At 68.6% G+C, this 51204-nt stretch carries 51 protein-coding genes and 3 pseudogenes (1 of these 54 running past the window's edge); 34 read left to right on the top strand and 20 right to left on the bottom strand.

The window, feature by feature from the left end; all coding sequences use genetic code 11:
- The 8 genes and pseudogenes from DTA15_RS13065 to DTA15_RS13030 all read left to right on the top strand — a co-directional run.
- A pseudogene (locus DTA15_RS13065) lies at positions 1 to 162 on the top strand (2-dehydropantoate 2-reductase); the annotation flags it as partial.
- Positions 163 to 400: 238 nt separating this feature from the next.
- Complete coding sequence (locus DTA15_RS13060; RefSeq protein ID WP_006485849.1) at positions 401 to 1360, top strand: AraC family transcriptional regulator; 960 nt, start codon at positions 401 to 403, stop codon at positions 1358 to 1360.
- Positions 1361 to 1480: 120 nt separating this feature from the next.
- On the top strand, positions 1481 to 2422 hold the full coding sequence (locus DTA15_RS13055; protein ID WP_006485848.1) for a substrate-binding domain-containing protein: 942 nt from the start codon (positions 1481 to 1483) through the stop codon (positions 2420 to 2422).
- A 5-nt stretch (positions 2423 to 2427) separates the two neighbouring features.
- Positions 2428 to 4005: a sugar ABC transporter ATP-binding protein gene (locus DTA15_RS13050; RefSeq protein WP_012493462.1), complete on the top strand. Its 1578-nt coding sequence runs from the start codon at positions 2428 to 2430 to the stop codon at positions 4003 to 4005.
- On the top strand, positions 3992 to 4999 hold the full coding sequence (locus tag DTA15_RS13045; RefSeq protein WP_006485854.1) for an ABC transporter permease: 1008 nt from the start codon (positions 3992 to 3994) through the stop codon (positions 4997 to 4999). Before DTA15_RS13050 ends, DTA15_RS13045 begins: the two co-directional genes overlap by 14 nt.
- Before the next feature lie 46 nt (positions 5000 to 5045).
- Positions 5046 to 6134, top strand: coding sequence for an erythritol/L-threitol dehydrogenase (locus DTA15_RS13040; RefSeq protein ID WP_006485836.1), 1089 nt, complete (start codon positions 5046 to 5048; stop codon positions 6132 to 6134).
- Between the two features lie 29 nt (positions 6135 to 6163).
- A complete protein-coding gene (locus tag DTA15_RS13035) occupies positions 6164 to 7711 on the top strand; it encodes an FGGY-family carbohydrate kinase (protein WP_006485839.1) in 1548 nt (515 codons plus the stop codon).
- The gene (locus DTA15_RS13030; RefSeq protein ID WP_006485831.1) at positions 7708 to 8466 is read left to right on the top strand and encodes an SDR family oxidoreductase; all 759 of its coding nucleotides are present in this window, start codon (positions 7708 to 7710) and stop codon (positions 8464 to 8466) included. Before DTA15_RS13035 ends, DTA15_RS13030 begins: the two co-directional genes overlap by 4 nt.
- Before the next feature lie 50 nt (positions 8467 to 8516).
- Here the strand turns inward: DTA15_RS13030 and DTA15_RS38540 are convergent, their stop codons facing one another.
- From DTA15_RS38540 to DTA15_RS13000, 7 genes are all read right to left on the bottom strand, one after another.
- Positions 8517 to 8657: a hypothetical protein gene (locus DTA15_RS38540; protein WP_162838543.1), complete on the bottom strand. Its 141-nt coding sequence runs from the start codon at positions 8655 to 8657 to the stop codon at positions 8517 to 8519.
- Positions 8658 to 8829: 172 nt separating this feature from the next.
- Complete coding sequence (locus tag DTA15_RS13025) at positions 8830 to 9414, bottom strand: nucleotidyltransferase family protein (RefSeq protein WP_006485855.1); 585 nt, start codon at positions 9412 to 9414, stop codon at positions 8830 to 8832.
- Between the two features lie 103 nt (positions 9415 to 9517).
- Positions 9518 to 9805 carry a M15 family metallopeptidase gene (locus tag DTA15_RS13020; RefSeq protein WP_240465898.1) on the bottom strand — a complete coding sequence of 96 codons (288 nt, stop codon included), beginning with the start codon at positions 9803 to 9805 and terminating at the stop codon, positions 9518 to 9520.
- Between the two features lie 179 nt (positions 9806 to 9984).
- On the bottom strand, positions 9985 to 10224 hold the full coding sequence (locus DTA15_RS13015; RefSeq protein ID WP_006485840.1) for a type II toxin-antitoxin system Phd/YefM family antitoxin: 240 nt from the start codon (positions 10222 to 10224) through the stop codon (positions 9985 to 9987).
- A 68-nt stretch (positions 10225 to 10292) separates the two neighbouring features.
- A complete protein-coding gene (locus tag DTA15_RS13010; protein WP_006485850.1) occupies positions 10293 to 10976 on the bottom strand; it encodes a Fe2+-dependent dioxygenase in 684 nt (227 codons plus the stop codon).
- The gene (locus DTA15_RS13005; protein WP_006485843.1) at positions 10973 to 11728 is read right to left on the bottom strand and encodes a tetratricopeptide repeat protein; all 756 of its coding nucleotides are present in this window, start codon (positions 11726 to 11728) and stop codon (positions 10973 to 10975) included. Before DTA15_RS13005 ends, DTA15_RS13010 begins: the two co-directional genes overlap by 4 nt.
- A 3-nt stretch (positions 11729 to 11731) precedes the next feature.
- Positions 11732 to 13975 carry a TonB-dependent receptor gene (locus DTA15_RS13000; RefSeq protein WP_006485853.1) on the bottom strand — a complete coding sequence of 748 codons (2244 nt, stop codon included), beginning with the start codon at positions 13973 to 13975 and terminating at the stop codon, positions 11732 to 11734.
- A 199-nt stretch (positions 13976 to 14174) separates the two neighbouring features.
- Between DTA15_RS13000 and DTA15_RS39030 the strand changes: the two genes are divergently transcribed.
- The 3 genes and pseudogenes from DTA15_RS39030 to DTA15_RS12990 all read left to right on the top strand — a co-directional run.
- Positions 14175 to 14306, top strand: a complete 132-nt coding sequence (locus DTA15_RS39030) for a hypothetical protein (RefSeq protein WP_256597818.1) — start codon at positions 14175 to 14177, stop codon at positions 14304 to 14306.
- Positions 14272 to 14512: pseudogene (locus DTA15_RS12995) on the top strand (FitA-like ribbon-helix-helix domain-containing protein). Before DTA15_RS39030 ends, DTA15_RS12995 begins: the two are co-directional and overlap by 35 nt.
- Positions 14509 to 14921, top strand: a pseudogene (locus tag DTA15_RS12990) (type II toxin-antitoxin system VapC family toxin); the annotation flags it as partial. The pseudogenes DTA15_RS12995 and DTA15_RS12990, both read left to right, overlap by 4 nt.
- 136 nt (positions 14922 to 15057) lie before the next feature.
- Here the strand turns inward: DTA15_RS12990 and DTA15_RS12985 are convergent.
- The gene (locus DTA15_RS12985; RefSeq protein ID WP_006485851.1) at positions 15058 to 16353 is read right to left on the bottom strand and encodes an aspartate carbamoyltransferase; all 1296 of its coding nucleotides are present in this window, start codon (positions 16351 to 16353) and stop codon (positions 15058 to 15060) included.
- Between the two features lie 234 nt (positions 16354 to 16587).
- On the opposite strand from DTA15_RS12985, the gene DTA15_RS12980 reads away from it, so the two are divergent.
- Positions 16588 to 16722 carry an entericidin A/B family lipoprotein gene (locus DTA15_RS12980; RefSeq protein ID WP_006485835.1) on the top strand — a complete coding sequence of 45 codons (135 nt, stop codon included), beginning with the start codon at positions 16588 to 16590 and terminating at the stop codon, positions 16720 to 16722.
- A gap of 94 nt (positions 16723 to 16816) precedes the next feature.
- Here the strand turns inward: DTA15_RS12980 and DTA15_RS12975 are convergent, their stop codons facing one another.
- The 3 genes from DTA15_RS12975 to DTA15_RS12965 all read right to left on the bottom strand — a co-directional run bounded on the left by DTA15_RS12975 (position 16817) and on the right by DTA15_RS12965 (position 19477).
- Positions 16817 to 17365: a hypothetical protein gene (locus DTA15_RS12975; RefSeq protein ID WP_006485834.1), complete on the bottom strand. Its 549-nt coding sequence runs from the start codon at positions 17363 to 17365 to the stop codon at positions 16817 to 16819.
- Between the two features lie 203 nt (positions 17366 to 17568).
- Positions 17569 to 18501, bottom strand: coding sequence for a DMT family transporter (locus DTA15_RS12970; protein WP_006485838.1), 933 nt, complete (start codon positions 18499 to 18501; stop codon positions 17569 to 17571).
- Between the two features lie 178 nt (positions 18502 to 18679).
- Positions 18680 to 19477 (bottom strand): AraC family transcriptional regulator, encoded by a 798-nt coding sequence (locus DTA15_RS12965; protein ID WP_006485852.1) that lies wholly within the window; start codon positions 19475 to 19477, stop codon positions 18680 to 18682.
- 170 nt (positions 19478 to 19647) lie between these two features.
- On the opposite strand from DTA15_RS12965, the gene DTA15_RS12960 reads away from it, so the two are divergent.
- On the top strand, positions 19648 to 20481 hold the full coding sequence (locus tag DTA15_RS12960) for a molybdenum cofactor biosynthesis F family protein (protein ID WP_006493836.1): 834 nt from the start codon (positions 19648 to 19650) through the stop codon (positions 20479 to 20481).
- Positions 20478 to 21287: an SDR family oxidoreductase gene (locus DTA15_RS12955; RefSeq protein ID WP_006485842.1), complete on the top strand. Its 810-nt coding sequence runs from the start codon at positions 20478 to 20480 to the stop codon at positions 21285 to 21287. The genes DTA15_RS12960 and DTA15_RS12955 overlap by 4 nt, the downstream gene beginning before the upstream one ends.
- Before the next feature lie 93 nt (positions 21288 to 21380).
- On the opposite strand, the gene DTA15_RS12950 is transcribed toward DTA15_RS12955, so the two are convergent.
- The gene (locus tag DTA15_RS12950; RefSeq protein WP_006485846.1) at positions 21381 to 22058 is read right to left on the bottom strand and encodes a dihydrodipicolinate reductase C-terminal domain-containing protein; all 678 of its coding nucleotides are present in this window, start codon (positions 22056 to 22058) and stop codon (positions 21381 to 21383) included.
- A gap of 350 nt (positions 22059 to 22408) precedes the next feature.
- On the opposite strand from DTA15_RS12950, the gene DTA15_RS12945 reads away from it, so the two are divergent.
- From DTA15_RS12945 to creD, 4 genes are all read left to right on the top strand, one after another.
- Positions 22409 to 23122: an SDR family NAD(P)-dependent oxidoreductase gene (locus DTA15_RS12945; RefSeq protein ID WP_012493456.1), complete on the top strand. Its 714-nt coding sequence runs from the start codon at positions 22409 to 22411 to the stop codon at positions 23120 to 23122.
- Between the two features lie 70 nt (positions 23123 to 23192).
- Positions 23193 to 23906, top strand: a complete 714-nt coding sequence (gene creB, locus DTA15_RS12940; protein WP_006492652.1) for a two-component system response regulator CreB — start codon at positions 23193 to 23195, stop codon at positions 23904 to 23906.
- 15 nt (positions 23907 to 23921) lie between these two features.
- Complete coding sequence (gene creC, locus DTA15_RS12935) at positions 23922 to 25373, top strand: two-component system sensor histidine kinase CreC (protein WP_006485670.1); 1452 nt, start codon at positions 23922 to 23924, stop codon at positions 25371 to 25373.
- Positions 25374 to 25476: 103 nt separating this feature from the next.
- Positions 25477 to 26871, top strand: coding sequence for a cell envelope integrity protein CreD (gene creD / locus DTA15_RS12930; RefSeq protein ID WP_006485665.1), 1395 nt, complete (start codon positions 25477 to 25479; stop codon positions 26869 to 26871).
- A gap of 80 nt (positions 26872 to 26951) precedes the next feature.
- Here creD and DTA15_RS12925 read toward each other — a convergent pair whose 3' ends face one another.
- Positions 26952 to 27374, bottom strand: a complete 423-nt coding sequence (locus tag DTA15_RS12925) for a RidA family protein (RefSeq protein WP_006485669.1) — start codon at positions 27372 to 27374, stop codon at positions 26952 to 26954.
- Positions 27375 to 27536: 162 nt separating this feature from the next.
- On the opposite strand from DTA15_RS12925, the gene DTA15_RS12920 reads away from it, so the two are divergent.
- Positions 27537 to 27734, top strand: a complete 198-nt coding sequence (locus DTA15_RS12920; protein WP_006492647.1) for an oxidoreductase-like domain-containing protein — start codon at positions 27537 to 27539, stop codon at positions 27732 to 27734.
- 96 nt (positions 27735 to 27830) lie between these two features.
- Here the strand turns inward: DTA15_RS12920 and DTA15_RS12915 are convergent, their stop codons facing one another.
- Positions 27831 to 29291 carry an MFS transporter gene (locus tag DTA15_RS12915; RefSeq protein ID WP_006485671.1) on the bottom strand — a complete coding sequence of 487 codons (1461 nt, stop codon included), beginning with the start codon at positions 29289 to 29291 and terminating at the stop codon, positions 27831 to 27833.
- Positions 29292 to 29436: 145 nt separating this feature from the next.
- On the opposite strand from DTA15_RS12915, the gene DTA15_RS12910 reads away from it, so the two are divergent.
- Both DTA15_RS12910 and DTA15_RS12905 read left to right on the top strand, forming a co-directional pair.
- A complete protein-coding gene (locus tag DTA15_RS12910; RefSeq protein WP_006485668.1) occupies positions 29437 to 30309 on the top strand; it encodes a LysR family transcriptional regulator in 873 nt (290 codons plus the stop codon).
- A 60-nt stretch (positions 30310 to 30369) separates the two neighbouring features.
- Positions 30370 to 30693, top strand: coding sequence for a DUF7660 family protein (locus DTA15_RS12905; protein WP_006485664.1), 324 nt, complete (start codon positions 30370 to 30372; stop codon positions 30691 to 30693).
- A gap of 30 nt (positions 30694 to 30723) precedes the next feature.
- Here DTA15_RS12905 and DTA15_RS12900 read toward each other — a convergent pair whose 3' ends face one another.
- Positions 30724 to 31626, bottom strand: a complete 903-nt coding sequence (locus tag DTA15_RS12900) for a LysR family transcriptional regulator (protein WP_006492639.1) — start codon at positions 31624 to 31626, stop codon at positions 30724 to 30726.
- Between the two features lie 99 nt (positions 31627 to 31725).
- Here DTA15_RS12900 and DTA15_RS12895 point away from each other — a divergent pair, with 99 nt between their 5' ends.
- Positions 31726 to 32703, top strand: coding sequence for an NAD-dependent epimerase/dehydratase family protein (locus DTA15_RS12895; RefSeq protein WP_006484281.1), 978 nt, complete (start codon positions 31726 to 31728; stop codon positions 32701 to 32703).
- Positions 32704 to 33053: 350 nt separating this feature from the next.
- Here the strand turns inward: DTA15_RS12895 and DTA15_RS12890 are convergent, their stop codons facing one another.
- From DTA15_RS12890 to DTA15_RS12870, 5 genes are all read right to left on the bottom strand, one after another.
- A complete protein-coding gene (locus DTA15_RS12890; protein ID WP_006484275.1) occupies positions 33054 to 33755 on the bottom strand; it encodes a DUF2848 domain-containing protein in 702 nt (233 codons plus the stop codon).
- Positions 33756 to 33803: 48 nt separating this feature from the next.
- Positions 33804 to 35123: an MFS transporter gene (locus tag DTA15_RS12885; protein WP_034178639.1), complete on the bottom strand. Its 1320-nt coding sequence runs from the start codon at positions 35121 to 35123 to the stop codon at positions 33804 to 33806.
- Between the two features lie 56 nt (positions 35124 to 35179).
- Positions 35180 to 35824 carry a DUF4286 family protein gene (locus DTA15_RS12880; RefSeq protein ID WP_006484274.1) on the bottom strand — a complete coding sequence of 215 codons (645 nt, stop codon included), beginning with the start codon at positions 35822 to 35824 and terminating at the stop codon, positions 35180 to 35182.
- A 100-nt stretch (positions 35825 to 35924) separates the two neighbouring features.
- The gene (locus tag DTA15_RS12875) at positions 35925 to 36977 is read right to left on the bottom strand and encodes a LysR family transcriptional regulator (RefSeq protein WP_006492643.1); all 1053 of its coding nucleotides are present in this window, start codon (positions 36975 to 36977) and stop codon (positions 35925 to 35927) included.
- Positions 36978 to 37077: 100 nt separating this feature from the next.
- Positions 37078 to 37869 (bottom strand): SDR family NAD(P)-dependent oxidoreductase, encoded by a 792-nt coding sequence (locus tag DTA15_RS12870; protein ID WP_006496856.1) that lies wholly within the window; start codon positions 37867 to 37869, stop codon positions 37078 to 37080.
- Between the two features lie 439 nt (positions 37870 to 38308).
- On the opposite strand from DTA15_RS12870, the gene ypfJ reads away from it, so the two are divergent.
- The 12 genes from ypfJ to DTA15_RS12810 all read left to right on the top strand — a co-directional run.
- Positions 38309 to 39187, top strand: coding sequence for a KPN_02809 family neutral zinc metallopeptidase (gene ypfJ, locus DTA15_RS12865; RefSeq protein ID WP_006483975.1), 879 nt, complete (start codon positions 38309 to 38311; stop codon positions 39185 to 39187).
- A 207-nt stretch (positions 39188 to 39394) separates the two neighbouring features.
- The gene (locus DTA15_RS12860; protein ID WP_006483974.1) at positions 39395 to 40129 is read left to right on the top strand and encodes a helix-turn-helix transcriptional regulator; all 735 of its coding nucleotides are present in this window, start codon (positions 39395 to 39397) and stop codon (positions 40127 to 40129) included.
- 84 nt (positions 40130 to 40213) lie between these two features.
- The gene (locus DTA15_RS12855) at positions 40214 to 40411 is read left to right on the top strand and encodes a hypothetical protein (protein WP_006483979.1); all 198 of its coding nucleotides are present in this window, start codon (positions 40214 to 40216) and stop codon (positions 40409 to 40411) included.
- Between the two features lie 218 nt (positions 40412 to 40629).
- Positions 40630 to 42132: an aldehyde dehydrogenase family protein gene (locus DTA15_RS12850; RefSeq protein ID WP_006483978.1), complete on the top strand. Its 1503-nt coding sequence runs from the start codon at positions 40630 to 40632 to the stop codon at positions 42130 to 42132.
- A gap of 57 nt (positions 42133 to 42189) precedes the next feature.
- Positions 42190 to 43530 (top strand): aspartate aminotransferase family protein, encoded by a 1341-nt coding sequence (locus tag DTA15_RS12845; RefSeq protein WP_006483976.1) that lies wholly within the window; start codon positions 42190 to 42192, stop codon positions 43528 to 43530.
- 238 nt (positions 43531 to 43768) lie between these two features.
- Positions 43769 to 45271 (top strand): APC family permease, encoded by a 1503-nt coding sequence (locus DTA15_RS12840; protein ID WP_006493968.1) that lies wholly within the window; start codon positions 43769 to 43771, stop codon positions 45269 to 45271.
- Complete coding sequence (locus tag DTA15_RS12835; RefSeq protein WP_012493452.1) at positions 45268 to 45867, top strand: DUF3156 family protein; 600 nt, start codon at positions 45268 to 45270, stop codon at positions 45865 to 45867. The genes DTA15_RS12840 and DTA15_RS12835 overlap by 4 nt, the downstream gene beginning before the upstream one ends.
- 69 nt (positions 45868 to 45936) lie before the next feature.
- Positions 45937 to 46875 carry a helix-turn-helix domain-containing protein gene (locus DTA15_RS12830; protein WP_006485599.1) on the top strand — a complete coding sequence of 313 codons (939 nt, stop codon included), beginning with the start codon at positions 45937 to 45939 and terminating at the stop codon, positions 46873 to 46875.
- Positions 46876 to 47042: 167 nt separating this feature from the next.
- A complete protein-coding gene (locus DTA15_RS12825; RefSeq protein WP_012493450.1) occupies positions 47043 to 48251 on the top strand; it encodes a porin in 1209 nt (402 codons plus the stop codon).
- A 299-nt stretch (positions 48252 to 48550) separates the two neighbouring features.
- Positions 48551 to 49789: an ABC transporter substrate-binding protein gene (locus DTA15_RS12820; protein WP_006485597.1), complete on the top strand. Its 1239-nt coding sequence runs from the start codon at positions 48551 to 48553 to the stop codon at positions 49787 to 49789.
- A 34-nt stretch (positions 49790 to 49823) separates the two neighbouring features.
- The gene (locus DTA15_RS12815; protein WP_006485592.1) at positions 49824 to 50693 is read left to right on the top strand and encodes a carbohydrate ABC transporter permease; all 870 of its coding nucleotides are present in this window, start codon (positions 49824 to 49826) and stop codon (positions 50691 to 50693) included.
- On the top strand, positions 50690 to 51204 hold the 5' portion of the coding sequence (locus tag DTA15_RS12810; protein WP_020979708.1) for a carbohydrate ABC transporter permease. Its footprint extends 346 nt past the window's final position; only the first 515 of its 861 coding nucleotides appear in the window; the start codon lies at positions 50690 to 50692; its stop codon lies off the right edge, out of view. Before DTA15_RS12815 ends, DTA15_RS12810 begins: the two co-directional genes overlap by 4 nt.

Below are 51204 nucleotides of genomic sequence, written 5' to 3'. Positions count from 1 at the left end.
GACGTCGAGAACCATGCGCGCGTCGAAGCCGATCACGTGATCGGCGACCTGCTCGCGCGGCGCGACCCGCAGGCGGCCGATACGCTGTCGCTGATGCGGATCGCGTACAACCACCTGAAGACGTACGAGGTGCGCACGGCGCGCGAGCACGCGGCGGCGTAAGCCGGCGCGGGCGGCCGTCCGCGCCGTTCCGCGCTGCAACAAATTTGCCGTCCGGCACCGTTTATGGCCGGATTGCGCAAAAAAGTATCGGAAATCAGGCGTAAAGTTGGTGGAGCCGCGCGCTCGATCGACCTACATTGCTTCCCATGCGACCGGTCGCATCGCCGCGCGAGACACGCGGCGATGCGCGCACCGCCGAACAGGCCGGCCAGCGAACCATGGGAATGGAGACGCCAACATGATGCACCCCGATCTCGAAGTGGTCGAAGTGCGACGCGACGAGTCGTTCAAGGTCTGGTCGCATGGCTATCCGTATCGCACGATCCGCTGGCATTTCCATCCCGAATTCGAGCTGCACCTGATCGTCGCGACGCACGGCAAGTATTTCGTCGGCGATCACATCGGCTCGTTCGGCCCCGGCCATCTCGTGCTGCTCGGTCCGAACCTGCCGCACAACTGGGTCAGCGACATGGCCGAAGGCGAAACCGTCGAGCGCCGCAATCTCGTGATCCAGTTCGATCCGTCGTTCGTGCGCCGCTGCATGGACGCGTTCCCCGAATGCCGCGACGCGCAGGCGCTGCTCGACGATGCGCGGCGCGGGGTCGGCTTCGACGCGGCGACGAGCGCCGCGATCGCCCCGCTGTTCGATGCGTTGCTGACCGCGCGCGGGATGCGCCGCATCGCGCTGTTCATGACGATCCTCGAACGGCTGTGCGGCGCGGCCGAACGCACGCTGCTCGCGAGCCCCGCGTACGACCAGGCCGACGTCACGCCGACGCGGCTCAGTCATGCGCTGTCGTATATCGGCAAGAACCTCGCGTCCGAGCTGCGCGAATCCGATCTCGCGCAACTGACCGGGCAAAGCGTCAGCGCGTTCTCGCGCGCGTTCCATCGCCACACCGGCATGCCGTTCGTCCAGTACGTGAATCGTCTGCGGATCGAATCCGCGTGCCAGATGCTGCTTGCCGACGACGCGAGCATCACCGATATCTGCTTCCAGGCCGGCTTCAACAACGTGTCGAACTTCAACCGCCAGTTCCGCGCGGTGAAGGGGATGGCGCCGTCCGAATTCCGCGCGCTGCAGCGCCTGAACGCGCGCAGCCGCGAGCTGGCGCTGCATGCGGCGCCGACCGGCAATCCGCTGCCGCCGCGCGTGCTGACGCCCGGCGCCCCGGAGCTCGTGCCGCAGCCCGGATGATCGCCGGGCCGTTGCCCGCCTGAGTTTTCCTAACCGTTTCACCCCGCCGATCGCGCCGTTCACGTCGCGAGGGGCGCATTCACCCACGAAAAAGCTGCACACAATTCAGGAGACACCGTCATGACGCACGCATCGCCCGCTTCATCCCCCCGTCGCGCCGCCCGCCTGGCGGCCGTTGCCGCGCTCGCCGTCGCGGCCCTGTTGCCCGCCGCCGCGCATGCCGCGCCGCTGCGGATCGGCATGACGTTCCAGGAACTGAACAACCCGTATTTCGTGACGATGCAGAAGGCGCTGAACGACGCGGCCGCATCGATCGGCGCGCAGGTCGTCGTCACCGACGCGCATCACGACGTCAGCAAGCAGGTGAGCGACGTCGAGGACATGCTGCAGAAGAAGATCGACATCCTGCTCGTGAACCCGACCGATTCGACCGGCATCCAGTCGGCGATCACGCAGGCGAAGAAGGCCGGCGCGGTCGTCGTGGCGGTCGATGCGAACGCGAACGGCCCGGTCGATTCGTTCGTCGGCTCGAAGAATTACGACGCGGGCGTGATGTCGTGCGAATACCTCGCGAAGGCGATCGGCGGCAGCGGCGAGGTCGCGATCCTCGACGGCATTCCGGTCGTGCCGATTCTCGAGCGCGTGCGCGGCTGCAAGGCCGGGCTCGCGAAATTCCCGAACGTGAAGCTCGTCGACACGCAGAACGGCAAGCAAGAGCGCGCGACCGCGCTGTCGGTCACCGAGAACATGATCTCCGCGCATCCGAACCTGAAGGGCCTCTTCAGCGTGAACGACGGCGGCTCGATGGGCGCGCTCGCCGCGATCGAGGGTTCCGGCAAGGACATCAAGCTGACGAGCGTCGACGGCGCGCCCGAGGCGATCGCCGCGATCCAGAAGCCGAACTCGAAGTTCATCGAGACGACCGCGCAGTTTCCGGCCGACCAGGTGCGCATCGCGCTCGGCATCGCGATCGCGCGCAAGTGGGGCGCGACGGTGCCGAAGGCGATTCCCGTCGACGTGAAGGTCGTCGATCGCGGCAACGCGAAGGGTTTCAGCTGGTGAACGACGTGCGACGCGACGCGAAGGGCGGCGGCGCGGCCGACGCCCTTCGCACGGAGAAGCCGATGGACACGATACTCAGGCTCAGCCATATCACGAAAAGCTTTCCCGGCGTGAAGGCGCTGTCCGACATCGATCTGCAGATCGCGCGCGGCGAGATCCATGCGCTGCTCGGCGAGAACGGCGCGGGCAAGTCGACGCTGATGAAGATCCTGTGCGGCATCCACCAGCCGGATGCCGGCACGATCGAGATCGACGGCGCCGCGCGCCATTTCGCGGACTATCACGACGCGGTCGCGGCCGGCGTCGGCATCGTATTCCAGGAATTCAGCCTGATTCCGCATCTCGATGCCGTCGACAACCTGTTCCTCGGCCGCGAGCTGCGCAACCGCTGGGGCGCGCGCGACCGCAAGCGGATGCGCGCGGCGGCCGCGGCCATCTTCGCGCGCCTGGGCGTGGCGATCGATCTCGACGCGCCGATCCGCACGCTGTCGGTCGCGCAGCAGCAGTTCGTCGAGATCGGCAAGGCGCTGTCGCTCGATGCGCGCATCCTGATCCTCGACGAACCGACCGCCACGCTGACGCCGGCCGAGGCCGAACACCTGTTCGCGATCATGCGCGAGCTGAAGCGGCAGGGCGTCGCGATGATCTTCATCTCGCATCACCTCGACGAGATCTTCGCGGTATGCGACCGCATCACGGTGCTGCGTGACGGCCAGTACGTCGCGACGACCGAGGTCGCGCGCACCGACGTCGAGCAACTGGTGCGGATGATGGTCGGCCGCCGGATCGAAAGCAGCTTTCCGCCGAAACCTGCGCTTGCGGCCGACGCGCCGGCCGTGCTCGAGGTCGACGCGCTGCAGATCGAGCGCGACGGCCCGGTGAACCGCTTCGCGCTGCGGGCCGGCGAGATCCTCGGCTTTGCCGGCCTGGTCGGCTCGGGCCGCACGGAAACCGCGCTCGCGGTGATCGGCGCGACGCGTGCGCATCGCAAGGAGTTGCGCGTACGCGGCGCGGCGGCGAAGCTCGCCGATCCGGCCGACGCGCTGCGCGCGGGCATCGGCATCCTGCCGGAAAGCCGCAAGACGGAAGGGCTCGTCACGTCGTTCTCGATTCGCGACAACATCTCGCTGAACAACCTCGGCAAGTACCGGTCGATGCGCTGGCTGATCGACCGGCGCGGCGAGGCGCGCACCACGCACGACGTGATGCGGCGCGTCGGCGTGAAGGCGCCGTCGATCCACACCGAGGTCGCGACGCTGTCCGGCGGCAACCAGCAGAAGGTCGTGATCGCGCGCTGGCTGAACCATCACACGTCGGTGCTGATCTTCGACGAGCCGACGCGCGGCATCGACGTCGGCGCGAAAGCCGAAATCTACGGGCTGATGCGCGAACTCACCGCGCGCGGCTACGCCATCATCATGATCTCGTCCGAGTTGCCGGAAATCGTCGGCATGTGCGATCGCGTCGCCGTGTTCCGGCAGGGCCGCATCGAGGCGACGCTCGCCGGCGACGAGATCGATCCCGACACGGTCATGACCTATGCCACGGCCGGCACGCGAGGAGCGACCCATGAACCTGCCTGATTCTTCTTCCACGCCTTCCACGACGCTCGCGGCCACGGCCGGCGACGCGCCGCCGCCGCGCGCGATGTGGGCGCAGCTGCGCCGCTCGACGCTGTTCTATCCGCTCGTCGGCCTGATCGTCGTGTGCATCGCGATGATGATCGCGAGCCCGAGCTTCCTGTCCGCCGCGAACCTCGAGAACGTGCTGCGCCAGGTGTCGATCAACGCGATCATCGCGGTCGGCATGACCTGCGTGATCCTGACGGGCGGGATCGACCTGTCGGTCGGCTCGGTGATGGCGTTGTCGGGCACGCTCGCGGCCGGGTTGATGGTCGCGGGCGTCAACGCGGTCGCCGCGCTGGCGATCGGCATCGCGGTCGGCCTCGGCTTCGGCTTCCTGAACGGCGTGTTCGTCGCGTTCGCGGGAATGCCGCCGATCATCGTCACGCTCGCGACGATGGGCATCGCGCGCGGCCTCGCGCTGATCTACACGGGCGGCTATCCGATCGACGGGCTGCCCGACTGGGTCGCGTTCTTCGGCAGCGGCAAGGTGCTCGGCATCCAGGCGCCGGTGCTGATCATGCTGGTGGTCTATGCGATCGCGTGGCTGCTGCTCGACCGGATGCCGTTCGGCCGCTACGTGTACGCGATCGGCGGTAACGAGCAGGCGACGCGGCTCACCGGCGTGCGGGTCGCGCGCGTGAAACTGATCGTCTACACGCTGGCCGGCGTCACGTCGGCGCTCGCCGCGATCGTGCTGACCGGGCGCCTGATGAGCGGGCAGCCGAACGCGGGTGTGGGTTTCGAGCTCGACGCGATCGCGGCGGTCGTGATGGGCGGCACGTCGATCTCCGGCGGGCGCGGCGCGATCCTCGGCACGCTGGTCGGCGCACTGCTGCTCGGCGTGCTCAACAACGGGCTCAACATGATCGGCGTGAACCCGTATGTGCAGAACGTGATCAAGGGCGGAATCATCCTGCTCGCGATCTACATCAGCCGCGAACGATCGCGATAATGAAAAAATCATCGGTTATCCGAATCACTCAGGAAAGAGACAACTCATGACGACACCCGAAGCCCAGCCGCGCATGACCGCGGTCGTCTGCCACGGCCCCGAGGACTATCGCGTCGAACAGGTCGCGAAGCCGAATCCCGGCGTGAACGAGCTCGTGATCCGCATCGCCGCGTGCGGGATCTGCGCGAGCGACTGCAAGTGCTACACCGGCGCCAAGATGTTCTGGGGCGGCCCCAGCCCGTGGGTGAAGGCGCCGGTGATTCCCGGCCATGAATTTTTCGGCTACGTCGAAGCGCTCGGCGACGGCGCGGCCGAGCATTTCGGCGTCGCGCTGGGCGACCGCGTGATCGCCGAGCAGATCGTGCCGTGCGGCAAGTGCCGCTATTGCAAGTCGGGCCAGTACTGGATGTGCGAAGTGCACAACATCTTCGGCTTTCAGCGCGAGGTGGCCGACGGCGGGATGGCCGAGTACATGCGCATTCCGCCGACCGCGATCGTCCACAGGATTCCGCTCGGCGTATCGCTCGAGGATGCCGCGATCATCGAGCCGCTGTCGTGCGCGATCCATACGGTGAACCGCGGCGACGTGCAGCTCGACGACGTCGTCGTGATCGCGGGCGCGGGCCCGCTCGGGCTGATGATGACGCAGGTCGCGCACCTGAAGACGCCGAAGAAGCTCGTCGTGATCGACCTGATCGACGAACGGCTCGAGCTCGCGCGGCAGTATGGCGCCGACGTGACGATCAACCCGAAGCGCGACGACGCGCGCGAGATCGTCCGCGCGCTCACCGACGGCTATGGCTGCGACGTATACATCGAGACGACCGGCGCGCCGGTCGGTGTGAACCAGGGGCTCGACCTGATCCGCAAGCTCGGCCGCTTCGTCGAGTTCAGCGTGTTCGGCGAGGATGCGACCGTCGACTGGTCGATCATCGGCGACCGCAAGGAGCTCGACGTACGCGGCGCGCACCTCGGGCCATACTGCTATCCGGTCGCGATCGACCTGCTCGCGCGCGGGCTCGTCACGTCGAAAGGCATCGTCACGCACGGTTTCGCGCTCGAGGACTGGGACGACGCGATCCGCGTCGCGAAATCGCCCGAATCGATCAAGGTGCTGCTGAAGCCGGCCCGCTGACGGCCGGCGTGCGCCTCACCGGAGACATCATGGAATACGTCATAGGCGTCGACATCGGCACGCAGAGCACCAAGGCGCTGCTGGTCGACCGGCACGGCACGATCGTCGCGCGGCGCTCGGCCGGCTACCAGCCCGATACGCCGCGCCCGCTGTGGGCCGAGCAGTGGCCGCACGTGTGGTTCGACGCGGTGCTCGACTGCATCGGCGGCTGCGTGAGCGACGCGCGCGCGCAGGGCGTGCCGGCCGACGCGATCCGGGCGGTGTGCGTGAGCAGCCTGTACGGCGGCTCGGGCATCCCGGTCGACAGCGACATGCGGCCGCTGCATCCGTGCCTGATCTGGATGGACCGGCGCGCGACCGCGCAAGTCGACTGGGTCGACGAACACGTGAACGTCGAGCGGCTGCGCGTGATCACCGGCAACGGCGTCGACAGCTACTACGGCTTCACCAAGATGCTGTGGCTGCGCGACCAGCGGCCGGACGTGTGGGCGAACGTGCGCTATTTCCTGCCGCCGAACGCGTATGTGATCTACCTGCTGACCGGTGAAGTCGCGGTCGATCACAGTTCGGCCGGCAATATCGGCGGCGTGTACGACGTCGCGCGCCGCGAGTGGTCCGACGACGCGCTCGACATGCTCGGCATTCCGGCGACGATGATGCCCGAGCGGCTGGTCGATTCGACGGACGTCGTCGGCGGCCTGCTGTCGCAATGGACCGCGCAACTCGGGCTGCCGGCCGGCACGCCGGTCGTCGCGGGCGGCGTCGATGCGGCCGTGGCGACCTTCGCCGCCGGCGCGACGCGCACCGGGCAGCACGTCGCGATGATCGGCACCAGCATGTGCTGGGGCTACGTGAACCGGCACGTCGATGCGCGGCACGGCCTCGTCAGCATGCCGCACGTGTTCAACGGGCAGCGCGACCTGTACGTGTTCGGCGGTGCGATCGCGGCCGGCGCATCCGTCGCGTGGTTTCGCGACCAGTTCTGCCACGCGGAAACCGACGCGGCGCGCCTGCTGCCGCACGGCGATCCGCACGTGCTGCTCGAGGAGGCGGCCGAGCGTGTGCCGGCCGGCGCCGACGGCGTGCTGTTCCTGCCGTATCTGATGGGCGAGCGCAGCCCGGTGTGGGATGCGAAGGCGAGCGGCGCGTTCGTCGGGCTGAGTCTCGCGCACACGCGTGCGCATCTTTATCGAGCGGTGCTCGAAGGCGTCGCGTTCGCGTTGCGTCACAACATCGAGGCCGGCCGCCGGGGCGCGGCGGCGCTGGACGATCGGTTGATCGTCGTCGGCGGCGCCGCGCATTCGGCGCTGTGGATGCAGATCATCGCGGACATGACGGGTTTTCCGGTGTGGACGATCGAGCAGGACGTCGAAGCCGCGATGGGCGCCGCGCTGCTTGCGGGCGTCGGCGCAGGGCTCGTGTCGGACGATGACGCGCAGGGCGGCTGGGTCACGCTCGTCGAGCGCGCACGGCCCGATGCCGAGCGTGCGAACACGTACGACGCGCGTTTTTCGCTCTATACGGCGTTGTATCCGGCACTCAAGCCGATCATGCACAGGCTGGGCACCTCATCATGAACACACGATTCGATTTCAGCGGGGCAACGGTGCTCGTCACGGGCGCGTCGAGCGGAATCGGCCGCGCCTGCGCGGTCGCGCTGGCGCAAGCGGGCGCGCGCGTTGTCGCGGCAGGGCGCGACATGGCCGCGCTCGACACGCTCGCCGGCGAGATTGCATGCGATACGTTGCGCCTGGACGTCGGCGGTGACGAGCAATCGATCGATGCCGCACTCGCCGCGTACGAGGCGTTCGACGGCCTCGTCAATTGCGCGGGGATCGCGTCGCTCGAACCGGCGCTCGAGGTCGGCGCCGCGCAGTTCGATCGTGTGATGGCCGTCAATGCGCGCGGCGCGGCGCTCGTCGCGCGGGCCGTGGCGCGCAGGATGATCGAGCGCGACGGACGCGGCGCGGCGCACGCACGGGGCAGCATCGTCAACGTGTCGAGCCAGGCCGCGCTCGTCGGGCTGCCCGCGCATTTGAGCTATTGCGCGTCGAAGGCGGCGATGGACGCGATCACGCGCGTGCTGTGCATCGAACTCGGGCCGCACGGCATTCGTGTGAACAGCGTGAACCCCACCGTCACGCTCACGCCGATGGCGCAGTTCGCGTGGAGCGAACCGGAGAAGCGTGCGCCGATGCTCGCTGCGATTCCGCTCGGCCGGTTCGCGGAGCCGCACGAAGTCGTCGAACCGATCCTGTTTTTGCTGAGCGATGCGGCGTCGATGATCAGCGGCGTGTCGCTGCCGATCGACGGCGGGTATACGGCGCGCTAGATCGCGTCACGGAAGTCGCGGGCTGAAGTCGCGGCGCGGCCGGCGCGCGGCTAGACCGGATCCTTGCTCGGCGGCCCGTCCGGTTGCTGCGGATTGTCGTGATGACCGGGCGGCGACGCGAACGGATCGTCTTCCGGATCGCGGTTCGGGTCGGCCGGTGGCTCGGGCGTCGGGGTCGTGTGATCGCTCATGGAGAACTCGCGCGGTGCGTGACGGCGGTGGCGCGGCGGATGCGCCTCGTCTCCGTTATAGCCAATCGGGCGCGTGTTTGCAGCGCGATTCTTGCGACCGGTGGACGATCGTCGGCGAAATTCGTCCATTGACGGTGTTCGTGCGGGATCGTGCAGAACCGCACCATCGAAGTCAGCGCAAATCCGCCGGCGTATCGACGTCGCGCAGGATGCCGGGATCGTCGACATCGAGCAGGGTCACCGGCACGCTGGCGAACAGCGCACGGGCGCCCGTGTCGCCGTCGAGGGCGGCGAGCGCATCGAAATGGTGCGCGGCGAAGCCGACCGGATGGCCGCGCACGCCGCGATGCGCGGGCGCGACGATCGACGCGTTGTCGGCTTCGAGCGCGCGGGTGACGGTTTCGTAGGTGGAAGCGGCGATCCACGGCATGTCGCCGAGCGCGACGAGCCAGCCGTTCGAATCGGGCGTGGTGCGGACGCCGGCCGCGAGGCTTGCGCCCATCCCGCGCAACGCATCGGGGGCATAGACGACCTGACAGCCGGCTTCATTCAGCAGAATCGCAAGCTTTTCGGCGCCGGGACGCACGACGGCGATCACGTCGGCGGTGGCGGCCGCGAGACGGCGCGCGGCGGCGACCGCCACCGGCGTGCCGTCGGGAAGCCGGGCGAGCAGCTTGCTGTGCAGGCCGCTCGGGTCGAAGCGTTGACCAAGGCCGCCGGCGAGCAGGACGCCGGTGGCGAGTGACGCATAGGACATCGGCGCGGGGGGAGGGAGACAGGTGCTGCGATTGTGCGGGAGCCCGCGGGGATCGGCAAGTGAGGATGTTACCGAGTCACGCGTGTCGGATCGGGGAAAACCGTCATCGCGACGTTTCGTCGAGCAGGCTTTCGTCGACGGGACCGTAAATTGCGTGCGATTCGTTCTGCATGACGGCCCAATAGCGGTCGCCGTATGACCAATGCCACCATTCGGACGGGTAATTCGTGAGGCCGGCGCGGGTCAGTGCGTCGATCAGGAACTGGCGGTTTCGTGCGGCCGGGCGGCTGATGAACGGGTTATGTGTGTAGCAGGCGCCGGATGATTGGTGGTCGGTGGCATCGAGTATGCAGCCGATGTCGAGTTCGGCGGCTGCGGTCGTTTTGGTCAGACGAATCGCCGATATGCCAGAGTCTGGTGGAAGATGCGCCTCGGTTCGGCCGGCGGGGCCGGCGACGCTTACCAGAGCGTCACGATGTGCGCGTACGCGCGGATTTTTTCGTCGCGGGTGTCAGCTGAGCGCCGAGTCGCGTACTGCCCACCACACCGATGCATGCGTATCCAGCACGATCACCGCGACGTCTCCCAATCCTCTTTCGCAATCGGATCGAGAGGATTGTCGTAGCGCATGACCGAACCGCGCAATATGTCCAACGGCTGAGCTTCGCGCGAGCGATACGGCCGAATCTCGAACGTCGGTTTGCCGTGGTCGGTGACGATCAATCCCTCGCCCGACACGTCGACGAGCCGGAAGTATTCGAGTGCGCGCGCCTTGAATTCGGATTTCGATACGGGAGCGTGCGGCATCACGATATGAGCAGGGTCATTTGACGAGATCGTTTTGGACCCGTCTTTCGACGCGGCGCGACTGACTCATGCTACGCATCCGCCCACTTCCTCAACAGGTTGTGATAAATCCCGGTGAGCGAAATGACCATCGGATCCTTCGCCCCTTTTTCCGCGGAAAGCGCCTGAATCTGCGTATCGAGCTGAAACAGCAGCGTGCGATCGCTGTCGTCGCGCACCATGCTCTGAATCCAGAAGAACGACGCCACGCGCTCGCCGCGCGTCACCGGCGTCACGTGATGCAGGCTCGACGCCGGATACAGCACGAGGTCGCCTGCCGGCAGCTTCGCGCGATGCACGCCATACGTATCCTCGACGCACAGCTCGCCGCCGTCGTACGCACCGGGTTCCTCGAGGAACAGCGTCGCCGACAGATCGCTGCGCACGCGGAAATCCGTGCCGCGCAGCAGCCGGATCGCGTTGTCGACGTGGGTGCCGAACGTCTCGCCGCCTTCATAGCGATTGAACAGCGGTGGAAATACCTTGAGCGGCAGCGCCGCCGAAAAGAACAGCGGATGGCGGGCGAGTGCGTCCTGAATCGCATCGCCCACCGCACGCGCGACCGGCGAGCCTTCCAGCAATTGCCGGTTGCGTTTCGCGAGCGCCGACTGCGCGCCGGACGTTGCGTTGCCGTCGACCCATTCGGCGGCATCGAGCAGTTCGCGGCATTGCGCGACTTGCGCTTGGGTCAGTACGCCGGGGATGTGAAGCATCATGATGCGGATTCCATTGCGTGCGGCGCGAGTTGCATGGCCGCCGAACGAAAAGCATCGAGCGGCGACGACACGAGATACGCGCGCATTTTCGCGATGAACGCGGGGGTCGCGGTGGCCGGCACCCGCGCGAGCCAGACGAGCGCCTCGTCGACGCGCCCGCGTTCGGCGAGCAGCCGCGCATAGTTGAACTGGCCGCGGAAGTCGCCGGCGACGGCCGCGCGGCGATAGTGGTCGAACGCGGCGTCGGTGTCGACCGCGACGACCCAGCCGTCCTCGTAGAAACCGCCGATCAGGTTGATCGATTTCGCATGGCCGAGCGCGGCCGCGCGGCGGAACCAGTCGAGCGCGTCGGTGCGGTTCTCGTCGACGCCGTTGCCGAGGGCGAGTGCGGTCGCGTAGTTGTACATGCCCCAGTCGAGGCCCGCCTGCGCGGCCAGCCGGTACCAGTACACGGCGACCGGCGCGCAGGCGGCCGTGCCCCAGCCGAACTCGTAGCAGCGTCCGAGCATGTTCATCGCCATCGGGTGGCCGGCTCGCGCCGCGTGCCGGAACCAGTTGAACGCGGCGGCCGGATCGCGTGCGACGCCGTGCCCGTCGAGCAGGTATTGCCCGTAGACGGCCTGCGCGTCGACGATGCCGTGCTCGGCCGCCGCCGCGACCCACGCGGCGGCGCGCTCCGGCGGCCCGGCCAGGATGTCGGCGAACTCGCGCGGCGATACCGACGCGAGCGCCTTCAGCGATACGGCCTCCATCGATCAGTAGCGCGCGTTCAGCGTGACGAACGCCGAGCGGCCCGGCGCGATCGACGCATAGTGCGCCGGATACGCCTGATCGAAGTAGGTGCGGTTGAACAGGTTGTTCACGTTCAGCTGCAGGTCGAGCTTCTTGTTGATCCGGTACTGCGCCATCGCGTCGAAGCGCCAGTACGACGGTACGGCGCGCAGGTTCGCGGGATCGCCGAACACTTCCGACATGTAGAACGCGCCGCCGCCGACCGTGAATTTCGGCGTGACGTCGTAGTTCGACCACATCGTGAGGCTGTGCTTCGGCGTATTCGGGAAGCGGTTGCCGTTGTTCGCGGTGTCCTTGCCGTTGTCGCGCAGTTCGCTCTTCATGTACGTGTAGCCGCCGAACACCTGCCACTGCTTCGTGACCTGGCCGGCGAGGCCGAGCTCGAGACCCTGCACGCGTTTGTTGCCGACCATCGCGTACTGGTTGTTCGGCAGCGTCACGCGTGCGTTCGTCGTATCGATCTGGAACAGCGCGGCCGTCAGCGACAGCTTGTCGTTCAGCACGTTCCACTTCGTGCCGAGCTCGATGCTGCGGTTCTTTTCCGGCGAAAGCTGATCGGCGTTCGGGCCGACGCCGCCGCGGCCCGGCGTGAGCGACTGCGTTTCGCTGCCTTCGCCGAGCAGCATGCCGGCAGGCGTCGACGACGTCGCATACGACGCATAGATGCTGCCGTTCTGCGCGGGCTTGAACACGAGGCCTGCCTGCCAGTTGAAGAGCGTGTCGTCGCGCGTATACGTCTTGCCGCCATTCGCCTTGGTGTCGGTGAAGCGGGTCGAGTAGTCGTCGACGCGCACGCCGGCGTTGACCTGCCAGCGCGGCGTGATCTCGATCGTGTCGAAGCCGTAGATCGACTTCGTCGTGGTGCGCGCATGCGCGTAGTCGTTGTTGCGCGTGATCGAGCCGGCCCACGGATCGTTCGGGTTCGGCGACCACAGGCTCGTGCAGTTGTAGCCCGACGGCGCGCCGATGCCTTTCTGGCAGATCGTGCCCTTGTCGGTCGCGACCGTGTACGAATCGCGCTTGCCCCATTCGCGCGACAGTTCGATGCCGGTCGTGAAGCTGTGCTTGAACGGGCCCGTGCGGAATTCGCCGAACAGCTCGGTCAGGTTCGCGAGGCTGTTGATCGAGCTGTTGCGGTTGTTGTTGCGGCGCCAGACTTTGCCGTTCACCACGTTGCCCTGGCTGTCGTCCGGCTGCGTCCAGATGTAGTCCTGCGTCGATTCCGTGTAGCGCGTGGTGTTGCGCACCGTGAGGTTGGGCGTGATGTCGTGCTCGATCTTGATCGTGCTGATGTCCGACGTGGTCTTGCGGAAGTCGCGGTCGATCAGGCCGTAGAAGTTGTGGCGATCGACGGGCGCCGGATAGATCGTGTCGACGTTCGCGGGCTTGTTCGACGTCGTGTAGAAGTACGGGATGCCGCCGTCGGGCATGTCGTCCGTTTGCAGGTGGTAGTAGCTCGCGGTCACGCGCGTCGACGTGCCGAGGCCGAACGCGATCGACGGCGCGACGCCCCAGCGCTCGTTGTTGACGGCGTCGCGGCCGGCGACGTCGTTGTTGTGGCTCATCAGGTTCAGGCGGAACGCGGCGTGATCGGCGAACTGCCAGTTGCCGTCGGCGGTGAAGCGGCGATAGCGGTCGGTGCCGAGGCCCGCGCTCGCGGCGGCCGTCGTGCCGAGATGCGGGGCCTTCGTGATCAGGTTGATGCTGCCGCCGGCGCCGCCGCGGCCGCCGTACGCGCCGTCGGAACCCTTGGTGATCTCGACGCGCTCGGTGTTGAAGATCTCGCGCGTGGTGGCGCCGGTGTCGCGCATGCCGTCGACGAACATGCTGCCCTGCGTGTCGTAGCCGCGGATGAACGGACGGTCGCCGAGCGGGTTGCCGCCTTCGCCGGCGCCGAACGTGATGCCGGGCACGGTGCGCAGCGCTTCGGTCAGCGTCGCCGCGCCGCTGCTCTGGATCAGTTCCTGCGGGATCACGGTGACGGATTTCGGCGTGTCGACGAGCGGCGCGGTGAATTTCGCGGAAGCGGAAAAGTCGGCCTTGTAGCTGTGCTCGGTCTTGCCCTGGATCTCGATCGGCGCGAGATGGCCTTCGGTGCTGGCGGGCGCCGCGGGCGGCGTGCCGTCGGCGAACGCGGGGCTGGCGGCGAGCACGCTGCAGAGGGTGGTGAACTTGCCGAGCTTCAGCTCGTCGGGACGGGACTTCATGGTGCGCTTCGACCTCGCGGTGTGGCCCCGGGGCAGTGCGCTGCGGAAATGTGCATGCCGGCGGGAATTATTACGATTTGTTTTCAGGCGGCATTCTATGTAATTTCCTGTTAAATGAGAAGCGTTCTTGTTCGCGTTTGTGGGGGAATTGTTGACGAATGTGACGGGGTGGTCGCGAGGCGGCCCAGGAGGCGCAAGCATGGCCGAATGGCTGGATATGACGGACCGGCAGGTCGAATTGGACTGGCTGTGTCGCGACGCTCGCCATGACAGCAAAGTGATAGTAGGGGCGCGTCATGCCGGTGATCACCGTTCGAAATTTGCCCGATGAAGTGCACCGCGCGCTTCGGGTCCCGCGCGGCCCGACACGGGCGCAGTACGGAGGCCGAGGTGCGCGACATCCTGGAGCGGGCCGTTCTGCCGGGCGGGCGGCTCGAGCTCGGAACGCTGCTCGCGGAAATCGGGCGGGAAGCGGGCGATGTCGATATCGGCGTGCCGCGCGACGAGACGCCAACCGGTCCGATGAGCTTTGAATGATCCTTGTCGATACGAACGTCATGCCCGAACCGCTGCGGCGTGAGCCGAACGCGGCGGTGATCGAGTGGCTCGATGCGCAGAACGTCGAGACGCTGTATCTCGCGGCGATCGGTCTCGCGGAATTGCGGTCCGGCGTGGCTGCATTGCCGGAGGGCGCAGGCGGGATTGGCTGCAGCAGAGTATCGGGCAGCGTGTGCTGCCGCTGTTTCGCGGTCGGATCCTGCCGTTCGACGACGCGGCGAGCAGGGCGTACGCGAGCTTTTGCGCGCGGACGCGTGCTGCGGGCAATGCGATCGCGGTCACCGATGGCTACATCGCCGCGACGGCCGAGACAAACGGCTCGATCGTGGCCACACGCGACGTCGCGCCGTTCCAGGCGTTGGGGCTGCGCGTCATCGATCCGTGGGCCGTCCGGTTCGCGATCGCCGGTTCTTTTGGCGTGCCGAAATGCAAAACGCGCCGTGGGTGGCGGCGCGTTTTGAATCGAACCATCAGGCTCGTTCCCTGACGCAACGGCGGCAGGGCACGAGCGTTTCGCAGTGGCGTCAATCGATCCCGTGAAACACAGCGTCTTCCGGGCCGAGGTACGCCGGCGGACGCCACGTCGCGTCGCGCATCGAATGCTGGACGAGATTCTCGACACCGAGCAGCACCGCGAAGATCGCCATCCGCACCGGAATGCCGTTGTCGGTCTGCCGGAAGATCGCGAGACGCGGGTCGCGGTTCAGGTCGACCGACAGGTCGTTCGCGCCGGGCCGGCTGTCGCGCGGCAGCGGGTGCATGATCAGCGTGTCCGGCTTGCATACCGAGTCGACGAGCGCCTGGTTGATCTGGAAATCCGGCGTGTAGCCTTCGAACGACTCGTCGGTGAAACGCTCCTTCTGAATTCGCGTCGCGTAGACGACATCCGCTCCGCGCAGCCCGGCCGCGAGGTCGGTCGTCTGCTCGACCACATGGCCGTTCGTCGCGATCTGGTCGACGATGTACGCCGGCATCTCGAGCGTCGGCGGCGATACGAGCGTGAACTTCAGCCCGCGGTACAGCGCGAGCAGCTTGACGAGCGAGTGCACGGTGCGGCCGTACTTCAGGTCGCCGACCAGCGCGATGTGCGCGCCGTCGACGATCTTGCCGAGCCGCGAGAATTCGCGCTGGATCGTATAGAGGTCGAGCAGCGCCTGGCTCGGGTGCTCGCCGGGGCCGTCGCCGCCGTTGATCACCGGCAGGTTGGTCGCGCGCGCGAATTCGGCCACCGAGCCTTTTTCGGGATGGCGGATCACGAGCGCGTCGACGTAGCCGGCCATCACGCGGCTCGTGTCGTAGATCGATTCGCCCTTGGCCATCGACGAGAACGTGAAGCCCGTCGTGTCGCACACCGAGCCGCCGAGCCGGCAGAAGGCCGCGCCGAACGACACGCGTGTACGCGTGCTGGCCTCGAAGAACAGGTTGCCGAGCACGGCGCCTTCGAGCACGCGCGAAATCTTGTGGCGTCGCGCGATCGGCTGCATGACGTCGGCCACGCGGAACAGCGCCTCGACCGAATCCCGCGAGAACTGGTCGACCGAGATCAATTGCGGCTTGCCTTCGAACAGGAACTGCTTCGCGAGCCCTTGTTTGTCTACGCTTTGCGTATAGTTCTCGCCATCCGGCGCCGAGCGCTCGACAATCTCCGACACGAAGCGCTCGACGATCTCGGGCATCCCTCGCGATTCCTGCGAATCGTCGGGAAGTAGCCAGGTATCCAGCGCGCGCCGGCTGACGCCGATGCGATTCGCGAACGCCTCGCGGGTCATGTTGAGGCGGCGCATCGCGTCGCGGAGGAAGGCTTGCTGGGGAACGGTCATCGGCGGCTCCTGGGCGGAAAATATACGCGGTGCGTATATTAGTTCCTGGCGCAATGAAGTCAAGAAAAATCTGCGTGCAAGCGGGGTGTGGCGCGCATGACACTCGGCGGGGCCGTACTGGCGCGCGGCGTGCGTCTCCGTATAATCAGGTCAGGCCCCGTGTCCGGCAGCGTGCCGGGCGCCAGCCGCACACGATTCGCCCGATCGGGCATGTTGATTCGAAGGAGAATGAGAATGACGCGTACGATTGCTGCAATGCTGCTGGTGGTGACGGCGGCGCTCGCCGGGTGCAATACGGTCGCCGGCGTGGGCCAGGACATTTCGAAGGGCGGCCAGGCGATCAGCGATTCGGCTGAAAAGGCCAAGTAAGCCGACCGGTTCCGGCATGCAGAAGGCGCCGGCCTTCCCGCGGTTGCGGGGAGGCGCGGCGCCTTTTTTTGCGCCCGACTCGACGCCGGCGGCGTCAGGCGCGCTCGACGAATGCGTAGCGGCCGTCGACCTTGCGCGGCGTGAACCAGCCGTAGTCGGGGAACACCCGGTTGCGGACGAACCATACGTAGCCGACCAGCACGACCGTGATCGCAAGGCTCGGCAGCGCGGCCGACGGATCGCGCCCGAGATCGGCGACGGTCTTCGGTACCTGCAGCAGCGACAGCAGAATGAACGCGTGATACGCGCCGACACGATGGGTCGCAAAACCCCAGATGAACAGCAGCGACAGCGGCACGGTCAACGCGAGGAACACGGTGACCAGCACGCCGCCGGCGCCGGACGCGAAGAAGTAGTACGCGAGCATCAGGCTGATGACCAGCTGCGCGATGCCGAGCGCGATCAGGATCCGGATGTGCACCTTGTTCTTGCGGCAGCGTTCGGGGTCCGGGCGCGACGCGATCAGATGCGCGAGCACGCGATCCTTGAGCCCCTGTCCGGACAGCTCGGCCAGTGCGTCGGCCTTCCTCGTTCCCGCGGACAGCAGCACCGCGATTCTTGTTTTGGCTTCCTTCCTGTTCATTGCTTGATCTGGCGGATTGTTGTTCGATGGTTGTCAAAGGGTCCGGCCACGCGAATATTGCATCTTGCGCAGTCGTGCGCAACGGTTTTGCGGGGCGCGGACACATTCCTACAGTCGTCGGCTGCATGGCCGGAAGGCGGCGGTCGAAGGCGGTGCGACGGGAAGGCGCCGCCATCGTTTTCGGCGGAACCAAGGAACGCGAGTCAATCGGTGGCGGTCCGCGTGGCGAGCGTGGCGGGCGATTCGACGGGCGGCTCGCGCCGCCGCGTCGCGCCGACGAGCATGCCGGCGACGACGAGCGCGATGCCCGCGACACGCGTGCCGGTCAGCGTTTCGCCGAACAACGCGACCGCGAACAGCACGGCCGAAACCGGCGCGACCGCCGTGAACAGGGCGGCCTCGGTGCCGCTCGTGCGCGCCGAGCCCGCATACCAGCACAGGTAGCCGAGCACGGTCGGAATCAACGCGTAGTAGACGATCGCCGACACGGCGCCGACGGTCCAGCCGCTCGCCACCGCGCGCCATTCGAACGCGGCCGGCACGAGTGCGAGCACGAAGCCGAGGCCCGACATCGCGGTGGAAAGCGCCAGCGGCGGCAACGGCGCGGCAAGGCGCCGGTTGAGCAGGATGAAGACCGCTTCGCAGGCGACGGCCGCCAGCACCAGCGCATCGCCGGCAAGCGTCCGGAGCGACGGCATCGCGTGGCCCGGCGCGAACGTGACGAACAGCACGCCGGCCGTGGCGAGCGCGGCGGCCAGCCAGTCGCGCGGCGTCTGCCGCTCGCGCAGCACGACGGCCGCGATCAGCGTCGACATGGCCGGCAGCGTGCCGAGCATCACGCCGGCATCGAGCGGCGACGACAGTTTCGTGCCGCTGATCAGCAGCACCGTATAGCCGACGCCGCCCGCCGCGGCCTGGATGACGAGCAGCACGGCGTCGCGTGCGGCAATGCGCGGCCAGCGCATGCGCTGCGCACGCATCAGCGCGAACAGCAGCGGCGTCGCGATCAGGAAACGCAGCGCGGTGGCCGCGAACGGCGGCAGGCCGCCGGCCGCGAGACGGCTCGCGATGACGGTGCTGCCGACGCCCGCCATCGCGGCGGCGAGATAGAGATAGCCGATCAGTCGTGTCTTCATGCGCCGCATCGTCGCGTACGGCGGTGGGGGGCGTCTTGAACGAAATTGCAGCGGGGCGGGCGTCGAATGTGGTGCGCCGTCGACATGCACCGACGCAAGAGGTCACGGCTGACGTCTAGGCGGCAACCGCCGTCGAATGCAATGCGCGCGGCGGTCCGCGCACCGAGCACCGACAGCGCTATTGACCCGCCTGCGTGAACCGCCCCGGCGTGATCCCGAACTGGCGCGCGAACGCGCGCGTCAGGTGGCTCTGATCGGCGAAGCCAGCCTCGGCCGCGGCCTCGGCGATCGGCAGGCCGCCGGCCAGCAACGCGCGCGCCAGCCGCGTGCGCGACTGAACCAGATAGGCGTGCGGCGTGATGCCGAGCTCGCGCGCAAAGCCGCGCAGCAACTGGAAGCGGCTCACGCCGCTCAGGTCCGCCAGCTCGGCGAGCGATACGGGTACGGCCGGCGCTGCGTCGAGCCGCTCCCGGGCGATGCGGACCGCCGGCGCGACACCGGCCGCCGGCAGCGTGCGGTTGGCGTGCCGGGCGAGCAACCCTGCGACGAGCATCACGAGCGCTTCGTCGCGAGCGAGCGGCTGGGTTTCGCCTGCGACGATGCGTGCATGCAGCCGGCCGACGGCGGCCGCGAGCCGCGCGTCGCGCACGGCCGGGTGCGCAAGCTCGACGCCGCCGAGGCCTTCTTCCGCCGCGACGCCCGCGACCAGCGCCGGCGCGAGGTACAGCATCCGCCAGCGACGGCCGGTGCCGGCCTCGAGCGGCGAGCCGTCGTGCATTTCGCCCGGGTTGACCATGATCGCGTCGCCGGCCAGCGCGTCGACCTGCCCGCGGCCGCTCCACGACCGGTGCGCACCGCTGACGATCACGCCGACCCCGAATTCGTCGTGCGCGTGGCGCGGAAACGCGCGATCGGATTCGAGGCTGATCGCCTCGATGCCTTCGCCGGTGCGTCGGTAGTGGGTGACACGGTGCATGTGCGCTCCTCGCGCCGGTCGCGGCGCGGATCACGTGCACTTTAGCGCGTTCCGGCGCCGTGCGCCCTTCATCCTTTTGGCGGATACCGCGCGGCGCGCGCAGCCCGCACCATGTGCACATCGGCAGCGTACACGGCCCGCCGGGCCTGAAGCTGCGCGGGAGACGGCAGGTGGAACGACAGGATCCGGTATTCATTCAGGTGGGCGCGCTCGCGGACGGCTTCGCGCCGGAGGCGAACACCCTCGCGCCCGTCGACGCGCTCGTCGGGCGGACGCTGGCGCTCGAAGACGCATCGGGCGCATGGCGCGTCCATACGTTCGAGCCGGGCGCGCTGCAGTGGCGCGATGCGGCGACCGATACGGGCGGCCGCGCGCCGTGCCGCGTGACGCGGCTGCGCGACGGTCTGTACTTCGTCGACTACATCGATACCACTGCCCGCGCGACGTCGGTCAGCCTCGTGATCGATCTCGACAACGGCGTGTGGACGTCGGTCGTCGGTACGCTGCCGACGGAAGCCGACACGCGCATCGATGCGTTCACGCGCGTCGCGCGCGGGCTGCCGCTGACGGCCGTCGACGCGCAATTCCGGCACGGCACGCTCGGCGGCCACGCCCGGCCGGGCCCGCTGCATGCGCCCACGCGCGAGCTGATCGGCAAGCGGACGATGTACCGCTACAGCCCGACCGAATGCTACGAGCATATCTACCTGAACGAGAACTTCTACGCGTGGCAGTGCCTGCAGGGCGTGGAAGGCGGGCTGGCCGACGTCGACCGCTGTCATTACTTCAAGATGGCCGATGAGCTGTATCTGTTCGTGTGGCGCGAAAAGGTGGTGCCGACGCTCGGCGTCGTGCTGATCGACCTCGCGCAGCGCAAGACCGACGGCAAGATCTTCGGCTACCAGGGCGGCGATTTCGGCACGCTGTCGAATTTCCAGATCGGCGCTTATGCGCAGGTGCTGAACGAAACCGTGCATCCGCTCGGCGGCGAGGCGCAACGATGACTGCCGTGCTGGGCAGCGGCCGCCTGCGTGCGGATTTCGGCGGACGCGTCGTGCTCGTCACGGGTGCTGCGCAAGGGATCGGCGCGGCGATCGCGCGCCGTTTCGCGGAATCCGACGCATTCGTCGCGGTGGCCGACCTGAACGGCGAAGCAGCCGCCGCGCAGGCCGAGGCGCTGGTCAGCGCGGGCGGCGATGCACGCGCGTATCAGGTCGACGCCGCGAGCCGGGACGAACTGGATGCGCTCGTGGCGGCAGTCGAGCGCGACGGCGGCCGGCTCGATGTCGTCGTCCACAATGCCGCGTATTTTCCGCTGACGCCGTTCGAGCAGATCGACGCGCCGACGCTCGACCGGACGCTGTCGGTCAACCTGTCGGCGCTGTTCTGGCTCGCGCAGGCTGCGTTGCCGGCATTCGAGCGCGCGGGGGCCGGGCGGCTGCTCGTCACGTCGTCGGTAACCGGGCCGCGCGTCGTCTATCCGGGGCTCGCGCATTACGCGGCGTCGAAGGCCGGCGTGAACGGCTTCATTCGGGCAGCGGCGCTGGAACTGGCGCGCCGCCACGTGACGGTCAACGGCGTCGAGCCGGGGATGATCCGCACGCCGGCGGCCGGCAATCTCGGCGACGCATCGGTCGCGGCGCAGATCGCACGCGCCATTCCGCTGGCACGAATGGGCGAGCCGGAGGACATCGCGAACGCGATGCTGTTTCTCGCGTCGGCCGACGCGGCGTACATCACCGGGCAGACGATCGTCGTCGACGGCGGAGCGACGTTGCCGGAAAGCGGGGCGGTGCTGGCGGACGGGTAGCGGTAGGCCCGCGAGGGGGGAAGCGTCGAGGCCGTGTCGGCGTAGGCGTGCGACCCACGCCATGGAGGGCCGCGCTATACGCGCCCGCCGCGACTACAGCCAGCCGTTGCGGATGAACTCGACGATCGAATAGCGACGATGCTCGAGATCGTGCCGGCGGACGGCCTCGACGATGCGCGATACGCCATCCGCATAGGGCGTATCGCCGGATACGCGCGATTCGAACTGCAGGCTGCATGCGCCGTCGTCGATGCGTATCCGGTGAAGCGCATGGCGGCCGAGCTGATCGTCGCGGATACCGAATTCGCCGCGCTGCACGGCCGGGTCGCGTACGGAGCGAATGTCTGCCGGCCGCACGCCGAGCGACTCGGCGATGCCGACGGCCGTGCCGGGGACGGACGTCTTGCCGGCCTGATGCGACTCGGTCACGCTGATGTCGCAGTCGCGGAACAGGTGGCCGCTGGTTTCCAGCATGCTCATGAACTTGAGCATCAGGATGTTCGTGTTCGGACACAGCACGACCGGAAAGCCGTATGTCCCGGTTTCGAGGTCGGAGCCGGTCGACAACTCGACGAGCGGCGATGCGGTGGCCCGGCAGAACGCGATCGCCGCGGCGAGTTCGCGGCCGGAACCGGCATGGACGACGATCGACCGGGCGTCGGTTCGCGTGGCGTCCGACCACGGCATCACGCGACAGGTGGCCGGGTCGAGCCGGTGCGAGCCGAGCAACTCGTTGGCGAGCTTGCCGGTTCCGATGACGAGTACTTGCATGGGATGGACGGGTTGAGGTTCGGGATGCGCGTCCGCAGTGGCGCAGGCCGTCGGGCGGGCCACGCTGGTCCGACTGTCGTGCCGCGCGCCACGCCTAGCGTGGCATCGCGCATTATGCCCGGCCGTGCGACCGCGCGCTCGTCGAGCCGCGCCCGCGACGTCGCGGCGCCCCGCGCCGCATGGATCGCGATCCATCTCGCGATGCCGCCAACCGCGCTTGGCGCCCGGTAACCACGGCGAAACGACAGCGGAACTGCGCTGCCCACCGTCATCCCGTTCGCACGAACGCGTGAACGGCGCTACGCTGTCGGCATTTCATCCCATCACCCTCGATCCAGGAGAACACATCGATGGAACACGACCTGAACGGCAAGGCAGTCGCGATCACCGGCGGCTTCGGTCATCTGGGCGTCGCGACGGCCGCGTGGCTCGGCGCGCGCGGCGCGCGCGTCGCGCTGATCGGCCGCGGCGCGGCCCCGGCGGCGCAGGCGCTGCCCGGCGTGCCGGCCGATGCGCTGCGCATCGGCGGCATCGATCTCGTCGACCCGCAGGCCGCCGCGCAGGCGCTCGAAACGGTCAACCGCGAATTCGGCCGGGTCGACGCGCTCTTGAACATCGCCGGCGCATTCGTGTGGCAGACGATCGCCGACGGCGATGCCGCCACGTGGGATCGCATGTACGAACTGAACGTGAAGACGGCGCTGAACGCGTCGAAGGCCGCGCTGCCGTACCTGATCGCGAGCCAGGCCGGCCGCATCGTCAACATCGGCGCGGGCGCGGCGTTCAAGGCCGGCGCGGGGATGGGCGCGTATGCGGCCGCGAAGGCCGGCGTCGCGCGGCTCACCGAGGCGTTGGCGGCCGAGTTGCTCGATCGCGGCGTGACCGTGAACGCGCTGTTGCCGAGCATCATCGACACGCCGCCGAACCGCAAGGACATGCCCGACGCCGACTTCTCGCGCTGGGTCCGGCCCGAACAGCTCGCGGCGACGATCGGCTTCCTGCTGTCGGCCGACGCGCAGGCGATCACCGGTGCGTCGATTCCGGTGAGCGGCCGCGTGGCGTAGTGCGCCGAGGGCGGGCTCGTCGGGTCCGGGCGTGCGTACAATGTCGCACCGGATTGCGCGCCCCGAACCCATGACTCAGCCCACCATCCTGATCGTCGAAGACGAACAGGCGATCGCGGATACGATCGTCTACGCCCTCGGCACCGACGGCATGCAGACCGTCCACTGCACGCTCGGGCAGGCGGCGCTCGACCGCCTGCGCGGCACGCGTGTCGACCTCGTGGTGCTCGACGTCGGCCTGCCGGACCTCAGCGGCTTCGAGGTATGCCGGCGGCTGCGCACGTTCACCGATGTTCCGGTGATCTTCCTGACCGCGCGGCACGACGAGATCGACCGGATCGTCGGGCTCGAGATCGGCGCTGACGACTACGTCGTCAAGCCGTTTTCGCCGCGCGAGCTGGCGGCGCGGGTGCGCGTGATTCTGCGCCGCTTCCATCGGACGGCCGCGCCGGAACCGACACCTGCAACCGCGCCGGTCGATGCGCCGGCACCGGTCGCGTCCGGCTTCACGCTCGACACCGACGGCGCGCGCGTGTCGTGGCTCGGCCACGCGCTCGACCTCACGCGCTACGAATTCGGGCTGCTGGCGCTGCTGGTCCGGCATCCGGGGCGCATCTACTCGCGCGAACAGTTGATGGATCTCGTCTGGCACGAGGCGCTCGATTCGGCCGACCGCACGGTCGACACGCACATCAAGACGCTGCGCGCCAAGCTGCGCGCGATCGATCCCGAGCGCGACCCGATCCGCACGCATCGCGGGATGGGTTATTCGCTGCAACCGTAACGACCGGCACCACCCATGCATATCGGCCTGCGCATCTTCTTCGGTTTTTTCCTGATCGTCGGTCTGGCCGCGCTGATCACGCTGCGCGTGTTCGTGCAGGAGGTGAAGCCCGGCGTGCGCGAAGCGATGGAGGACACGCTCGTCGACACCGCGCAGGTGCTGGCGACGCTGGCCGCCGACGACATGGCGAACGGCCATATCGCCGACGGCGCCTTCGCGCGGCAACTCGGGAAACTGCACGAGCGGCCGGTCAGCGCGAACGTGTGGGGCATCCAGAAGAACGCGATCGGCTACCGCCTCTACATCACCGACGCGCACGGCATCGTCCGCTACGACTCGTCCGGCAGCGCGGTCGGGCAGGATTATTCGCGCTGGAACGACGTGTACCGGACGCTGCGCGGCGAATACGGCGCGCGCAGCACGCGCAGCGATCCGAACGACGACAGCAGTACCGTGATGCACGTCGCCGCGCCGATCCGGCGCGGCGACGAGATCATCGGCGTGCTGACGATCGCGAAACCGAACCAGACGGTCGCGCCGTTCATCGCGCGCAGCCAGCGCAAGATCATGCTGTACGGCGCGTTGCTGATGGGCGGCGCGATCCTGATCGGCGCCGCGTGCACGTGGTGGCTGGTGCTCGGGCTGCGGCGCCTGCAGCGCTATGCGCGCGCGATCGCGGCCGGCGAGCGCGCGTCGATGCCGCTGCAGGGCGCGAACGAGCTGGCCGAGCTCGGGCGCGCGGTGGAAAGCATGCATCAGCGGCTGGAGGACCGGCAATACGTCGAAACCTACATCCACACGCTCACGCACGAGATGAAGAGCCCGCTGGCCGCGATCAGCGGCGCGGCCGAGCTGTTGCAGGAAGACATGCCGGTCGCGAACCGCCGGCGCTTCACCGAGAACATCCGCCGCCAGGCCGGCCGCCTCGAACAGATGATCCGCAAGCTGCTCGCGCTGGCCGAGGTCGAGCAGAAGCAGCGCCTGTCGGTGCACGAGCCGGTCGCGCTGCGGCCGGTGCTCGAACAGCTCGTCGACGATATCGAGCCGCGCGCGCGGCAGCGCGGCGTGAGCCTGCGGATCGATGCGAACGACGCGGCCGAGCCGGCGGTCGTCGACGGCGATCCGTTCCTGCTGCGGCAGGCGCTCGGCAACCTGCTCGACAACGCGCTGGATTTCGCGCCGCGGGGCAGCACGATCCGGATCGCGCTCGAACGGCAGCCGGCGGGCAGGGCGCACGTCGCGGTCGTGCGCGTCGCCGACGACGGCCCCGGCGTGCCCGACTATGCGCTCTCGCGCGTGTTCGAACGCTTCTATTCGCTGCCGCGCCCCGACGGGCAGGATCGCAGCACGGGCCTCGGGCTGTGTTTCGTCCGCGAAGTCGCGATGCTGCACCGCGGCCAGGTCGCGCTCGCGAACCGCGCGGAAGGCGGCGCGTGCGCGACGCTCACGCTGCCGTCGGCGGGCTGACCGCGCTTCACGCCCGCCACACATTCGCTTCACGCCGGCTTCAATCGCCCTTCACCGGGGCCGCTCATGCTGACCGTACCTTCCACTCCGGTACCTCCCAGCAATGAATCGAGTCCTGTTGTTCAAGTCCATGATCACCGCGTTGCTCGCGCTGGCGATCCTGATCCCGCTGCAGATGGTCCAGAGCATCGTGCGGGAACGCGCCGACTATCGGCAGAGCGCGCTGCAGAGCATCTGGGCGAGCTATGCGGGGCCGCAGACGGTGACGGGGCCGGTGCTCGTCGTCCGTTACACGGAAGTCACGCGCGCGAGCGACGACGTGCGGGCCGGCGGCAAGGCGAAAACCGTCCTGAAAAGCGAGGCGAAACGGCTGCTCGTGTTCCCGAAGACGCTGAACGTCGACGGCACGCTGTCGGTCAGCACGCGCTATCGCGGCATCCACAAGGCGCTCGTGTACGGGCTCGACAGCCGGATGACGGGCACGCTGCCGCTGCCGGACCTGAAGAAGCTGCCGCAGGCCGACGGCCACGTGAGCTTCAAGATCGACAGCGCGGTCGTCGCGCTCGGCATCGGCGACCTGCGCGGGCTGAAGGCGCAGCCCGACCTGCGCATCGGCGGCAAGCGGATCGACGTTGAGCAGGGCACGCGGCTCGAGAGCCTGCGCCAGGGCGTGCATGCGAACGTCGATCTCGCGGCGCTGGCGGAGGCAAACGCCGGGGCGACGGTCGTGCCGTTCAGCATCGGCCTGCCGCTGGCCGGCGCGGAATCGGTCGCGTTCGCGCCGGTGGGCGACCAGAACGACTTCTCGCTGAAATCGACGTGGCCGCATCCGAGCTTCGGCGGCGAGTTCCTGCCGGCCGAGCGCACGATCGACGCGCGCGGCTTCGTCAGCAACTGGCACGTGACGTCGTTCAACACGAAGGCGCGCGAGCAGGTGGCGTCCGGCAACGGCAACGGCGACGGCGGGATCGAGATGGCGTCGGTGTCGGTGATCGAACCCGTGAACGTCTATCTGCAGGCCGAGCGCGCGACGAAATACGGTGCGCTGTTCGTGATGCTGACGTTCGCGAGCTTCTTCATGTACGAGCTCGTGAAGCGGCTGCGCATTCACCCGATCCAGTACACGCTGGTCGGCCTGTCGCTCGCGCTGTTCTTCCTGCTGCTGCTGAGCCTGTCCGAACACATTGCGTTCGGCTATGCGTATCTCGCGGCGAGCGGCGCCTGCATCGGGCTGCTCGGCTTCTACCTGTCGTTCGTGCTGCACAGCGTGAAGCGCGGCGCGACGTTCACCGCGCTGCTCGCGATGCTGTACGCGGCGCTCTACGGGCTGCTGCTGTCGGAGGACAATGCGCTGATGCTCGGCTCGCTGCTGCTGTTCGCGATTCTCGCCGGCATCATGACGCTCACGCGCCGCGTCGACTGGTATTCGCTCGGCGCGGCGTGGCAGCCGCTGGCCGACAAGCCGACGGCCATGAAGCCGGGCGCGCCGGCGAAGTAAGCCGGCGGGCTGCAGGCAAGTGCGCGCGCCGGCCGGGAGTGCCGCGACCGGGGCGCGCTTTCATGCGAGCCCGATGCGTTTCACGCAGCCGTCTCGGGACGACGGAACCGCGCCCGCGGAATCTCGGCGATGGCCGCGATCTCGATCAGCAGGTCGGGATGGTAGAGACGCTCGACCTGGATGGTCGTCGTCACCGGATAGGGGGCGGCGAAGTACGTGTTGCGGATGTCGCCGGCCTGCATGAATGCGTCGATGTCGGTCGCGTAATGGACGAGCGAGATCACGTCGCGCATCTGCCCGCCCAGTGCGGCCAGTACGTCGCGGAGATTGCCGAGTGTCTGGCGAACCTGCGCGCGCATGTCGCCGGCGCCGACTACCTGCCCGTCGCGGTCGAGCGCGACTTGCCCCTTCAGATGCACGATCCGGCCGTCGCCCTGGATCATGGCCATCGAGAACGCGCCGAACGGCGCCCAGACTTCCGGGGGATTCACGGCTTCGGCCATCGCGCAGCTCCTATGGAACGGAAACAGGACGAACGCAGCGGCATGCGGCGCCCGACGATCGCACCATGATGGACGCGTTCATCGTCGATCCGCCCGCCCTGCCGAAAGCGGCGGCGGCCCGGATCGCCCTATACTGACCACTCCACCTTACCGGACCACGACGTGCCGAACCAAGTTTCCGGAGATCCATCCGTCGACGATCCCCGTCCGACCCCGCCTGTCCAACCCGAACTGGAAGACTGCTGCAACAGCGGCTGCTCGCCGTGCGTCTTCGACCTGTACGACGAAGCGCTCGCGCGCTATCGCGTCGAGCTGGCCGAATGGGAGGCGCGGCAGGCGCAGCGCGAGCCTCACCGATGAACCGGAGGCCGACGAGCCGTCTCGCCGCGCCGCGCATGCGCCGCGTCCGTGTCACGCGCCTCCACTGACGGTGCGGATTCCGTCGCGTGTCGCGCGTCACGCATCCGCATGCAGCCGCCGATGCAGCGGGCCGAGCGCCATCGACAGCGCGATGCAGGCCAGCAACACGACCGTCAGCGTGAACATCGACGCCCTGAATCCCTGCACGTAATCGAGCGCGGCCGGATGCACGCCGAGCCGCGCGAAGAACACGCCGCCGATCGTCGCGGCGCCGACGGCCGCGCCGATCTGCAGCATCGCGCTGACCATCCCCGACGCGACCCCCGCGCGGGCCGCATCGACTTCCGCGAGCACGATCCGCACGACCGACGGCAGCACGAGCCCTTGCCCGACGCCGATCGCCGCGATGCCCGCGTAGAAGCCGGGGCCCGGCGCGCCGTCGCGGGCGAGCGCGGCGGCGATCGCGACGCCCGCCGCGAGCATCGCGAAGCCGAGCGTGAGCACGCGATAGCCTCCGAACCGGGCGACGAGGCGCGGCATCAGCAGCGGGCTCGCGAGGAAGCCGAGCCCGAGCGGCAGGATCGCGAACCCGGACGCGAGCGGCGACCAGTTCAGGCAGCCCTGCAGATAGATCCCGTAGCTCAGGAAGAACGCGCTCAGCGTGTAGAACAGGAACGCGAGCAGGAGCCCGAGCGCGACGACCGGGTTGCGGAACAGGCGCACGTCGAGCAGCGGATCGTGGCCGCGCGCGAGCCGGCGCGCTTCCACTGCCAGCAACGCGCCGAGCATCGGCAGCGCGCCGACCCCGCACGCGATCATCCATAGCGGCCAGCCGGCTTCGCGACCGTGCGTGAGCGGGTACACGAGCATCAGCAGGAACAGCGACATCAGCACCGTGCCCGGCACGTCGATGCGCTGGCCGCGCGGCGGGCGGTTTTCCGGGATGAAGCGCCAGCTGCCGAGCAGCGCCAGGATGCCGATCGGCAGATTGACGAGAAAGATCGCGCGCCAGCCGAGCCCGAACGGATGCAGGCTGATCAGCGCGCCGCCGCCGAGTTGGCCGATCACGGCCGCGAGGCCGAACGCGAACCCGTAGAAGCCCATCACGCGCACTTGCTCCTGCGGGCTGAACACGCTGCGGATCGTCGCGAGCACCTGCGGCGCGAGGATCGCGGCGAACAGGCCTTGCAGCACGCGGCCGCCGACCAGCACCGTGCCGTTGCCGGCGAGCCCGCACAGCGTCGACGCGAGCACGAAGCCGGCCATGCCGATCATGAACATGCGCTTGCGTCCGTACAGGTCGCCGAGACGCCCGCCGGTGATCTGGACGACCGCGTTCGCGCACGCATAGGCCGACACGACGAGCTGCAGCTCGGTCTGGCGCGCGCCGATGCCGTCGCGAATGGCCGGGAGCGCTAGGTTCACGATGAAGTAGTCGAGCGGCGGCAGAATGGCGCCGACCAGCAGGACCACGAGCGCCCAGCCGCGGTGGCTGCGCGGCGTCGCCGCGGTAGCCGCGCCGGCCGGCGCGCAGGGAGCGAGGGTGTTGTTCGTCATGAAAGCAGGATCCAAAAAATGAGGGCCCGATAGACGATCGACGGATGCAGGCCGTTGACCCCGTATTCTGGGGATCGCTCATGTTTCGGAAAAGCGGGAAAGAGTGGTAGCATCCATCGGGTTAATCGATGGATAAGGAATGACGATGCGCGGTTTCGATCTGGACCAGTTGCGCACGTTCGCGGCGGTCGCGGACGCCGGCAGCCTGACGGCCGCCGCGCCGCTGCTGCATCTGTCGCAATCGACGGTCAGCGAGCAGGTGCGCAAGCTCGAATCGCGCGCCGGTGTACCGCTGTTCGTGCGCAGCAAGCGCGGCGTCGAACCGACGCCCGCCGGCTCGCGGCTGCTGCAGCACGCGCGGCGCATCGTCGCGCTGAACGAGGCCGCGTTCGACGAGCTGCGCGGACAGGCGATCAAGGGCGAGCTGCGCGTCGCGATCACCGACTATTACCGGACGAATGAAGTGGCCGGCATGCTGGCGCGGCTGCGCGAGTGCTATCCGCAACTGAGCCTGCACGTGAGCGCGATGAAGAGCGTGGAGATCGAGGCGGCGCACGCACGCGGGCAGATCGATCTCGGCGTCGTGATGAACATGTCGAGCGGGCCGTTCCGGCCGGCGTCGGCCGACACGCGCTGGGTGCTGCGGCGCGAACCGCTGTCGTGGGTCGCGTCGCCCAAGCTCGCCGAGCAGTTGTCGGAGCCGCTGCCGCTGGTGCTGCTGCCGGACGACTGCATGATGCATCAGGTCGCGGTGCGCTCGCTCGACGAGCAGCACACGCCGTACGTGCTCGTGCATAGCGCGTCGGGCGTCGCCGGGTTGCAGTCGATGCTCGCGGCGGGGCTCGGGGTCGGTTGCCTGTGTGCGTCGGCGATCGGCGACGGCCTGATGCGGCTCGGCACGAAATACCGGCTGCCGCCGCTGCCCGACGCGGTGTTTTCTCTGACGCCGCCGCTGCCGGGCGAACGCGAGACCGTCACCCAGGCGCGCGAGGTGCTGTCGCGTCAACTGCTGATGTAAAACCATGCCGCGCGACATGCGGCGGCGCGTCGCCAAGCGGCGCGCCAGGGGGCCACAGGCATGAACGACGACGAACTGAAGAACCAGATGGCCGCGAAGCTGCAGCACGCGCTGGAGCGCGTGGTCGACGAGCGTACGCTGATCCACTTCCTGCGCGTGCTCGGCCATGACTGGCACACGGAGCGGCAACTCGAGGCCGACGCGCCGCTGTCGCCGTACGCCCGCGCGGCGCTCGGCTGGGAAAACCGGTCGATCGGCGAGTACCTGGAAGCGATGATCGACTGGGCGGAGGCGTCCGAAGAAGGGCTGCGTTTCTACGATGTGCCCGACAACCCGTGGCGGCGCATCGCGGACATCCTGTTCGCCGGCAAAATCTACGAATAGCGCGGCCCGCGGATTCACGCACGCCGCTTTCTACTCGGCGCCTTCGCCGTCCGCATACGCACGCAGCCCGTTGGCCAGCGCATCGAACACGGCCCGACAGCGCGGGCTCGCCCGCAAGTCCTCATGCATCACGACCCAGGTTTCCAGCCGAATCGCGGGCCCGTTCGGCAGCACGCGCACGAGTCGCGCGTCGCGTTTCGCGAGCGCCGTCTGGCAGAAGCCGATCCCGTAGCCGGCGCGGATCATCGCGAGTTGCGCGAGGTTGCTGTCGGTGCGCAGCGCGAACGCGTCGCGTTTCCACAGCGGCATGCCGCGCCCCGCCGAGCGGATGAACGGCGTGACCGTATCGAAGCCGATCAGCGCGTGATGCGCGAGCGCGTCGGTTGTCGCCGGCGCGCCGTGGTGCGCCAGGTAATCGTCGCGCGCATACAGCCCGACCTCGATTGCGCCGACGCGCCGCGCGACGAGCGCGTCCTGCGCAGGCGGCGCCATCCGGACCGCGATGTCGGCCTCGCGCTTGAGCACGTCCTGGACGCGGTCGGTCGGCACCAGTTCGATCACGAGCCCCGGATGGTCGCGCCGCAATTGCGCGAGCATCGGCGGCAGCACCTCGACGGCGATCACGTCGCTGGCCGAGATCCGCACGATGCCGCGCACGCCGGCGCCGTGGCTGGCCGCCGCGCGCTCGAACGCGGCCGCCGCGCTGCGCAACGCCTCCGCATGGCCGCGCAGCGCGAGCGCGGCTTCGGTCGGCAGCAGGCCCGACGGCGAGCGCGTGAACAGCGTCTGGCCGAATGCGGCCTCGAGCGCCGCGACATGGCGGCCGGCCGTCGGCTGGGTGATGCCGAGGGCCCGTGCTGCGCCGGACAGCGAGCCTTCCGTCAGCACCGCGAGGAAGGTGCGGTAGCGTTCCCAGTTCAGATCGGTGGTCATACATAAATGTATAGCTGATCTGCTGGGTTCAGCAATTCCTTGATGGTGATCGGCGCGCCAGAATGCGTGTCGTGACGGTTCCATTCAAGGAGGGCGGCAATGACGACGGACGCAGGCGGGACGCAACGACTGGCACTCGTGCTCGGCGCGAGCGGCGGGATTGGCGGGGAAGTCGCGCGGCAGTTGCGCGATGCGGGCTGGCAGGTGCGCGCGCTCAAGCGCGGGCTCGATGCCGAAATCGCGGAGCGCGACGGCATTGGCTGGGTGCGCGGCGACGCGCTGGATCGCGACGCGGTGGTGCGCGCCGCACGCGGCTGCGGCGTGATCGTGCATGCGGTGAACCCGCCCGGATACCGGAACTGGGCCACGCAGGTGCTGCCGATGATCGACAACACGATCGCGGCGGCCCGGGCCGCGCAGGCGACCGTCGTGCTGCCGGGCACGGTCTACAACTTCGGCGCCGATGCGTTTCCGGTGCTGCGGGAAGACGCGCCGCAGCATCCGGCGACCCGCAAGGGCGCGATCCGCGTCGAACTGGAGCGGCGGCTGCAGGACGCCAGTGTGCACGGCGTGCGGGCGATCGTCGTGCGCGCCGGCGATTTTTTCGGGCCGCAGCTCGGCAACAGCTGGTTTTCGCAGGGGCTGATCAAGCCGGGGCGGCCCGTCGCGGCCATCAGCGTGCCGGGCCGCGGCGTCGGCCATCAATGGTCGTATGTGCCGGACGTGGCGCGCGTGATGGTCGAGCTGATCGAGCGGCGCGAGATGCTGGAGCCGTTCGCGCGCTTTCATCTGGGCGGGCATTGGGATGAAGACGGCCTGCAGATGGCGCAGGCCGTGCAACGCGTCGCGCAGCGGCACGGCATGCGGCCGGCGCTGCGCGATTTCCCGTGGTGGCTCGTGTGGGCGGCCGCGCCGTTCGTCACGACACTGCGCGAATTGCTCGAGATGCGTTACCTGTGGCGCGAACCGATCCGGATGGACAACGCGCGCGTGACCGCGGTGCTCGGCCGCGAGCCGGTGACGCCGCTCGATACGGCGGTGGAGGCGACGCTGGCGGGGCTCGGGTGTCTCGGGTGAGCAACGGTGGGTAGCACGGGCAGCGCCCGGGCATGGAAACGCATCACGGCGAACCGATGAAGCCCCCGGACCACAATTCTCCACATACCCGCGTGCGTCCGATGCGCATCATGTCGGTCAACACCGATAGGGCGAAAACGGGGGCGAGATGGTGCATTTCGGATGGAAAGCGTCGGTTGCGGGCGCAATCATGTTCGCATTGAGCGGGTGTACGGATCTGGCCGGCGTGCTGTATTGCGACAACTCGCAGTTCAACTTTCCGGACTATCACTGCTTTCAGCTGTACCGGTAGGGCTGGCACGGCGACTGAACGCCGCCGCCTCCGTATGCCGTGCAGTTTCCCGTTCCCGTCAAGCCACGACCGGCAACACCTCGACCGCATAGCGATGCGTGAGACTGCGCCCGAGCACCGGATCGTGCAGCTCCATCTCGAATGCGTCGCCGTCGTCCATCGCCGCGATCGCGCCGTGCACGGCGACGGTCCCGCCATACATCGCGCAGCGCGCGGGCATCGTGCGGCGGTCGTCGAAACGCTGCCACAGCACGTCGGGCGCGAGCAGGCCGCTGACCGCGCCGTGCTGGTACGCCACCCGTTCGCCATCGCGCGCAATCAGCCACGAACGCATCTCGAGCGCATCCCAGTGATCGGCGACATCCGCATAACGCCACGCGTCACGGCCGAGCGGCTTCGCACACACCTGCTTCGACACGGCGACGCCGTATGCTTCGACTTCGCGATCCGTGTGATCGGAGCCGACCGTGACCAGCGTGCCGGCCGGGCTGTCGACCAGCACGCATTCGATCTCGCCGCCCGAGCGCGCGCCGAGCACGCCGATCGACGGCGCCTGCGTGAGCAGCGCGGACGACACGCGATAGAAGCACGGCGTGGTCGACGGCGGCGCGACGCCGAGCGCCGCGAGTTCGTCGATGTGCGCCTGGATCGCGGCCGGGTCGCGGCCGGCCCAGCCGGCGATCACGACCCGTTCGACGTCGACGTCGACGGCGGCCGGCGCGCGTTGCAGGGAAATCACGTTGAACGACAGGGTTGGCATGCGGCTATCCGTTTGAAGTGCGAAGGAATGGTCGGCGGGTGGCGGCGCTCAGTCGTCGAGCGGCCGGTGCGCGGTCTCGCGCGCGGCGACGAGCGCGATCGACGTGACGACGAGCGCGGCGGTGACGTACAGCGACACGGCCGTCGTCGTGCCCGTCTGCCGGAACAGCGCGGCGATCACGAGCGGCGCGAAGCCGCCGCCGACGATGCCGGCGAGCGTGTACGCGAGCGACGAGCCCGCGTAGCGCACGCGCGTCGGGAACTGTTCGGTCACGAACGCGCCCTGCGGGCCGTACATCACCGCATGGATCACGAGGCCGATCGCGACGGCCGCGACGATCGCCGCGGGGCGCGCGGAATCGAGCAGCGCGAAGAACACGAACGCCCACACGATGCCGGCGAGCGCGCCGGCGAGATACACGGGCCGGCGGCCGAAGCGGTCCGACAACGCGCCGAAGAACGGCACCGCGAGCGCATTGCAGGCCGTGCCGATCATCACGGCCGTCAGCGCGACCGGGCGCGACAGGTGCAGCACGGTCGTCACATAGGTGAGCGTGAACACGACGATCAGCGCATACAGCACGTCCGAACCGATGCGCGAGCCGCCCGCGATCAGCAGGCGCTTCCAGTGGTACTTCAGCACGTCGGCGACAGGCACGTCGGCGGTCGCATGCGATTCGGCGAGCTGCTCGAACTGCGGCGTTTCGTCGACGCCGCGCCGCAGCCAGAAGCCGAACACGACGAGCAGCGCGCTGGCCGCGAACGGTACGCGCCAGCCCCACGACAGGAAGGTGTCGGACGTGGTCGACAGCGTGACGAGCGCGATGCAGCCGGTGCCGAGCAGCGTGCCGAACGACGGGCCGATCTGCGTCCACGACGCGGACAGCCCGCGCCGTTTCTGGTCGCCGTGCTCGACCGACAGCAATACCGCGCCGGCCCATTCGCCGCCGAGCGCGACGCCCTGCACGAAGCGCAGCGCGACGAGCAGGATCGGGCTCAGGATGCCGGCCTGCGCGTAGGTCGGCAGCGCGCCCATCAGCGCGGTCGTCACGCCCATCAGCACGAGCGTGAGCATCAGCACCGCGCGGCGGCCGATGCGGTCGCCGAGGTTGCCGAATACGAAGCCGCCGAGCGGGCGCGACACGTAGCCGACCGCATAGGTCGAGAACGCGAGGATCGTGCCGGCCAGCGGATCGACCGACGGGAAGAACAGATGGTTGAAAACGAGCGCGGCGAGCGTGTTGTAGATCGTGAAGTCGTACCACTCGAGCGACGTGCCGATCATGCTCGCGGTCGCGAGTCGGCTGTTGCGGACACGGCGGGGCGCGTGGGCGGCGGGCTGGACGAGAGTGCTCATGGTATCGGGCAGGTCGTGACGGATGACGGGATGAAGCGCGGGCCGGCGTGGGCGGCGGCGTCGAGCGTTCAGGCAGGCAGGGCGGCAGCGGTCGCGGCGGCGCGCCACAGCAGGTCGAAGGTGCGCACGTCGTCGTGTCCGGCGAGCGTGGCGGCGACGCGGTGCGTGGCCGTTGCGTCGCTGCCTTCGATCAGCACCAGCGCATCGGCGGCCGGGCGGGCGGCGGCGGCGCCGAGCGGTGCGGACAGGTCCGGTGACGTGCGGAAAAGCCGTGCGGCATGGATGCCGGGTTCCTGCAGCGCGGCGTCGAAGCGCGCGCGCAGGTGCGGCACGTCGATGCGATCGGGGGGCAGCACGAACAGCGCGAGATGCGCGCCTTCACCGTCACCGGCCTCGATCGTCAGCTCGCCGACGCGCCGCTGCGTACCCGTCATGCGCTCGAAGTTCGCGAGCGACCACGCGGTCTGCTGCGTGAACGCGCGGCGGTACGCATCGCCGCGGAACACGTCGAGCGCGTCCGTCACGTACAGCGCGAGGTATCGGCGCGGGCCGCCGTCGGTCGCACGAAACCGTCGCGCATGCGTGAAGCCGGGAATCGCGACACGCTCCTGCATGTGCTCGCGGTCGTACCACGCGTTGAAATCGGCTTCGTGCGCGGGGTCGATATCCGTCCAGACGCAAAGCTGGCCGTGCGGAAGGGAAAGGCGGGTCATTGCGGGGTTCCTCGTGACGCGGTGGGGCAGGAACTGCAGTGTCCCGAAGACGGGTCGCGCCCGTCCAACAAGAAAACAAATTCGCGGTGAACAGGTTTTCTTATGAGCGGCGCGGGCGGCGTTTTGCGGCGGGCGCGGCAGGCGGGGCGGTTTTTGTCGTGCGCTTCGTTGTCGTCGATGCGTTCGTCTTTGTCGTGGTCGCCTTGCGCGCGGGCGTTGCATCGACGAGCGTTGCGTCGACGCGCTCGGCGGCGGCCGGCTTCGCGAGATTTCCGGCAGCCGCCATCGCGCGCGCCACTTCGCTCGCGAGTTCCGCGATGCGCGCGGCGACCGGCAGCCCTTGGCTGCGGTAAGTCGCGACGAGCGGCAGCGGCGGGAATTCGGGCGCGACGTCGAGCAGTTCGAGCGTACCTTCGTGCAGCTCGCGCCCGATGATCGCCGGCGGCAGCGCGGCCACGCCGAAGCCGTCGGCGACGAGGCGGATCATCGCCGCGACCGACGTGATGCAGTTGATGCTGGCCGGCCGTTCGACCGCCGCGAACAGCCGCTCGATCGTCGCGTGCGGCCCCGAGTGGCGCGAGAAGCTGATGATCGGAAAACCGGCCAGCCGCGCGACGTCGAGCGGCTGGCCGCCGAGCCCGAGGCGCGGGCTCGCGGCCCAGCGCACCGGGAATTCGCACAGCGGCAGGTTCGTGAAGTCCGGGCCCGGCACCGGGTCGGTCTGCAGGATCAGGTCGACGCCGTCGGTGCTGAGCAGGCGAATCAGATGCAGCGTCGTGTCGCTCGTGATCTCGACGTCGAGGCGCGGATAGCGCTCGCGCAGTTGCGCCATCAGCGCGGGAAACCAGCTGTGCACGATCGATTCGATCACGCCGATCCGGATCAGGCCCGCATCGCTGGCCGCGTCGATGTCGCGCCGCATTTCCCCATCGAGCCGCACGATCCGCTCCGCGTAGGCCAGCATGCGCCGGCCCGCCGGCGTGAGCGTGGCCGAGCGCGTGTTGCGGTCGAACAGGCGCACGTCGAACGCTTCCTCGAGCGATGCGATGCGGCTCGACACGGCAGCCTGCGTCGTATGCAGTTTCTCGGCCGTGAGCCGGAAGTTTTCCAGCTTCGCGAGCCAGACGAAGGTTTCCAGAAACCGGATGTTCATCGAATTCCGAACGGTGAGGCGGTGCCGCGCCAGGCGGCGGATCGGGACGATGTTAACGGATTCGGAAGCGCGCACGCACGCGCCGCAGGTTCGGGTGGCGTCAAAGCCGGTCGAACGCGAGCGTCGGCACGTCGACGACCATCGCGCCGCCGTCCGCGACGAGCGTCGCGCCGGTCACGAACGACGCGTCCGGCGACGCCAGGAACGCGCAGACGGCCGCGATCTCGTCGGGATCGGCCGCGCGCCGCAGCGGCACGTCGGCGCTGACGCGGGCGTACGCACCGTCGAGCGAATCGCCGTGCGCGGCCATCAGCGGCTCCATTTCCGCGTCGGCCATCGGCGTGCGGACCCAGCCCGGGCAGACGGCGTTCGCCCGCACGCCGTGCGGACCGTAGTCGCGCGCGAGCGATCGCGCCAGGCCGAGCAGCGCGTGCTTGCCGACCGTGTAGCCGCATACGCCGGGCCCGGCCGCGAGCGCCGCGATCGACGCGACCAGCACGATATTGCCGCGCTGCGCGATCAGGTCGGGCAGGCACGCGCGCGCGCTGACGAATGCGGTGTCGAGGTTCGCATGCATCGCAGCGCGCCACTGCGCGTCGTCGGTTTCGTCCGCGCGGCCGATGCCGTGGCCGCCCGCGCAGGCGACAAGCGCATCGACGCGGCCGAAGCGTGCGGCGATGCGCGGCAGGAAGCCGGCCCAGTCGGCGGCGCTCGCGGCGTCGCCGGCCAGCGCGAGGCCGCCCGTTTCGGCAGCCAGCGCGTCGAGCGGCGCCTGGCGGCGCCCGATCAGCACGACGCGGTCGCCGCGGCGGGCGAAGCGGCGCGCGCAGGCGGCGCCGATGCCGGTGCCGGCGCCGGTAATGGCGATCGTGCGGGGGGGCGGGTGCGTCATGTCGTTCTCCGGAAAGGGGGCGTTCCGGCCACTTTAGGCGGCGCCGGCGCGCGCCGGTATCCGCCGAAAGGATGAACGCGGGTCGCCCGAACGGCCGGGCGTGGCGGGCACGGTGGCCTTGGCCCATTTTGCAAAGGCTGACGATGTCCGACGCCGAATCGCTCTATCCTCCACATTTTTGCGATAAGCCACGAAAGCCCGGCAAAATAGCGCGGGCGGGCGCGCAGCGACGGGCGGCGCGTCGGCCGCCGATTCCGTCGTACGAATGGCGCGGCCGGCAGGGGCGCGGCCGGCAATGGCGCGGCCGGCCGGATCGGCGCGAGCGGGCGTCCGATGCGCAGGTATCGCGTCTGCCGACGGAGCGTGTCGCCACGGCGTATCGCCCGGTTGCGCGCTGGCGCGATCGGACCATCGACAAAAGAACAGGGAGGGGCCGGCAATGAGGCTGGACGACGAAAGGGAAAGCACGAACGTCGAGGATCGACGCGGCGCCGGCGGGTTCGGCGGCGGGCGCGCGACGATCGGCATCGGCACGATCGTGATCGCGCTGGCTGCCTCGTATTTCTTCGGAATCGACCCGCGCGTCGTGCTCGAAGGTGCGTCGGCGCTGCAGGGCCGCCAGCAGCAGGCGCAGCCCGCGCCGACCCAGCACCAGGGCGCACCGGCGAACGACGCCGGCGCGGTGTTCACGCGCAAGGTGCTCGGCAACATCGAACGCACGTGGACGGGCGTGTTCAACACGCAGCTGCATGCGCAGTACGAACCGCCGAAGCTCGTGATGTTCACGAACTCGACGCCGACCGCGTGCGGCACCGGCCAGACCGCGATGGGGCCGTTCTACTGCCCGGGCGACCGCAACGTGTACATCGATCTCGGCTTCTACGACGAACTGCGCAAGCGTTTCGGCGCCGGCGGCGACTTTGCGCAGGCCTACGTGATCGCGCACGAAGTCGGCCATCACGTGCAGAACCTGCTCGGTATTGCCGACAAGGTCGACGCCGCGCGCCGGCGCTCGAGCCAGGCGCGCGCGAATGCGCTGTCGGTGCGGATGGAGCTGCAGGCCGACTGCTTTGCCGGCGTGTGGGCGAACAACGCGCAGCGCGCGAACCAGCGGTTGATGGAACCCGGCGACTTCGAGCAGGGACTGAAGGCCGCCGCGGCGATCGGCGACGACCGGCTGCAGCAGCAAGGGCAGGGCTACGTCGTGCCCGAAAGCTTCACGCACGGCACCAGCGAGCAGCGCGTGTACTGGCTGCGGCGCGGGATGGAGTCGGGCGAGGTGAGCGCCTGCGACACGTTCGCCGCGAACGCACGCTGAAGCCAGGCGCGCGCACCGTCGCGCGCCGGCATCGTCCCGGCTGAACCGGCTGAACCGGCTGAACCGGCTGAACCGGCTGAACCGGCTGAACCGGCCACCTGGCCGGCCCGGGACGATTTGCCGATTTGTGCTCACCGGCGCTTTTCGGCGCCGGTAGGCTGGCCCGGACGTTGAAATTCGACGCGTTCGCCACCCAGCCGATTTCCGATGCCGACCTCATCCGTTCCCGCCGACCACGCTCCCGCCGACTGGCCACGCGCGCTGCGCGCGTGCGTGGACGCGTTCGATGCGTTCGCGAGCCCGTCGGCGATTGTGTTCTACCGGCTCGACCAGAGCGGCGAACCGGCCGATTTCGAGCTGTTCGGGATGCCGGAATCGATGCACCGCACCTATGTCGCCCGCTACCGGATGCTCGATCCGCTGCACCCGTCGCGCTGCGCGGCGGGCGACCGCGCGGTCGTCACGCTCGCGTCCCAATTGCCTGACGAGCGACGTGACGCATCCGCGTACTGGACCCGTTTTCTGCGGCGGCACGACGTGGCCGACGTCGTCGAGATCTGGCTGCGCGACGCGGGCCGCACGGTCGGCGCGTTTTCGCTGCTGCGCTTCGGCATGGGCGACGCGAATCGCACCGGCAATGGTACGGCAGGACGCTTCGCACCCGGCGAGATCGACGCACTCGCGCGTCTGCAGCCTGTCGCCGAAGCCGCGCTGAGCCCGCTGCTGCGCGCCCGGCGCGGGATCCACCGGATCGGTTGCGAGGAACGGCTGACCTACCGCGAGGAGCAGATCGCGCGGCTCGTGCGCGACGGTTGCTCGAACAAGGAGATCGCGCGCGATCTCGCGCTCGGACAACCGACGATCAAGACCCACCTGATGCGCATGTACCGCAAGCTCGGCGTGTCGAATCGCACGGAGCTGGTCGGCGCGCTGTTCCTGTAATCGTTCTGCAAGCTGGCCCGCGAGATCGTGCAGTACCATGCGCGCTCGTCGTATCGATAACAATTCAAGAAAAGGGCCGGGAACATGGACGTCGCGATCATTGCCGCTTCGATTTTAGTCATCGCGTTGAGCGTCGCGCTGCCGATCTTCATCGTCAGGACGGTCAGAAGCGGAACCTACGACTCGCTGTACTTCCTGATCCCGCTTGCGCTCGGCGTGTATTGGCTGGACTACCAGGCGTACGACTTCCTCGCGTCGATGGCGCACGGTTTCAGAAACTGACGATTCAATGACCGGACCCCGGTCCGGCATCCAAACCACGGCAGCCCCCGGCGGATCGCGCACGTCGCCCGCGGGCCGCGTCGCGGGCTCGAACCGCTACCGCGCGCCACGCGCTGCCAATTTGCGCTCACCGGGCGTGATCCCTCGTCGATACAGTGGTCCGACGCCTGCGTGCCTCGCCCGCACGCGGTCCAGCCACGACAATCAACGAGACGCCCATGAGCAACACGAGCTTCGTCGCCGTCAGCGACACCGTGCGCACCTTCGTTGCGCGCGATTTCGGCCTCTTCATCGACGGCGCCATGCAGCCCGCGCACGCGGCCGCGCGGCTCGACGTGTACGACCCCGCGACGGGCGAGCGGCTCGCCACCGTCGCGGACGCCGACGCACACGACGTCGACCGCGCGGTCGCCAGCGCCAGACACGCGTTCGACGCGCGCGTGTGGTGCGGGCTGCGGCCGGCCGACCGCGAACGCATCCTGCTGAAACTCGCGGACCTGATCGAAGCCGACGCCGAAACGCTCGCGCAGCTCGAAACGCTGAACCAGGGCAAGTCGATTCACGTGTCGCGTGCGATCGAAGTTGGCGCGAGCGTCGAATACGTGCGCTACATGGCCGGCTGGGCGACCAAGATCACCGGCCAGACGCTCGACGTGTCGATCCCGTTTCCGCCCGGCGCGCGCTATACGGCCTATACGCGCAAGGAGCCGGTCGGCGTGGTCGCCGCGATCGTGCCGTGGAATTTCCCGCTGATGATCGCGGTGTGGAAGCTGGTTCCCGCGCTCGCGGCCGGCTGCACGATCGTGCTGAAGCCGTCGCCGGAAACGCCGCTCACCGCGTTGCGCCTCGCCGAACTCGCGCGCGAGGCCGGCGTGCCGCCCGGCGTGTTCAACGTCGTCACGGGCGGCCGCGTCTGCGGCGCGGCGCTCGCCAGCCACCCGTCGATCGCGAAGATCTCGTTCACGGGCTCGACCGCGACCGGCAAGCTGGTCGGCGCGGCGGCCGTGCAGAACATGACGCGCTTCTCGCTGGAGCTCGGCGGCAAGAACCCGATCGTGATGCTCGACGACGTCGACGTCGCGCAGGCGCTCGACGGCGTCGCCGCCGGCGCGTTCTTCAACCAGGGGCAGGTGTGCGCGGCCGCGTCGCGCATCTATGTGCATCGCAGCAAGTTCGCGCAACTCGCGGACGGCCTCGCGGGCGTCGCGCGGTCGATGAAGCTCGGCGCGGGCCTCGACACCACCGCGCAGATCAACCCGCTCGTGTCCGCGCACCATCGCGACAAGGTCGTCCAGCACATCGAAGGCGCGCGCCGTGCGGGCCTCACGTTCCTCGCGGGCGGCACGCCGGCCGACGATCTGCCCGGCTATTACGTGAAGCCGGCCGTGATCGCCGATCCGCATCCGGACAGCGCGATCGTGCGCGACGAGGTGTTCGGCCCGGTGATCGTGGTCGTGCCGTTCGACGACGCGGCCGACGCGGTGCGCCTCGCGAACGCGTCGCCGTACGGCCTCGCCGCGAGCGTCTGGAGCAACGACCTGAAACGTGTGATGAACCTCGTGCCGCAGATCGAGGCCGGCACGGTGTGGGTGAACTGCCATATTCCGCTCGATCCGTCGATGCCGTTCGGCGGCTACAAGCAATCGGGCATCGGTCGCGAATTCGGCCAGTACGCGATCGAAGGCTTCACCGAAACCAAATCCGTCTGCATCGCGCACTGACGCGCGACGCTCGAACCCGAACGAACCCGATTCAACGATCCGACAGTGGAGACTGCAATGAGCTACAACGAAGCGAAATTCTGGCACCCGATGCTGCACCCGAACGAGATGAAACAGCGCAAGCCGATCCGCATCGTGCGCGGCGACGGCTGCTACGTGTTCGACGAGGCGGGGCGCAAGCTCGTCGACGGCGTCGCGGGCCTGTGGAACGTGAACGTCGGTCACAACCGCCAGGAAGTGAAGGACGCGATCGTGCGCCAGCTCGACGAACTCGAATACTTCCAGCTGTTCGACGGCATTTCGCATCCGCGCGCCGAGGAGTTGTCGAAGAAGGTGATCGACCTGCTCGAACCGGAAGGGATGCGCCGCGTGCTGTACAGCTCGGGCGGCTCCGATGCGATCGAGACCGCGCTGAAGATCGCGCGCCAGTACTGGAAGGTGCGCGGCCAGGCCGATCGCACGAAGTTCATCTCGCTGAAACAGGGTTATCACGGCACGCACTTCGGCGGCGCGTCGGTGAACGGCAACACGGTGTTCCGCCGCAACTACGAGCCGAACCTGCCCGGCTGCTTCCACGTCGAGACGCCGTGGCTGTACCGCAACCCGTTCACGCAGGACCCGGAGGAACTCGGCCGGATCTGCGCGGAAATGCTGGAGCGCGAGATTCAGTTCCAGAGCCCCGATACGGTCGCCGCGTTCATCGCGGAGCCGATTCAGGGCGCGGGCGGCGTGATCGTGCCGCCGGCCAACTACTGGCCGCTGGTGCGCGAGGTGTGCGACCGCTACGGCGTGCTGCTGATCGCCGACGAAGTGGTGACCGGCTTCGGCCGCAGCGGCTGCCTGTTCGGCAGTCGCGGCTGGGGCGTGCGCCCGGACATCATGTGTCTGGCGAAGGGCATTTCGTCGGGCTACGTGCCGCTCGGCGCGACGGTCGTGAACGCGCGGATCGAGGATGCGTTCGCCGCGAATGCCGATTTCGGCGGGGCGATCATGCACGGCTACACGTACGCCGGCCATCCGGTCGCATGCGCGGCCGCGATCGCGAGCCTCGACATCGTCGTGAAGGAGGACCTGCCGGCAAATGCGGCGAAGCAGGGTGCGTATCTGCTCGAAGCGCTGCAGCCGTTCGCGGAGCGCTTCGCGGCGGTCGGCGAGGTGCGCGGCAAGGGGCTGATGCTCGCGCTCGACCTCGTCGCGAACAAGGACACGCGCGAGCCGATCGATCCGCTGTCGGGCTATGCGAACGCGGTCGCGGAAGTCGCGCGCGAGAACGGCGTGCTGGTGCGCCCGGTCGGCACGAAGATCATCCTGTCGCCGCCGCTCGTGATCCAGCGCGAACAGCTCGACCGGATCGTCGACGCGCTCGCGGCCGGCTTCGAGGCCGTGCCGTTCGCGTAACGGCGTGATCGCATGACGGCCAATCCGCGGCGGAAGGGGGGAACGCCGTCGCGGGTTTGCCGATTTGCGCTATGACCGGATTATTTTGCCTGCGTATTTTTTCGACATCGGATCACGCCGTGATCGACAGGGGCCCGGGATCGAAGCGCTGAAGCGCCGACCGGGGCCGACCGCAGAGCATCTGGCCCCCGGCCGCTGACGAAGCGCCGGTTCGGGCCAACCTACGAAGGAGACAACGATGTCGGGATGGTCAGGAGTGACCGGCGCCGCGGGCGATACGCCTGGCGGCTCGCCGGCTGAAGCGGGCGGCGGCACCGCGTTGAAGGCGGGGGCGGTCGGTTTTCCGACCGCGCTGGCGAGCGCCGTCGGGCTCATCATGGCGAGCCCGGTGATCCTCACCGCGACGTCGGGCTTCGGGATGGGCGGCTGGGCGTTCGCGGTCGCGATGATCATCGCGTTCGTGATGATGCAGGCGCAGGCCACCACGTTCTCCGAAGCCGCCGCGATGCTGCCGACGGCCGGCTCGGTTTACGATTACCTGTCGTGCGGGCTCGGCCGCTTCTGGGCGATCACCGGCACGATTTCCGCGTATTTCCTCGTGCACGTGTTCGCCGGCACGGCGGAGACGATCCTGAGCGGCATCATGGCGCTCGTGAATTTCGAATCGCTGAACGCCGCGTTCGAGCAGCACAACAGCTCGTGGCTCGTCGGCGTCGGCCTCGTGGTCACGTTCGCGATCACCAACATCATCGGCATCAAGGTGTTCAGCAAGCTCGAGATCGTGCTGACGGCCGGCATGTGGCTGTCGCTGATGATCTTCGGGATCCTCGGGCTCGCGGCCGCGCCGGCCGTGCATCTCGACGGCTGGTTCGGCGGCTCGGAAGTCGGCACGTCGATTCCGGCCGTGCTGTCGCTGGTCGGGATGGCGATGTTCATGTTCGTCGGCTGCGAGTTCGTCACGCCGCTCGCGCCGGAAATGAAGGCGCCGGGCCGCACGATTCCGCGCGCGATGGCGCTCGGCCTCGTCGGCGTCGCGATCTGCATGTTCCTGTACGGCGCGGCGATCCGCCGCCAGGTCGCGAACGTGCCGGTGAGCCCCGACGGCCTCACGCACCTGCTCGACACGCCGGGCGCGATTCCCGCGTTCGCGCTGCAGGTGCTCGGGCCGTTCGGCCGCGTGTGGTTCGGCATCGCGTTCCTGTGCGCGGGCGCCGCGACGATCAACACGCTGATGGCCGGGCTGCCGCGCATCCTGTACGGGATGGCGATCGACGGCGCGTTGCCGCGCTGCTTCGCGTACCTGCATCCGCGTTTCAAGACGCCGGTGGTCGGCATCGTCGCGGCGGCGATCGTGCCGATCTTCCATGCGTGGCTGATCAACGGCAATCTCGACAGCATCCTGCATCTCGTGCTCGCCGCGACCTGCGCGTGGGGCACCGCGTACCTGCTCGTCACCGCGTCGGTCGTGATGCTGCGCATCCGCCGCCCGGACCTGCCGCGGCCGTACCGTTCGCCGCTGTTCCCGCTGCCGCAGATCGTGTCGAGCGTCGGCATCGTGCTCGCGATCTGGTACATCACGCCGCCCGGCATGAACCCGCGCGACATCTACGTGCCGTTCGGCGCGATGCTCGGGCTCACCGCGCTGTACGCGCTGTTCTGGACGCTCGTCGTGCAGCGCCGGCATCCGTTCAGGCCGGTGCCGGTCGAGGACGTGCTGCGCAACGAGCACGTCGCGTCGTGAAGGCCGCGCTTGCCCCGCGGCGCGCGGCGCCCGATGCGCCGCCGCCCGGCCATCGGCCCGGCGCGATCGCCGCGCGCGTGCTCGCCGACCTGCGGGCCGTGCGCGATACGGATGTGGGCGGCGCCACGGCGCGGCTGCCGAACGGCGTGCATGTGAGCGTCGACGAGCGCGTCGAGCGCCAGTTCCTGATGCATACGGTCAGCGTGAAGGTGACGGTAGCCGCGAACGGCCCGGCGGCGCGGGGCCGCGCGCGCGTGCGGCAGACCGGCTGGCTGCGCCGCACGGGCGTCGATGCGGTGCCCGGGCCCGGATGCGACCGGGTCTTCATCGACACGCTGGCCGCGCTGCTCGCCGAGCCGTCGCTGGCCGACGCGCTGCGGCCGCTGCACCTGACCGACTGCGTCATCGACGCACACGGCGGCGTTGCCCGCGACGGCCGCTGGACGCTCGCGATCGTGCCGTTCGGCGGCAGCGAGATCGTGAACCGGATGCCGTCGTTTCGCCGCTACGTCAGGCTGATCGACGAGCAGGCCGCCGCGCTGTCGGCGGCCTGTCTTGCGTTCGAAACCGCACTACACGGGATTTTGCGAGGGTAAGCTGTGGCGATGCGTGCCGCGCAAACCCGGCGGCCGCATCCAGGAATCAGGGTTTTACCGGAGATGCCGATGCTGTTCCAGTCACGCTCACACGAAGACGTGCACGATCACGGGCTCGCGATCGCGGGCTGGCATCAGGTTTACCGTCAGATGACGCCGGGCCGCTTCAAGGGCACCGTCACGCAGGTGCTGTACGACGATTTCCACTTCTTCCGCGAAACGACCAACCGGCGCGTCGCGCAAACCGGGCTCGCACCGGTCGCGCGCACGTCGCTCGCGGTGCCGCTGTCCGTGCCGCTCGCGGGCACGTTCCAGGGCCAGCCGGTCGACGGCTATGCGCTGCTCGCGCTGCGCGCCGGCGAGGATTTCGAATTCCACACGCCGGAAGGGATGGGGCTCGTCGGGATCAGCGCGGCGTCCGACATGGTCGACGAGCTGTGCGAAGCCGAATTCGGCGCGGCCGGCGCGCGCCGGCTGCGGCACGTGACGCGGCTGTCCGACGCGCAGGGCGTCGCGCTCGGCGTGCGGCTGTCGGCGCTGATCGACGAGGCCCAGCGCAACCCGGGCTGCCTCGAATACGCGGCGACCCGCAAGATGTTTCGCGACGCGATGCTCGGCATGTTCCTCGATGCGCTCGAACAGGGTATCGGCGTCGAGCGCCGCGACATCACGCACGCCACCTACAGCGATATCGTGAGCCGCTGCGAGAAGCATCTGCGCGACCGGCCCGAAGAACCCGTCACCGTGCTCGAACTGTGTCGCGCGCTGCGCTGCAGCCGCCGCACGCTGCAAACGAGCTTCCAGCGCGTGGCCGACGTCACGCCGGTCGGCTACCTGCGCACGATCCGGCTGAACGCGGTGCGTCGCCTGCTGCGCACGACGTCGGCGCAGCAACTCGGCGTCGGCGAAGCCGCCGCGAGCTGGGGTTTTACGCACCTCGGCTATTTCGCGCGCGAGTATCGCGACCTGTTCGGCGAGCTGCCTTCCCAGACCACGCGTCCCGAATGACGCACGCGCATCGTGACGGCGCCGCACGGCGTCGTCGCGGGTCGCACCCCCCACCGTTTGCCGATTTGCGATAGAGGTCCGGAATTTTCGCTGGATAAAGTCCTGTCACCCATATCGAAAACACCATCGGTTCGCACTGCGAATCGATGATCACAGAGGGGCGGGACATGAAGAACGGACGACGACTGACCGCAGCCGCGGCCATGCTGGGCTGCCTGCACGCACACGCGCAGACTTCGGGGAGCGTGACGCTGTACGGCACCGTGGACACCGGCATCATCTATTCGACGAACCAGCAGTTCACACGCGCCGACGGCAGCACGGGCGGCGGCCATGCCTGGCAGATGGGCGGCGGCAACCTCGTGCCGTCCCGCTTCGGCTTCCAGGGCGCCGAGCCGCTCGGCGGCGGCCTCAACGCGGTGTTTACACTCGAGCAGCAGTTCCTGTCCGCGAACGGGCAGGCGCTGCAGGGCGGCACCGCATTCAGCCGGCAGGCATGGGTCGGGCTGCGCCAGGACGGAATCGGCACGCTCGGCCTCGGCCGCCAGTACGACTCGTACACCGACATGCTCGGCGCGTACGTATCGAGCAACAACTGGGCGACGCCGTACGGCTCGCATCTCGGCGACGTCGACAACCTGAATGCCGCGTTCAACTTCAACAACGCGGTGAAGTTCACCAGCGCCGATTTCAACGGCCTCACGTTCGGCGGCACGTTCAGCTTCGGCGGGCAGGCCGGCGATTTTTCCGCGAAGCGCGGCTATGCGGTGGCCGCGACGTACACGCGGGCGCCGGTGGCGTTCTCGGTCGGTTACCTCGACCTGCACCAGCCGCTCGACGCGGCGCTCGGCGGCGCGAGCGGCTATATCGGCGATTTCGCGTGCAGCAACCCGGGCGCGATGTACTGCCTGCTGCAGGATGCCGGCTCGATGCGCGCGTTCGGCGCAGGCGGGTCGGTCACGCTCGGCGCGGCGACGGTCGCGCTGACCTACACGCACACGCGGCTCGGCGACAGCCGCTATTTCTCGACCGACGCGCAGCCGCGCACGCAGGCGTTCACGTTCGACATCGGCGAGCTGAACGTCACATACATGTTCACGCCGGCGCTGCAAGGCGGCGTCGCGTACATCTTCAACGCCGCGCATACGGACGGGCGCGGCACGACGCGGTTCCACCAGGTGAACGTCGGCGCGAACTACAGCCTGTCGAAGCGCACCGCGCTGTATGCGGTCGCGATCGGCCAGGTCGCGAGCGGCACGGGGCTCGGCACCGACGCGAGCGGCAACGCGGTCAACTATGCGCAGATTCCGGTGCTCGCGAACAGCAATTCGAGCCGGCAACTGGCGGTGATGGCAGGGATTCGTGTGAACTTTTGACCTCGAACGGCGGGCGGTGGCACGCCGGTCGCGTGCCGCCGTGCGGTCTTCACGGGCATGAGGCGGCATCGGGCGATCGATGGAAAGCCTTGCTTGAAAAAAATCGTCCGTATGCTTGACTGAATGGACCCGGATCGACGGCATCCGCGCGTCAGGTTGCCCGGCTTGCGGCTTGCCACAATACCTTCACGGTCTGCGTGAACAATGGCGACGCTTCAGGCGACTTGACCCGTCGCCGGCGTTGCACACGTGTGCAACGCATGATTGTTCCGCTCCATACGCCGATCGAGAGAGACCACATGACCCTGCTGAGCCGCCTGCGCGCGCTGTCCGCCGCCGTTGCGCTATCCGTTGCCGCCACGCACGCCTTCGCGGCGGATCTCGTCATCGCGGGCCGCGACGACATCTACGGCAAGGGGCTGGCCGACGCCGTCGCCGGCTTCAACAAGCTGCATCCGGGCACCGAGATCGAGCTGCTCAAGCTGCCGAACGCGAACCTGTACCAGAAGCTCAAGCTGTCGATGCGCGAAGGCACCGGCGCGTACGACCTCGTGATGATGGACGACACGTGGGCGCCGGAATTCATCGGCAACGGCTGGCTGAAGCCGCTGCCCGCGGCGCTCGCGGACGCCGATCTCGTGCCGTCCGCCGTCGCGCTCGGCCGCAATGCGGCCGGTGCGCTGTACGCGCTGCCGATCGTCGGCAACGTCGAGATGTTCGCGTACCGCAAGGACCTGCTCGCGAAGTACAAGCTGCAACCGCCGCGCAACTGGGACGACGTGCTGAAGATCGCGCAGACCGTCGGCGGCGCGGACAAGAGCGTGTCGGGTGTCGTGTTCCGCGGCACGAAGGGCAACCCGGTCGTCACGGGCTTCCTGCCGATCCTGTGGGCGTACGGCGGCGACGTGTTCGACCACGCCGGCAACGTGACGATCGATTCGCGCGAAGCGCAGGCCGCGCTGAAGACGTTCCTCGCGCTGAAGGCGTTCGCGCCGAAGGACGTCGACGTGTACGGCGCGGCGGAAGTGCGCGACGCGCTGCAACGCGGCACGGCCGCGCAGTCGATCGAGGTGTGGCCGGCGTGGGTGCCGGCGCTCGACGACGCGAAGCAGTCGCGCGTGGTCGGGCAGATCGCGCTGCAGCCGCCGCCGGGGCAGACCGCGGGCCCGGCGCCGATGCTCGGCATCTGGCAGATGGGCATTCCGAAGGACGCGCCGCACGCGAAGCTCGCGCAGGATTTTCTCGCGTACCTCACCGCGCGCGACACGCAGACGCGCCTCGCCGGCATCGGCATTCCGCCGACCCGCCGCAGCGTGTTCAACGATCCGGCGCTGGTGCGCCAGTACCGCTGGTATCCCGATCAACTGAAGGCGCTCGAGGCCGGCCGTGCGCGGCCGCGTGTGAAGGACTGGCAGCAGGTCGAGAGCATTCTCGGCGATCAGTTGCAGCTCGCGCTGACGGGGCAGGCCGCGCCCGACGCCGCGCTGCGCCAGGCGCAGCAGAAGATCGCGCAGGCGACGGCCGCGGCTGGCAAGTGACGGCTCACGTCGATCCGCTGGCCGGAGCTCGCGCATGAAAGCGTTCGGCCGCAGCCTGCCGTTCGTCGCGCTGCTCGGGCCCGCGCTGCTGGTGCTCGCCGCGCTCGCGCTGTATCCGGTCGCGCAGGTGCTGATCGACTCGTTCTGCCGGGTCGACTACTCGGCCGGCCGCCGCGCGTTCGCGGGGCTCGCGAACTATCGCGCGGTGCTCGGCAACGACGCGTTCGCGGCCGGCTTCGGCAACACGTTGCGCTTCACGATCGTCGCGTCGCTCGCCGAAGTCGCGCTCGGCTTCGGTCTCGCGCTGTTGTTCGTGCGCGCGTTTCCGGGCCGGCGCATCGCATTGCCGCTCGCGATCCTGCCGATGATGCTGTCCACGCTCGTGTGCTCGGCGATCTGGCGCAACTGGCTGAACTTCGACGGCTTCCTCAATGCGCTGCTCGCGGCGTTCGGCATCGAAGGCGTGCGCTGGCTGTCCGATCCGCATCTCGCGCTGTGGTCGCTCGCGCTCGTCGACGTCTGGCAGTGGACGCCGATGGCGTTCCTGATCGTGCTGGCCGGGCTGCAGTCGATTCCGCCGGAACTGTACGAAGCCGCGCGCACCGACGGCGCGAGCGAGTGGCAGTGTCTGCGCGACATCACGCTGCCGCTCGCCGCGCCGCAGATCGGCCTCGCGCTGCTGCTGCGCTCGATCGACACGTTCAAGCTGTTCGACAAGGTCTATGCGCTGACGGGCGGCGGCCCCGGCAACGCGACGCAGACGCTGTCGACCTATATCTACGACACGGGCTTCCGCTTCTTCAACGTCGGGCCGGCGAGTGCCGCGTCGGTGCTGATGCTCGCGGCGTCCGCGCTGCTGGTCTCGGGGTACGTATGGCAGACGGTTCGCAAGCGGCGCGCATGACGACGCGATCGATGGGTATCCCGCGCGCCCGAACGGGCGCCGCATTCGGTCAAACGGTGCCGTGGGCGCTGCGCATCGTCGCGCTCGCACTGTTGCTGCTGCCGTGCCTGTGGATGGCCGGCGCGGCCTTCATGCCGACGCTCGAACGCCTCGATCATCCGTTGCGGATCTGGCCGGCCGCGCCGACCGTCGAGCATTTTGCGTCGGTGTGGTCGAACGGTATCGGCGCGCCGCTGTTCAATTCGCTGCTGGTCGGCTTCGGCACGACGCTGCTCGCACTGGCGCTCGCGTTTCCGGCCGCGTATGCGCTCGTGCGGCTGCGGTTTCCGGCGCGGCTCGACCTGCTGTTCCTGGTGCTCGTGCTGGCGTTGAAGCTGATGCCGCCGATCACGATCGCGGTGCCGCTGTTCGCGCTCGCGAAGCGGCTGCACCTGCTCGATTCGACGCTCGGCCTGATGCTCGCGTATCAGATCTATGCATTGCCGATGGCGATCTGGATGCTGCTCGCGTT

Origin of the sequence: Burkholderia cenocepacia (genome assembly GCF_900446215.1) — a bacterium.
In the GTDB taxonomy this organism is placed as follows: Bacteria; Pseudomonadota; Gammaproteobacteria; order Burkholderiales; family Burkholderiaceae; genus Burkholderia; species Burkholderia cenocepacia.
Note: the sequence above shows the minus strand (reverse complement) of the source record. Positions and strands in the feature narration are given on the sequence as shown.

Coding starts and splice junctions, on each gene's coding strand:
- DTA15_RS13060 (WP_006485849.1), top strand. CDS start 401: ATGATGCACCCCGATCTCGAAGTGGTCGAAGTGCGACGCGACGAGTCG.
- DTA15_RS13055 (WP_006485848.1), top strand. CDS start 1,481: ATGACGCACGCATCGCCCGCTTCATCCCCCCGTCGCGCCGCCCGCCTG.
- DTA15_RS13045 (WP_006485854.1), top strand. CDS start 3,992: ATGAACCTGCCTGATTCTTCTTCCACGCCTTCCACGACGCTCGCGGCC.
- DTA15_RS13040 (WP_006485836.1), top strand. CDS start 5,046: ATGACGACACCCGAAGCCCAGCCGCGCATGACCGCGGTCGTCTGCCAC.
- DTA15_RS13035 (WP_006485839.1), top strand. CDS start 6,164: ATGGAATACGTCATAGGCGTCGACATCGGCACGCAGAGCACCAAGGCG.
- DTA15_RS13030 (WP_006485831.1), top strand. CDS start 7,708: ATGAACACACGATTCGATTTCAGCGGGGCAACGGTGCTCGTCACGGGC.
- DTA15_RS38540 (WP_162838543.1), bottom strand. CDS start 8,657: ATGAGCGATCACACGACCCCGACGCCCGAGCCACCGGCCGACCCGAAC.
- DTA15_RS13025 (WP_006485855.1), bottom strand. CDS start 9,414: ATGTCCTATGCGTCACTCGCCACCGGCGTCCTGCTCGCCGGCGGCCTT.
- DTA15_RS13010 (WP_006485850.1), bottom strand. CDS start 10,976: ATGATGCTTCACATCCCCGGCGTACTGACCCAAGCGCAAGTCGCGCAA.
- DTA15_RS13005 (WP_006485843.1), bottom strand. CDS start 11,728: ATGGAGGCCGTATCGCTGAAGGCGCTCGCGTCGGTATCGCCGCGCGAG.
- DTA15_RS13000 (WP_006485853.1), bottom strand. CDS start 13,975: ATGAAGTCCCGTCCCGACGAGCTGAAGCTCGGCAAGTTCACCACCCTC.
- DTA15_RS39030 (WP_256597818.1), top strand. CDS start 14,175: ATGGCCGAATGGCTGGATATGACGGACCGGCAGGTCGAATTGGACTGG.
- DTA15_RS12985 (WP_006485851.1), bottom strand. CDS start 16,353: ATGACCGTTCCCCAGCAAGCCTTCCTCCGCGACGCGATGCGCCGCCTC.
- DTA15_RS12980 (WP_006485835.1), top strand. CDS start 16,588: ATGACGCGTACGATTGCTGCAATGCTGCTGGTGGTGACGGCGGCGCTC.
- DTA15_RS12975 (WP_006485834.1), bottom strand. CDS start 17,365: ATGAACAGGAAGGAAGCCAAAACAAGAATCGCGGTGCTGCTGTCCGCG.
- DTA15_RS12970 (WP_006485838.1), bottom strand. CDS start 18,501: ATGAAGACACGACTGATCGGCTATCTCTATCTCGCCGCCGCGATGGCG.
- DTA15_RS12965 (WP_006485852.1), bottom strand. CDS start 19,477: ATGCACCGTGTCACCCACTACCGACGCACCGGCGAAGGCATCGAGGCG.
- DTA15_RS12955 (WP_006485842.1), top strand. CDS start 20,478: ATGACTGCCGTGCTGGGCAGCGGCCGCCTGCGTGCGGATTTCGGCGGA.
- DTA15_RS12950 (WP_006485846.1), bottom strand. CDS start 22,058: ATGCAAGTACTCGTCATCGGAACCGGCAAGCTCGCCAACGAGTTGCTC.
- DTA15_RS12945 (WP_012493456.1), top strand. CDS start 22,409: ATGGAACACGACCTGAACGGCAAGGCAGTCGCGATCACCGGCGGCTTC.
- creB (WP_006492652.1), top strand. CDS start 23,193: ATGACTCAGCCCACCATCCTGATCGTCGAAGACGAACAGGCGATCGCG.
- creC (WP_006485670.1), top strand. CDS start 23,922: ATGCATATCGGCCTGCGCATCTTCTTCGGTTTTTTCCTGATCGTCGGT.
- creD (WP_006485665.1), top strand. CDS start 25,477: ATGAATCGAGTCCTGTTGTTCAAGTCCATGATCACCGCGTTGCTCGCG.
- DTA15_RS12925 (WP_006485669.1), bottom strand. CDS start 27,374: ATGGCCGAAGCCGTGAATCCCCCGGAAGTCTGGGCGCCGTTCGGCGCG.
- DTA15_RS12915 (WP_006485671.1), bottom strand. CDS start 29,291: ATGACGAACAACACCCTCGCTCCCTGCGCGCCGGCCGGCGCGGCTACC.
- DTA15_RS12910 (WP_006485668.1), top strand. CDS start 29,437: ATGCGCGGTTTCGATCTGGACCAGTTGCGCACGTTCGCGGCGGTCGCG.
- DTA15_RS12905 (WP_006485664.1), top strand. CDS start 30,370: ATGAACGACGACGAACTGAAGAACCAGATGGCCGCGAAGCTGCAGCAC.
- DTA15_RS12900 (WP_006492639.1), bottom strand. CDS start 31,626: ATGACCACCGATCTGAACTGGGAACGCTACCGCACCTTCCTCGCGGTG.
- DTA15_RS12895 (WP_006484281.1), top strand. CDS start 31,726: ATGACGACGGACGCAGGCGGGACGCAACGACTGGCACTCGTGCTCGGC.
- DTA15_RS12890 (WP_006484275.1), bottom strand. CDS start 33,755: ATGCCAACCCTGTCGTTCAACGTGATTTCCCTGCAACGCGCGCCGGCC.
- DTA15_RS12880 (WP_006484274.1), bottom strand. CDS start 35,824: ATGACCCGCCTTTCCCTTCCGCACGGCCAGCTTTGCGTCTGGACGGAT.
- DTA15_RS12875 (WP_006492643.1), bottom strand. CDS start 36,977: ATGAACATCCGGTTTCTGGAAACCTTCGTCTGGCTCGCGAAGCTGGAA.
- DTA15_RS12870 (WP_006496856.1), bottom strand. CDS start 37,869: ATGACGCACCCGCCCCCCCGCACGATCGCCATTACCGGCGCCGGCACC.
- ypfJ (WP_006483975.1), top strand. CDS start 38,309: ATGAGGCTGGACGACGAAAGGGAAAGCACGAACGTCGAGGATCGACGC.
- DTA15_RS12860 (WP_006483974.1), top strand. CDS start 39,395: ATGCCGACCTCATCCGTTCCCGCCGACCACGCTCCCGCCGACTGGCCA.
- DTA15_RS12855 (WP_006483979.1), top strand. CDS start 40,214: ATGGACGTCGCGATCATTGCCGCTTCGATTTTAGTCATCGCGTTGAGC.
- DTA15_RS12850 (WP_006483978.1), top strand. CDS start 40,630: ATGAGCAACACGAGCTTCGTCGCCGTCAGCGACACCGTGCGCACCTTC.
- DTA15_RS12845 (WP_006483976.1), top strand. CDS start 42,190: ATGAGCTACAACGAAGCGAAATTCTGGCACCCGATGCTGCACCCGAAC.
- DTA15_RS12840 (WP_006493968.1), top strand. CDS start 43,769: ATGTCGGGATGGTCAGGAGTGACCGGCGCCGCGGGCGATACGCCTGGC.
- DTA15_RS12830 (WP_006485599.1), top strand. CDS start 45,937: ATGCTGTTCCAGTCACGCTCACACGAAGACGTGCACGATCACGGGCTC.
- DTA15_RS12825 (WP_012493450.1), top strand. CDS start 47,043: ATGAAGAACGGACGACGACTGACCGCAGCCGCGGCCATGCTGGGCTGC.
- DTA15_RS12820 (WP_006485597.1), top strand. CDS start 48,551: ATGACCCTGCTGAGCCGCCTGCGCGCGCTGTCCGCCGCCGTTGCGCTA.
- DTA15_RS12815 (WP_006485592.1), top strand. CDS start 49,824: ATGAAAGCGTTCGGCCGCAGCCTGCCGTTCGTCGCGCTGCTCGGGCCC.